The 57,671-nt window shown below is 58.0% G+C and carries 50 protein-coding genes, 1 tRNA gene and 2 pseudogenes (1 of these 53 running past the window's edge); 15 read left to right on the top strand and 38 right to left on the bottom strand.

Features of this window, described 5'->3' with window-relative positions:
- Window positions 1-359 precede the first annotated feature (359 nt).
- The 4 genes and pseudogenes from C7123_RS06665 to C7123_RS06650 all read right to left on the bottom strand — a co-directional run.
- Complete coding sequence (locus C7123_RS06665) at window positions 360-1,529, bottom strand: efflux RND transporter periplasmic adaptor subunit (protein ID WP_069176327.1); 1,170 nt, start codon at window positions 1,527-1,529, stop codon at window positions 360-362.
- A 5-nt stretch (window positions 1,530-1,534) separates the two neighbouring features.
- Window positions 1,535-5,872 (bottom strand): CusA/CzcA family heavy metal efflux RND transporter, encoded by a 4,338-nt coding sequence (locus C7123_RS06660; RefSeq protein ID WP_069174880.1) that lies wholly within the window; start codon window positions 5,870-5,872, stop codon window positions 1,535-1,537.
- 81 nt (window positions 5,873-5,953) lie between these two features.
- Window positions 5,954-6,373: a DUF6769 family protein gene (locus C7123_RS06655; protein ID WP_069174879.1), complete on the bottom strand. Its 420-nt coding sequence runs from the start codon at window positions 6,371-6,373 to the stop codon at window positions 5,954-5,956.
- A gap of 93 nt (window positions 6,374-6,466) precedes the next feature.
- Window positions 6,467-6,620: pseudogene (locus C7123_RS06650) on the bottom strand (helix-turn-helix domain-containing protein); the annotation flags it as partial.
- A 533-nt stretch (window positions 6,621-7,153) separates the two neighbouring features.
- On the opposite strand from C7123_RS06650, the gene C7123_RS06645 reads away from it, so the two are divergent.
- The 7 genes from C7123_RS06645 to C7123_RS06610 all read left to right on the top strand — a co-directional run bounded on the left by C7123_RS06645 (window position 7,154) and on the right by C7123_RS06610 (window position 12,516).
- Entirely contained in the window at window positions 7,154-8,104 is a 951-nt protein-coding gene (locus C7123_RS06645) for a toprim domain-containing protein (RefSeq protein ID WP_069174878.1), read from the top strand.
- Between the two features lie 5 nt (window positions 8,105-8,109).
- On the top strand, window positions 8,110-8,475 hold the full coding sequence (locus C7123_RS06640) for a DUF3408 domain-containing protein (RefSeq protein WP_069174877.1): 366 nt from the start codon (window positions 8,110-8,112) through the stop codon (window positions 8,473-8,475).
- 265 nt (window positions 8,476-8,740) lie between these two features.
- Window positions 8,741-9,145: a plasmid mobilization protein gene (locus tag C7123_RS06635; protein ID WP_069174876.1), complete on the top strand. Its 405-nt coding sequence runs from the start codon at window positions 8,741-8,743 to the stop codon at window positions 9,143-9,145.
- On the top strand, window positions 9,129-10,124 hold the full coding sequence (locus tag C7123_RS06630) for a relaxase/mobilization nuclease domain-containing protein (RefSeq protein ID WP_069174875.1): 996 nt from the start codon (window positions 9,129-9,131) through the stop codon (window positions 10,122-10,124). The genes C7123_RS06635 and C7123_RS06630 overlap by 17 nt, the downstream gene beginning before the upstream one ends.
- Before the next feature lie 367 nt (window positions 10,125-10,491).
- A complete protein-coding gene (locus tag C7123_RS06625; protein WP_069176220.1) occupies window positions 10,492-11,307 on the top strand; it encodes a class I SAM-dependent methyltransferase in 816 nt (271 codons plus the stop codon).
- Between the two features lie 377 nt (window positions 11,308-11,684).
- Complete coding sequence (locus C7123_RS06615) at window positions 11,685-12,257, top strand: flavin reductase family protein (RefSeq protein WP_069176218.1); 573 nt, start codon at window positions 11,685-11,687, stop codon at window positions 12,255-12,257.
- A 19-nt stretch (window positions 12,258-12,276) separates the two neighbouring features.
- Window positions 12,277-12,516: a hypothetical protein gene (locus tag C7123_RS06610; protein WP_069176217.1), complete on the top strand. Its 240-nt coding sequence runs from the start codon at window positions 12,277-12,279 to the stop codon at window positions 12,514-12,516.
- A gap of 82 nt (window positions 12,517-12,598) precedes the next feature.
- Here C7123_RS06610 and C7123_RS13330 read toward each other — a convergent pair.
- Both C7123_RS13330 and C7123_RS06595 read right to left on the bottom strand, forming a co-directional pair.
- Window positions 12,599-13,504 (bottom strand): annotated as a pseudogene (locus C7123_RS13330) (Abi family protein).
- A gap of 241 nt (window positions 13,505-13,745) precedes the next feature.
- Window positions 13,746-14,660, bottom strand: a complete 915-nt coding sequence (locus C7123_RS06595) for a ribonuclease Z (protein ID WP_038010849.1) — start codon at window positions 14,658-14,660, stop codon at window positions 13,746-13,748.
- Window positions 14,661-15,369: 709 nt separating this feature from the next.
- Here C7123_RS06595 and rpoN point away from each other — a divergent pair.
- The 4 genes from rpoN to ispG all read left to right on the top strand — a co-directional run bounded on the left by rpoN (window position 15,370) and on the right by ispG (window position 19,581).
- Window positions 15,370-16,821: an RNA polymerase factor sigma-54 gene (gene rpoN / locus C7123_RS06590; protein ID WP_069176216.1), complete on the top strand. Its 1,452-nt coding sequence runs from the start codon at window positions 15,370-15,372 to the stop codon at window positions 16,819-16,821.
- Window positions 16,822-16,982: 161 nt separating this feature from the next.
- Window positions 16,983-17,360, top strand: a complete 378-nt coding sequence (gene gcvH, locus C7123_RS06585) for a glycine cleavage system protein GcvH (protein WP_069176215.1) — start codon at window positions 16,983-16,985, stop codon at window positions 17,358-17,360.
- Entirely contained in the window at window positions 17,357-17,863 is a 507-nt protein-coding gene (purE, locus tag C7123_RS06580; RefSeq protein WP_069176214.1) for a 5-(carboxyamino)imidazole ribonucleotide mutase, read from the top strand. Before gcvH ends, purE begins: the two co-directional genes overlap by 4 nt.
- Window positions 17,860-19,581: a (E)-4-hydroxy-3-methylbut-2-enyl-diphosphate synthase gene (ispG, locus tag C7123_RS06575; protein WP_107490614.1), complete on the top strand. Its 1,722-nt coding sequence runs from the start codon at window positions 17,860-17,862 to the stop codon at window positions 19,579-19,581. Before purE ends, ispG begins: the two co-directional genes overlap by 4 nt.
- Before the next feature lie 70 nt (window positions 19,582-19,651).
- On the opposite strand, the gene C7123_RS06570 is transcribed toward ispG, so the two are convergent.
- Window positions 19,652-20,689: a lysylphosphatidylglycerol synthase transmembrane domain-containing protein gene (locus C7123_RS06570; protein WP_069176212.1), complete on the bottom strand. Its 1,038-nt coding sequence runs from the start codon at window positions 20,687-20,689 to the stop codon at window positions 19,652-19,654.
- Window positions 20,690-20,874: 185 nt separating this feature from the next.
- Between C7123_RS06570 and C7123_RS06565 the strand changes: the two genes are divergently transcribed.
- Complete coding sequence (locus C7123_RS06565; protein WP_069176211.1) at window positions 20,875-22,134, top strand: peptidase U32 family protein; 1,260 nt, start codon at window positions 20,875-20,877, stop codon at window positions 22,132-22,134.
- Window positions 22,135-22,940: 806 nt separating this feature from the next.
- Here the strand turns inward: C7123_RS06565 and C7123_RS06560 are convergent.
- From C7123_RS06560 to C7123_RS06485, 16 genes are all read right to left on the bottom strand, one after another.
- A tRNA-Leu gene (locus C7123_RS06560) sits at window positions 22,941-23,024 on the bottom strand.
- 83 nt (window positions 23,025-23,107) lie between these two features.
- Window positions 23,108-23,908: a M48 family metallopeptidase gene (locus C7123_RS06555; protein ID WP_069176210.1), complete on the bottom strand. Its 801-nt coding sequence runs from the start codon at window positions 23,906-23,908 to the stop codon at window positions 23,108-23,110.
- A 64-nt stretch (window positions 23,909-23,972) separates the two neighbouring features.
- Window positions 23,973-25,655 carry a sulfatase-like hydrolase/transferase gene (locus C7123_RS06550; protein WP_069176209.1) on the bottom strand — a complete coding sequence of 561 codons (1,683 nt, stop codon included), beginning with the start codon at window positions 25,653-25,655 and terminating at the stop codon, window positions 23,973-23,975.
- A gap of 47 nt (window positions 25,656-25,702) precedes the next feature.
- Window positions 25,703-26,845, bottom strand: coding sequence for a DNA-processing protein DprA (gene dprA / locus C7123_RS06545; protein ID WP_069176208.1), 1,143 nt, complete (start codon window positions 26,843-26,845; stop codon window positions 25,703-25,705).
- 23 nt (window positions 26,846-26,868) lie between these two features.
- Window positions 26,869-27,264: an acyl-CoA thioesterase gene (locus C7123_RS06540; protein ID WP_037986440.1), complete on the bottom strand. Its 396-nt coding sequence runs from the start codon at window positions 27,262-27,264 to the stop codon at window positions 26,869-26,871.
- Window positions 27,261-27,620, bottom strand: coding sequence for a hypothetical protein (locus C7123_RS06535; RefSeq protein ID WP_069176207.1), 360 nt, complete (start codon window positions 27,618-27,620; stop codon window positions 27,261-27,263). The genes C7123_RS06540 and C7123_RS06535 overlap by 4 nt, the downstream gene beginning before the upstream one ends.
- Before the next feature lie 440 nt (window positions 27,621-28,060).
- Window positions 28,061-29,626: a GH3 auxin-responsive promoter family protein gene (locus C7123_RS06530; RefSeq protein WP_069176206.1), complete on the bottom strand. Its 1,566-nt coding sequence runs from the start codon at window positions 29,624-29,626 to the stop codon at window positions 28,061-28,063.
- A 67-nt stretch (window positions 29,627-29,693) separates the two neighbouring features.
- On the bottom strand, window positions 29,694-30,023 hold the full coding sequence (locus C7123_RS06525) for a hypothetical protein (RefSeq protein WP_037986445.1): 330 nt from the start codon (window positions 30,021-30,023) through the stop codon (window positions 29,694-29,696).
- The gene (locus C7123_RS06520) at window positions 30,020-30,232 is read right to left on the bottom strand and encodes a hypothetical protein (protein WP_069176205.1); all 213 of its coding nucleotides are present in this window, start codon (window positions 30,230-30,232) and stop codon (window positions 30,020-30,022) included. The genes C7123_RS06525 and C7123_RS06520 overlap by 4 nt, the downstream gene beginning before the upstream one ends.
- A gap of 76 nt (window positions 30,233-30,308) precedes the next feature.
- On the bottom strand, window positions 30,309-30,584 hold the full coding sequence (locus tag C7123_RS06515) for a type II toxin-antitoxin system YoeB family toxin (protein WP_069176204.1): 276 nt from the start codon (window positions 30,582-30,584) through the stop codon (window positions 30,309-30,311).
- On the bottom strand, window positions 30,581-30,841 hold the full coding sequence (locus tag C7123_RS06510) for a hypothetical protein (RefSeq protein ID WP_069176203.1): 261 nt from the start codon (window positions 30,839-30,841) through the stop codon (window positions 30,581-30,583). The genes C7123_RS06515 and C7123_RS06510 overlap by 4 nt, the downstream gene beginning before the upstream one ends.
- Window positions 30,842-30,958: 117 nt before the next feature.
- Window positions 30,959-33,424, bottom strand: coding sequence for a TonB-dependent receptor (locus C7123_RS06505; protein ID WP_069176202.1), 2,466 nt, complete (start codon window positions 33,422-33,424; stop codon window positions 30,959-30,961).
- A 589-nt stretch (window positions 33,425-34,013) separates the two neighbouring features.
- Window positions 34,014-34,529, bottom strand: coding sequence for a KdsC family phosphatase (locus C7123_RS06500; RefSeq protein ID WP_037983559.1), 516 nt, complete (start codon window positions 34,527-34,529; stop codon window positions 34,014-34,016).
- Between the two features lie 72 nt (window positions 34,530-34,601).
- Window positions 34,602-35,384, bottom strand: a complete 783-nt coding sequence (locus tag C7123_RS06495) for a Rossmann-like and DUF2520 domain-containing protein (RefSeq protein ID WP_244905553.1) — start codon at window positions 35,382-35,384, stop codon at window positions 34,602-34,604.
- The gene (locus C7123_RS06490; RefSeq protein ID WP_069176201.1) at window positions 35,381-35,947 is read right to left on the bottom strand and encodes a nitroreductase family protein; all 567 of its coding nucleotides are present in this window, start codon (window positions 35,945-35,947) and stop codon (window positions 35,381-35,383) included. The genes C7123_RS06495 and C7123_RS06490 overlap by 4 nt, the downstream gene beginning before the upstream one ends.
- Window positions 35,948-36,198: 251 nt before the next feature.
- On the bottom strand, window positions 36,199-37,197 hold the full coding sequence (locus C7123_RS06485) for an FAD:protein FMN transferase (protein ID WP_069176200.1): 999 nt from the start codon (window positions 37,195-37,197) through the stop codon (window positions 36,199-36,201).
- Between the two features lie 125 nt (window positions 37,198-37,322).
- Between C7123_RS06485 and C7123_RS06480 the strand changes: the two genes are divergently transcribed.
- A complete protein-coding gene (locus tag C7123_RS06480; protein ID WP_159049857.1) occupies window positions 37,323-37,850 on the top strand; it encodes a hypothetical protein in 528 nt (175 codons plus the stop codon).
- Here the strand turns inward: C7123_RS06480 and C7123_RS06475 are convergent.
- The 14 genes from C7123_RS06475 to C7123_RS06400 form a co-directional block, all read right to left on the bottom strand.
- Window positions 37,843-38,550 carry a LiaI-LiaF-like domain-containing protein gene (locus C7123_RS06475; RefSeq protein ID WP_069176198.1) on the bottom strand — a complete coding sequence of 236 codons (708 nt, stop codon included), beginning with the start codon at window positions 38,548-38,550 and terminating at the stop codon, window positions 37,843-37,845. The genes C7123_RS06480 and C7123_RS06475 overlap by 8 nt on opposite strands.
- Window positions 38,551-38,675: 125 nt before the next feature.
- On the bottom strand, window positions 38,676-39,527 hold the full coding sequence (locus tag C7123_RS06470) for a carbohydrate kinase family protein (RefSeq protein WP_037986453.1): 852 nt from the start codon (window positions 39,525-39,527) through the stop codon (window positions 38,676-38,678).
- 21 nt (window positions 39,528-39,548) lie between these two features.
- Window positions 39,549-41,150 (bottom strand): glycoside hydrolase family 32 protein, encoded by a 1,602-nt coding sequence (locus C7123_RS12900; RefSeq protein ID WP_069176197.1) that lies wholly within the window; start codon window positions 41,148-41,150, stop codon window positions 39,549-39,551.
- Between the two features lie 162 nt (window positions 41,151-41,312).
- Window positions 41,313-42,605: a methionine adenosyltransferase gene (gene metK / locus C7123_RS06460; protein WP_037986456.1), complete on the bottom strand. Its 1,293-nt coding sequence runs from the start codon at window positions 42,603-42,605 to the stop codon at window positions 41,313-41,315.
- Window positions 42,606-43,007: 402 nt separating this feature from the next.
- Window positions 43,008-44,018 (bottom strand): ATP-dependent 6-phosphofructokinase, encoded by a 1,011-nt coding sequence (locus C7123_RS06455; RefSeq protein WP_037986457.1) that lies wholly within the window; start codon window positions 44,016-44,018, stop codon window positions 43,008-43,010.
- 730 nt (window positions 44,019-44,748) lie between these two features.
- Window positions 44,749-46,209, bottom strand: coding sequence for a potassium/proton antiporter (locus C7123_RS06445; protein ID WP_069176196.1), 1,461 nt, complete (start codon window positions 46,207-46,209; stop codon window positions 44,749-44,751).
- Window positions 46,210-46,247: 38 nt separating this feature from the next.
- Complete coding sequence (locus tag C7123_RS06440; RefSeq protein WP_069176195.1) at window positions 46,248-47,012, bottom strand: biotin--[acetyl-CoA-carboxylase] ligase; 765 nt, start codon at window positions 47,010-47,012, stop codon at window positions 46,248-46,250.
- Window positions 47,005-47,361 carry an MmcQ/YjbR family DNA-binding protein gene (locus C7123_RS06435; protein ID WP_037979626.1) on the bottom strand — a complete coding sequence of 119 codons (357 nt, stop codon included), beginning with the start codon at window positions 47,359-47,361 and terminating at the stop codon, window positions 47,005-47,007. Before C7123_RS06435 ends, C7123_RS06440 begins: the two co-directional genes overlap by 8 nt.
- Window positions 47,362-47,539: 178 nt before the next feature.
- On the bottom strand, window positions 47,540-47,911 hold the full coding sequence (locus C7123_RS06430; RefSeq protein ID WP_038010968.1) for a YraN family protein: 372 nt from the start codon (window positions 47,909-47,911) through the stop codon (window positions 47,540-47,542).
- 9 nt (window positions 47,912-47,920) lie between these two features.
- The gene (locus tag C7123_RS06425) at window positions 47,921-49,423 is read right to left on the bottom strand and encodes an MBOAT family O-acyltransferase (RefSeq protein WP_069176194.1); all 1,503 of its coding nucleotides are present in this window, start codon (window positions 49,421-49,423) and stop codon (window positions 47,921-47,923) included.
- Window positions 49,424-50,100: 677 nt separating this feature from the next.
- Window positions 50,101-50,898 (bottom strand): SGNH/GDSL hydrolase family protein, encoded by a 798-nt coding sequence (locus tag C7123_RS06415; protein ID WP_069176192.1) that lies wholly within the window; start codon window positions 50,896-50,898, stop codon window positions 50,101-50,103.
- 15 nt (window positions 50,899-50,913) lie between these two features.
- Window positions 50,914-51,522 carry an FKBP-type peptidyl-prolyl cis-trans isomerase gene (locus tag C7123_RS06410; RefSeq protein WP_069176191.1) on the bottom strand — a complete coding sequence of 203 codons (609 nt, stop codon included), beginning with the start codon at window positions 51,520-51,522 and terminating at the stop codon, window positions 50,914-50,916.
- Window positions 51,519-53,063, bottom strand: a complete 1,545-nt coding sequence (locus tag C7123_RS06405; protein ID WP_069176190.1) for a glycine--tRNA ligase — start codon at window positions 53,061-53,063, stop codon at window positions 51,519-51,521. Before C7123_RS06405 ends, C7123_RS06410 begins: the two co-directional genes overlap by 4 nt.
- 128 nt (window positions 53,064-53,191) lie before the next feature.
- Window positions 53,192-54,040 (bottom strand): hypothetical protein, encoded by an 849-nt coding sequence (locus C7123_RS06400; RefSeq protein ID WP_237269291.1) that lies wholly within the window; start codon window positions 54,038-54,040, stop codon window positions 53,192-53,194.
- A gap of 435 nt (window positions 54,041-54,475) precedes the next feature.
- On the opposite strand from C7123_RS06400, the gene C7123_RS06395 reads away from it, so the two are divergent.
- Window positions 54,476-55,057: a non-canonical purine NTP diphosphatase gene (locus C7123_RS06395; protein WP_173897003.1), complete on the top strand. Its 582-nt coding sequence runs from the start codon at window positions 54,476-54,478 to the stop codon at window positions 55,055-55,057.
- A gap of 45 nt (window positions 55,058-55,102) precedes the next feature.
- On the top strand, window positions 55,103-57,421 hold the full coding sequence (gene porZ, locus C7123_RS06390) for a type IX secretion system anionic LPS delivery protein PorZ (RefSeq protein WP_069176189.1): 2,319 nt from the start codon (window positions 55,103-55,105) through the stop codon (window positions 57,419-57,421).
- 184 nt (window positions 57,422-57,605) lie between these two features.
- Here the strand turns inward: porZ and rpsO are convergent, their stop codons facing one another.
- On the bottom strand, window positions 57,606-57,671 hold the 3' portion of the coding sequence (rpsO, locus tag C7123_RS06385) for a 30S ribosomal protein S15 (protein WP_037997158.1). It continues 204 nt past the right edge of the window; 66 of the gene's 270 nt are visible here — the last part of the coding sequence; the start codon falls outside the window, past its right edge; its stop codon occupies window positions 57,606-57,608.

Below are 57,671 nucleotides of genomic sequence, written 5' to 3'. Positions count from 1 at the left end.
AAATGGGTCCAACCTTCGGGAGAGGGCATTCCCGAGCCTCGGAAATGGGCCCAACCTTCGGGAGAGGCCACTCCCGAGCCTCGGAAATGGGCCCAACCTTCGGGAGAGGTCATTTCCCGACTGAGGAAATGGGTCCGACCTTCGGGAGAGGCCATTTCCCGAGTCAGGAAATGGGTCCAACCTTCGGGAGAGGCCATTTCCCGACTGAGGAAATGGGTCCAACCTTCGGGAAAGGCCATTTCCCGACTGAGGAAATGGGTCCAACCTTCGGGAGAGGTCATTTCCCGACTGAGGAAATGGGTCCAACCTTCGGGAGAGGCCATTTCCCCATCGAGGAAAGGAAGGCTTTATCGCCTCTGCTACTCCTCGCCGGTCTCTCCTTTTTTCATTTCGGAGAGTAGATAGTAAGCCCCAGAAAGAGCCACCGTTCTTCCCTCCATCTTCAAATCTTCTTGGACGGGCTTTACTGCCACCATGCCATTCTCTTCTTTGATTTTCGTCACAGCAATGGGGGTAAACGTCCATTTGTCACCGACTCTTACCGCCGCGAAGATGTACGACTTATCCTCTTCATCCACCACGGCTTCTGCCGGTACAGCTTTCATCGTCGAAACGCCTGCTGCAATTTGCGCTTCCACATAGAGACCTGAGATGAGTGCATCCTTAGCCCCATCCATATCCACCCTTACGGGGACGGACTGCATGTTGCTGTCAAACGTTTTCCCGATGGCGTAGATTTTACCCTTGAAGACCTTTCCTCCATCTCCGGCAGCCTGCACCTGCAGATCGACTTCTTGCCCTTTTTGCAATCGGGGCAGATCGCTCTGATAGACCTGCAATTCGGCGAAGAGGCTTTGCGTGTTTATGATTCTCATCATAGGCGTTTCAGGGGCGGCATACTGCCCCGTCTCCACATCGATCCGCTCCACGGTTCCGGCTATGGGGCTGGTTACGGCAATGGCCGAGACTGCCTTTCCGGCCCTTAGGGATGAGGGTGCGATTCCCAATTGTTGCAGTTGTGTCGTCAGCATGCGAATCTCGCTGTTGATGATTTGCAGTTCCGATTTTGTTCTGTCGTAGTCTTTGCCGGCGCCTACCTTTTCGTCCATCATCTGAGTTTGTCGCTGGTACTCTTTACTGAGATAATCGCGACGGTTAACCGCCGTGAGATAACGCGACTGGATCTCTAATAAGTCTGGATGAGACAGGTAGGCCAACACTTGCCCCTTCGTCACCTCTTGCCCTTCCCTGACCAGCACGCGCTCCACATTGGCCCCCATCTTGGGCGCTATCGAAGCCTCGCCTTGCGGCGAGGTGGTGAGCCGCCCACTTGCTTGAATGGTTCCGGCAAAGGTGTGATCGGCCAATGCACCGGTCGTGATGTTCAGCTGTTGCATTTGTTTGTCGGTAAGCTCCACGGTGTTCTTTTCGGGCAAGTCCTCGCTTCGGCCTTCTTCCTGTTCATTCTTTGTGCCGCATGATGCTACGAGCAGGGCTGCGGCGATATATAAGCATGCTTTCTTTTTCATTGTCGTCATAGGTTGAGATATTGTAAATCGATTTGTGTTTGAAGTAACTGTTCGTAGGCCGTCCAATAGTCGAGTTCTGTTTGGACGGCATCGCCCATAGTCTGAATGAATCCGATATAGTCGGTGGCCCCTAAGCGATAAGCCGCTGCGGCCCCTTTCTGCTGCTCGCGTGCGGTGGGTAAGGCCGTTTGATGATAATACATCAGCAAACGTTTCCACTTCTGATACTGTGCCATGAGGCTGTTCTCCGTTGCGCGGAGTGCTATTTGAGCCGCCTCGAAGTCAGCCGTAGCCATATCACGCTCGATGCGTGCTGCCTTCTCCCGTGCCCGATAAGACTTTCTGAACAGGGGAACGCTCACCCCGACGTCGATGCTCCAATAGCCCATGCGATTTCCCATCATTTTCGTTCCTCCTTCTACGAAGAACGTGGGGAGTGATTTCGATTTTTCCAAAGAGATATTCTCAGTTGCCAGCTTCACTTTCTCGGCGTAAAGTCTCGACAGTGGGCTATCGGCTACGCTGTCTCTATCCGCGACCTGCAAAGGCTCTTCCGGGGCAACCGTCGGCTCGTAGACACCATCGCCTAACCACAGCGAGAGCTGCATCACGGCTATGCGATAGTCATCTGCAGCCTGCCGCTTTTCTTCAGCCGTCTGTATGGCCTTCTTCCTGGCCGTGAGGTATTCCAGATAGGAGGTTTCTCGGGCATCGTATTTCGCTTTTGCCGCCATTTCAAAGCTACCATAGATAGAGTCTATTGTCGCATAAACCTCCATTCGTTGGCCGGCGACATAGGCTTGGACATAGGCCTGGCTGACCCTCTTCTGCAACTGCTTGCGGGTGAGTTCTGCCGCAGCGCTGGCCGTGGACACCATTTGAGATTGATGGCGACTGCGCGCCTTGTTACCCAAAAAGTGAAGGTTTTGCCGCACACTGAGCAGGGTGAAAGTGCCCTCATTTCCCCTACCGATTTCGTCTGCACCGGCAGAGAATTCGGTCGTCCCAATGTCGTTTACGCCGGCCTTCATCGCCGTTTCATGATCTACGGACAATTGCGCAGCTTTCATCGTCGGGTAATACTGCTCGGCCAACACAAGGGCTTGTTTGAGATCTACTTTCTGTTGAGAACGGGCTTGGACGGGAGCACCTACCCCAAATGCTATGATTAACAGCGTAAGGGGAAGCGACCGTTTGAACGATAGCCGCCCCGATTTCTCTTCCAAAGCATATAGCACAGGGACGATGATTAACGTGAGTAACGTGGCTGTAAAAAGGCCACCGATTACAACCGTAGCCAACGGACGCTGCACCTCTGCACCGGCAGAAGCAGACACCGCCATCGGCAAGAAGCCCAGCATGGCCGCCGTAGCTGTGAGTAAAATAGGGCGGATGCGCTCCTTCGTACCCAAGATGATCCTTCTATTTATGTCGGTCACACCTTCTTGTTTGAGAGCGTTGAAACGATTGATAAGCACAAGTCCGTTAAGCACAGCCACACCGAACAACACGATAAAGCCAACACCGGCCGAGATGGAGAAAGACATTCCCCGTAAGGCCAAAGCAAAAACACCGCCTATCGTGGCCAGCGGAACAGCCATGTAAATCATCAGGCTTTGCTTAAGCGAATTGAGAGCGAAATAGAGGAGCAAGAAAATGAGCGATAAGGCGATTGGCAGTACAACGGCCAGGCGCTCTTTAGCTTCTTGTAGATTCTGAAACTCTCCGCCATAGGTCAGATGGTAGCCGGGAGGCAATTCGAGCTGTCTCTCTAATTGCTTTTGTATGTCGGCCACCACTGACGCCACATCACGCCCACGAACATTCACCCCAACATATATGCGGCGCGAAGCCTGGTCGCGCGAGATCTGCATAGGGCCTGATTGATAGCTGATGTTGGCCACCTCACCAAGCGGAATCTGTCTACCGTCAGGAAGATCGATGAACAGATACCTCAGATTGTCGATGCCTTTGCGATAAGTATCGCTCAAGCGTAACACAAGGTCAAAGCGCTTTTCACCCTCGAAGACGACTCCGGCCGGACCTCCTGCAAAGGCTGCACTCACATAGCGATTGAGCTTATCTACCTCCAACCCGTACTGAGCCAAGCGGCGACGGTCGTACTTTACAGTGATCTGTGGTAGTCCGGCTGTGCGTTCAAGAGCCACATCACCTGCCCCCGGCACCTTACTGATGATATTTACCATCTGTTCGCCCAGCTTATTCAATTGTTCGAGATCATCACCGTAAAGTTTTACCGCGACATCCTCGCGTACCCCGGTCAGCAACTCATTAAAACGGAGCGCTACGGGCTGAGAGAAAGCGAAATTGAGTCCGGGTAACGTTTGCAGTTTCGCCTTGATCTTTTCTATCAGCTCTTCTTTGCTTTTGGCTGATGTCCACTTGCTCCTATCTTTTTCCAAGATGATAAAGCTGTCTGTATAATCAAAGCCCATTGGGTCCGTGGGGATGTCAGCCACACCGATCCGGGCACATACGGTCTTGATCTCCGGAAAGCTCCTTAACAAAAGCCTTTCCACCTCTTTCTCCCTTTCAATAGTCTCTGAAAGTGAGCTGCCCGGTCGCAGAAACGTTTGCATGGCAATGTCTCCTTCATCCAGCTCGGGAATAAACTCTCCACCCATTTTCGAGAAAACAAAGACAGCCACCCCAAACAGTCCTATGGCGGAGAGAATAACACTCCGTTTATGCCGCAAAGCGAAGGTAAGCATCGGCCTGTAAACACGGATTATGGCCCCGATAAAACGATTGCTCAGCTGCTCTAATTTTTGTTCTGCACGTGCCATATAACTATCCGCATGGCTTGAAGGGTTCATCCATAATGAAGACACCATCGGCACATACGTTAGGCAAAGTATGAGAGCACCCAGTACAGCAAACGAGAAGGTGTAAGCCATAGGCGCAAACATCTTTCCACTTACGCCGGCGAGGAATAAAATAGGGGTAAACACAATGAGGATGATGAGTTGACCGAAGAATGCGGAATGCATCATCGTGGAAGAGGCCTTATAACTGATCTCATCCATATCCGTGCGACTAAGGGAATCTTGCTGCTGACGAATGCGGCACTCTATTTCGAAAACAACGCCTTCGACAATAATCACAGCGCCGTCCACTATAATGCCGAAGTCTATGGCACCAAGGCTCATCAAGTTGGCCCATACGCCGAAGACACGCATTAAAATGAAAGCAAAAAGCAGTGATAGTGGTATGACAGAGGCCGTGATGATTCCGCCGCGTACACTGCCTAACAATAAGACGAGCACAAAGATGACAATGAGCGCACCTTCAATCAGATTACGAGCGATGGTGCTTGTGGTGCGGCCTATCAGATTGGATCGATCGAGGAAAGGTTTCAGCTCAATGTCCGACGGAAGGGACTTTTGTACTTGCCTCATCCTTTCCTTCACAGCGGTTACCACTTTGTCTGAATTAGCTCCTTTGAGCATCAGTATCATTCCACCCACAGCTTCTCGCCCATCTTGCGTAAATGCGCCATAGCGGACCTGTGATCCATAATCCACCTTGTCGGCTATGTCGCGAATGAGCATCGGTCGGCCGTTGTTGTTCTTTACGACAATGTCTTTTATATCGTCTAATGACTTCACCAAGCCTTCACCTCGAATAAAGTGGGCCATATGGTTCTTCTCAATGTATGCACCGCCTGTATTGGCATTGTTGCGGCTCAAGGCCTCATACACGTCGCTAATGCTTACACTCATTGCTTTGAGCTTTTCCGGATTAAGGGACACCTCGTATTGCTTTACACTTCCGCCGAACGAATTGACCTCTACTACGCCGGGGAGCATGGATAAGCGCCGCTTCACAAGCCAGTCTTGCATTGTGCGTAATTCTTGTGCTGTATATCGGGCCGAATCCCTGGGTACGAGCGTGTACTGATAGATTTCGCCAAGTCCTGTAGTAATGGGGCCCATTTCGGGTGTGCCGAATCCTTCGGGTATATCTGCGCGGACTTCTTCGAGTTTTTCTTGAACCAACTGTCGTGGAAGATAAGTCCCGAAATCATCCTTAAAAACAATCGTAACGACCGAAAGGCCGAAACGGGAAACAGAACGAATATCTTCTACGCCCGGCAGATTTGACATGGCCAGCTCTACTGGATAAGTGACAAACTGCTCTATATCGGCCGCAGAAAGATTTTCTGATACAGTGATGACTTGCACCTGATTGTTGGTAATATCCGGTGTTGAGTCGATGTTGATGGTGCTCATCGAGTAAAGGCCGCCTCCAATAATGGCAACTAATAGCAGCACCACCAAAAACTTATGTTTGATGGAGAAGAAAATAATTCGATTGATCATGTTTCTATACTGTGAATTATATGTGTGTGAAATTGCCGGAATCCGCTTCTTGCAGATCCCGAGAAAAACAACGAGATATAATTACAGTATGGGAGGTGCACGCAATCCACCCGATGAAATACAACAATCTAAAAAGCGGATTAGCGGCTCTTGGAATGCTTTTTCATAAGGTGAAACGTCGGCTTGAGGTATTGCGAGAATGGACAATACCACAGCATACAGCATATGTGCCTGTTGTGAAACAGCCTGCTTGAGTTGTTGCAGGCCCTTTTCTCCTATAAATATTTGCTTGATTTGGTCAATAGAGCAGTCTTCTGAGTTTGATTCCTGCTCTGTAGCGTGATGTGCCGTGTGCTGATCGTTGATGTTACCGTCAACATCACAGATTTCCTCCGTAAAGCACACCGCTTTCAAATGGTGGTGATGAGGCAAAAAAGTAACTGACAGCACCAACAGTGTTGCCAGCCACAGATTGAATAAATATGCCTTTTTCCTTATCACGTTGCAAAGATGACGATTTGATCTCATCTGTCCGATGTAACATGCTGATATTGCATATTATTTGCAGAATCCTCTATTCGCTTGGACGGTTGTTCATAAGGAGCTTCTCCCTTTGTAATCCTCCTCCAAGATCTTTTCAAGATCCGAGACCTTGTAAAGGATCTTACCGGCGAACTGCGTGTAGGGGGATGATCTTTCGATCGCGATAATCCTGCAAAGTGCGAGGGCTGATGTAGAGTCGTTCGCAAAACAGTGAGGAAATGGCTGGCATAGCATGGGTGCAGCTGCCGTTCATTCGGAAAACAGCGGCATTTGAATGCAGATATCAACCTGCGAATCGTCTCTAAGCTCTTTTCCTTTCAATGCCATTTTGTCTTATCGGATGGGCGAATCACTTCCTTGCAAAGCCTATTCTCTGAAGAAATCGGCAGCAAACAGACGCAACATCATGCCGGAATGCGCTGCATGCTTGGATGCCGGGGATGCTCATCACACTTTCACCCCCCGAAAACTCATCCAAACCAACCAAACAGGCAGATAGAAGCAACATAAATGACTTCAGTGGATCACTGAACTCCCCTCCTTCAAATCTGTAGTAGCAACATGTAGTCAGCCGCGTAGTGACTTCGATTTGCATGGATGCTATTGGGAAACAGTCGATTATGGCGATTGTAGTTTGTAGTAAGAAGAAGCCAAAAAGTACGGGCGTTTGATCTTAAATCACTTGCATTCCAATAAAACACCACACCATTTCATTCCCCATCTCAATGTTTGATCAGTATGAAAGAAGAAAACCTATCGACCATCAGGCGGTACCCCATCACGGCGTACTTGGAAAGTAAAGGCATCACGCCCGTCCGACGGCTGGCGGCCTATGCAATGTACCGTTCACCATTGCGGGATGAACGCCACCCCAGCTTCAAGGTAGACACCGAGAAGAACCTGTGGATCGACTATTCCGAGGGCCGTGGAGGTAGCATTATTGACCTCTATATGCGGCTCGAGGGGTGCACCCTTCCGGAGGCCATCCGCTGTTTGGGGAAGATGATTTTCGGTCGCACGACGAGCGATTACCCGCGGACGGAATCCCACCTTCATAGCCCCGAGAGAACAGACGGAGGAAGAAAATTGATCGGCATATCGGATGACCTTCCGCCACATTTGCAAGACTACCTGACAAAAGAGCGGTGTATCGACCTCGGTCGGGCCTGGCCCTTCCTCCGATGCGTCCGCTACGAAGTGAGGGGACGGGAGTACGAAGTCATCGGCTTTGCCAATGCCTCGGGCGGCTACGAACTACGGGGCACCGGGCTGTTCAAGGGTACACTAGCGCCGAAGGACATTACACCCATCTTTCCCGACAGGCGGCAGCCAGTCTGCCTCTTCGAAGGCTTCATGGACTTCCTCTCCTTCCTTTCAATGAAAGAAAAGGTCGGTAACCATTGCCTCGTGATGAACTCTGTGGCTAATGTCGGGCGGTGCATCCGTTACTTGCGCGAGCGGCACATCACGGTCCTTCGTGCGTTCCTCGATAATGACGACGCTGGAAGGCGAACCTTGGGCACGTTCATCGAAGCTGGGTTTCTGGTGGAAGACATGGCCGTACACTACCAAGGATGCAAGGATCTCAACGAATTCCATGTCAACCGCATCCGTCGCCTACGAGAACAACATGGACAAGCTCCAATCACAACCAAACCAACCCACACAATCAAACTAAAAAGGAGATAGCAACCATGAAAGAGAAAGACACCAACAAAGCAGATCGGGAGTTTCTCGACGTCTATTTGGGAGAAACGCATCCACAGGAAGCAGAGCCATCCGGGCAATCCGTGCATGCCGAGAGTGCACTCACACCGAAACGCATCAGCGCCAAAATGAGACGAGGGACGCTGGAGGCTTACAAGCAGACCTTCCTCGTCCCCGCCAAGCTGACAGATCGTCGGGCGGTCTACCTCAGTCGGGCGACTCAGGAGCGCGCCGACTTCGTTGTCCGTCGATTGGGAGATCGAGGCGCCAACCTCTCGAGCTTCGTGGAGCGCATCGTGCGTGCCCATTTGGAAGACTACGACGAGGAGATCGAGGAGTGGCGAAAGCTGTAATCCAAGTACACAGATTCATCAAAGAGTTCACGAACGATAAGCACGTCAAGCAATCAACAACTGCCTGAATGCACAGCAAGCTGTGATTGTAAGAAACATTATAGGGTATGTAACGGAGCGTGACGACGGTAATGCAAGACGTCAGTTTGTTCCCACAAACTGCGCTTGCTCCCCCGCCCCTGTCGGTCGGTGGAGAGGGCCGTAATCACATCCGTTCTCATCGGCCCGAACCATAGAATAAGTACCACAGAAAAGACCTATCCACATGAAAAGACACCCCCAAAAGGAAGACAAGAAGCCGAACAAGACCGCCTTTATCAAGGTCAGATGCACGGCCGAGGAGAAGGAGCGGATCCGTTCGAGAGCCACAAACGCGGGGCGGAAATACTCCGACTACTGCCGCGAGATGTTACTGGGTGGATCCGTCATCGCCGTCCCTCCGATGGGTGACAACGAGAAGGAAGCGCTCGCCATCCTCCGTCAGACAGCGCTATTCTACGCGCACATTTCTAACCTGATTAAGGTCAAGGACGTCTCCTGGGTAGACGCGACGAAGGCACTCGCCACCTATGCCAAGATCGCTTTTAAGCGGTTCTTCAGCTCCCGCTATCGGGTCCCCGAGGAGGTATTTAAGCGCTTAAATATTGAAGACCATGATCGCAAAGTGTAAGGCCATCGCACACGGAGGCAACGCGCTGGAGTACATCTTTCGCGAGGGAAAGCTCGGCCGGCTTCTCGCCCTCCACAACCTCTGTGGCGAAACGCCAAAGGAGATCCACGAGGAGATGAGGCTGATTGGCGACTACAACAGTCGCTGCAAAAACAAGTTCCTGCGCATCGAGATCGGCATCGCCCCGCAGGACGAGCCGCAGATGACGTTCAAGACCCTGAACCGCCTCGCACTGCTCTTTGCCAAGCAGATGGGGCTGGACGACCATCAATGGGTGTCCGTCACGCATAAGGACACTGACAACCTGTACATCCACATCATCGCCAATCGGATCAGTCTCGGTGGGCAGGCCTACAACACCACATTCGTGAGCAATCGTGCGGCGAGAGTGGCCGAAGAACTCAGCCGCAAGTACGGGCTGACCATCGCCAACGAAGTCCACTCCGCGCGACCGCATCGAAAAGCCCAAGCCAATCCGGCAAGAGACCGCACGAAGCAACAAGTGCGGAGCATCTGCTACACCCTACTGGACAAACACCGCGGAAAAGGCTTGTCGGGTCACTCCATGTTCCTCTACGAACTCCACCAAAGCGGCGTCACGATCGACCGCATGAAAAACAAACAGGGCAAAGTCTACGGGCTGAAGTTTACCTACGGCGAGCACAGTTTCAAGGCCTCCGAGATCGGTCGTGAGTTTGGTTTTCGCACCCTGCCGAAACAGTTCGAAATCGGCAATGCGCAGAAGCCCATCATCCCCTTCGCCCATTCCTCCATGAGCCCTACGAAAGACAGTACCTCTATCATACAAGTCACAGGTTCCGTTGTAAACACCGCTTTAGACACCGCGGAAAGCCTTCTTTCGAAGACTGGAGAGGTCACAGCTCTACAGACACACGGCGCAGACTACGCCGAGATCGCATGGCAACGGCGCTTAAGAAACCAAACCGGGAAAAAGAAGAAGCGAGGGAGGGGGATATGATGTTTGACATTCATCCGCTCCATCCATCCCGACCTTTCCCAAACCGAAAGAATTACATCAAAAACGCCTGTTTTTCAAATAGTCATAGTAACATTGCACCCTCAAATGACAAGCGCCCTTTGTTTGTGCAGATTCTAGCAACCCCAAGCGCTTCGCTCGTTTCTACTTCGTTACCTATCCAATGTCTACGACCGACTAACTTCTTCTTTTACAGAGGGATATTTCTAAATAGTTTTCTCCCGAACCTATTAGCACACCCCTCATTGCCCCCCTCATCCTCCCCCGAATTAGGGATTTTGATCACCGTTCAGACGAGATACCTTTGCGCCGTAAAACAAGATCGCATAACGATAAACACCATCAGAATATGAAAGCAGATAAACTATCGGGCGTACCCGAAACCATGCTCATCACCCTCTGGGCCAAAGCCACCGAGACGAATCGGCCAGACGCCCTGCTGCGCGACCCGAAGGCGGTCGAAATCATGAACCGCATCGACTATGACTTCACGAAGTTCCGGGGCGGCACCATGTCGCAAGTCGGCTGTTGCATCCGCGCCGACCTGATCGACCGCGAGGCCAAGAAGTTCCTCGAGGCCCACCCCGACGCCGTCGTCATACAGCTCGGCGCCGGCATCGACGCCCGCTACGACCGCCTGGGCCGCCCCGCCGTCACCCACTGGTACGACCTCGATCTGCCCGAGGCCATCGACCTCCGCCGTCGCCTCCTGCCCGAGACCGAGCGCAATACCTACCTGGCCATGTCCCTCCTCGACTTCCGCTGGATCGACACCGTCCGCGCCCACGGTCGGCCCGTGCTCCTCATCCTCGAAGGCGTGCTGATGTACTTCACCGAGGCAGAGGTGCGGAGCTTCTTCGACGCCATCTGCCGCGACCTCCCCGACGGCACCACCATCCTCTTCGACATGCTGGCCTACTCGCTCGTGAACAACGCCAAGCATCACGACGTCGTGAAGAAGACCGATAAGACGGTCGAGTTCAAATGGTCCGTCCTCGATACCCACGAGATAGAGCACTGGAACCCCCGCATCCACCTCGTCCGCGAGTACTACATGAGCGACCACTCCCGCGGACGCTTCCCCTTCGTCTTCCGCACCCTCTACCACATCCCCTACTTCCACCGTCGCTTCAACCAGCGCATCGTCAACCTCGAGTTGCGTTGAAGTGTTGAGGTGTTTGTTTGTTGAGTCGTTGAGGGGTTTGCTGAGTTGTCGAGGTGTTTGTTGAGTAAATGACAGACCAAGAGGTACCCGGCCAAACTTCCCTGCCCCGGCAGGGGCCTTCTTTTCTTCCATCAAGGGAAGAAAGGCGGCTGCGGCCGCCGGCGAAGATTACCGGGTACACGATTACTCTCATCATCTACCCGGCCAAATTGGCTGGCGTCCCTGACGCCTTGATCTTCTTTTGCTTCTTTTCTTCCCTTGATGGAAGAAAAGAAGGCCATCAAGAGAAAGAAAAGAAGGTATAGACAAGAAGACACCGGCCAACAAAAACCACTTTCTTCGCGGCCCAATTCAAGGTTATAAAAGTCAGAATCACAATGACAGAAGCATTCAAAAAGACACCCGTCGAGCTCACAGCGCATCACGGGCACATCCTCCAAGCCCTCCGTCGGGGCGTGAGCCTAACCGCCTCAGCCGACGGCCGCACGAACTCGATGACCATCTCCTGGGGCATGCTCGGTATCGAGTGGAACCGCCCCCTCTTCATCACCTACGTCCGCACCGGACGCTTCACCCACGGCCTACTCGACCGCAACCCCGAGTTCACCGTCAACCTCCCCGCCCCCGGCATGGATCACCTCACGCGCCTCATCAGTTACCTCGGCACCCACTCCGGGCGCAACGAAGACAAGATCGCCACGCTCGGTCTGCACCTCGTGCCCGGTAGCGAGGTCTCGGTGCCCGGCCTGGCCGAGCTTCCCCTCACCCTCGAGTGCCGCATCCTCTACCGCCAGCTCCAGCAGGCCGACTGCTTCCTGCCCGGCAACGAGGCGATACTCAAGTCGTGTTACCCGCAGGACGTCCCCAGCGAAGCCACCGGCAGCAACCGCGACTTCCACACCGCCATCTATGGCGAGATCGTCGGCGCCCACCTCATTCAACCCGCTTGAAACATGATCAATCAGCACTATGAATAGGAATCAAATCGCCAATCGCAAAAAGTCCGCAGCCGGACTGCTCCTTTTGGTCGTCGTCTTGGCGGCCAACTACAACCACACCCGCTCCGAGATGAAGGGCGAAACCTCCATCTCACCCGCCGCCACGCCCCACGAGGGCTATGCGCAGCAACAGCCGACCGTCCCTTGTGACACCGCCCGCTGCGCCCACCCCTTCACGGCCGATCCGTCCATCCGACACGCACGGCAGTAAGCAGCGCCGCCCTATCCCCTGACGGGACCTTATACGACAAGGCCTGAGACGTGCAAGTATTATTTGCGTCTCAGGCCTTGTGCTATAACAGCCATAAAGGCTGTGACTCCCAATCGGGAGGGAAACCCATCGCTGCTATGTCAACCGTCGGATATTCATCGATGAGCTTTTTCAGATTGGGGGTAAAACGATTGCGAGGGTTTACCGAAATCAAGATATATCGGATCATGGCCAGTTTATAATAGGTGCGCCCGGCATGAATCTCCTGCTGATCAATCCACGGGTGAACGGGGCGTTCAAGTGTTTTGGGCTTGTTAGGAAGCTGCCTATTCCATAACCGATTGTGATGACAGCAAATATTACGGACACCGGAAAGGCACTGCAACCAGGAGGCGAAAACATCAGCAGGCAATCCAAACTCCTTGGCGATCGCTTTTTTCAAAGAGGCCTTCCCAATATTCATGTATAAGTTCGAGAGCACCCCTAAAGGAAGTATTTCGGCAAGCATCCAGACCGGTTTATTTTCTTCGGTATAACATGTTTTGAAGTGTTCTACAAAGTCCTCTTTGGAGGTGTTCCATTCTTTCATAATAAGGCCTCGCGACTTCTCAAAACGACCTCTGTCATGAAAAAACTGTTCTTCCAAAAACTAGGATACGCTCTTAGTCGTATCCACTCCTACACGCACAATGGATGCACGGACAGCTATTTCAATTTTCTCAATTTGAGAGAACACCAACAGCCGCAGTTTCCGATCGAAACGATACATATTGAGGGCATCAGTAAAGCGAGAACCAGCCTTGTATAGGTGGTCCGTCTTAGGCTCCAACAGCAGAGGATAGAAATAAGCACTCAGCCGGAAGTAGCCGATGGTGCGCAAGTATCTTTCAGCTTTCTTCTTCTCATCAATCAGAAGTCCCCGCTCTTCTAATCGAGCGAGTTGTTCAGAGATGGACAAAGGGCGCTTGGTGTAAGGGGCTTTTTTCATGAACACGAAACGGTATAAAATAAAACGACCTGCCGATTTGAGCATCGTTGAGAGGCTTGGCAGGTTCTACACGCCGCAAAGATACGATCATGAGAAAACGGCACAAGGCCTGAGACGCGTCCTAAGGCCTGAATTGTTGAGGTGTTAAGTTATGCCAGACAGAGATGAGCAGCTTTCCCCGACAGGCACATCTCATTCCTCTCAACAACTCAACAAACAAGCACCTCAACAGCTCTCCCCCTCACAGCGCCACCCGCATGCCCTCTTGGCCGAGCGTGGTGTGGGGGAAGACGGCCGTGGCTTCGGCGAGGAGGGGCGCGAGGTCGTCGTAACGGGCCGAGTAATGACCGAGCACAAGGCGCTTTACACCTGCCCGACGGGCGATCTCGGCCGCCTCGCGGGCAGTGGAGTGGAAGGTCTGGCGGGCGCGCGCCACATCTCGCTCCATGAACGTAGCCTCGTGGTAGAGGCAGTCCACACCCTCGACGAGGGGCACGATGGAGGGCAGAAACTCCGTGTCCGAACAGAAAGCATAGCGGCGTGGCGGTGTGGCTGGACGCGTGAGCCGCTCGTGGGGCACGGTGATGCCGTCGGGGGTGACATAGTCGGCCCCCTGCTTGATGGCCCGCAGCGCATGGACGGGCACCTGATAGAAGTCGATCATATCGCGCCGAATGTGCGCCTCGGCCGGGTGTTCGGCAAAGAGGTAGCCGCAGGCGGGGATGCGGTGGCTGAGGGGGATGGACCAGACGCTGACGGAGCGATCCTCCATCACAAGCGCGTGCTGCGTGGGGTCGATCAGGTCGAGGCGCACCTCGTAGGGCATGTCCTTGCAAAAGACGGCGAGGATGGGCCGGAGGAAATCCTCGAGAGCATGCGGCCCATGGACGACCAGCTCACCCGTCCGGCCCAGCATGCCGAGCGTGGAGAGTAGCCCGGGCAGACCGAAGCAATGGTCGCCGTGCAGGTGAGAGATGAAGATGTGCGTGATGCGATTGAAGCGGATGTGGTAGCGCCGCATCTGTAGCTGCGCCCCCTCGCCACAATCCATGAGGTAGAGCTTGTCGCGCAGGTCGATCACCTGCGCCGTGGCCTCATGTCGCAGCGTGGGCGTGGCCGATCCGCAGCCGAGGATGGTGATGTCGAAGGAAGTCATATGTATAGCGGTATGGTTCTCTGATCCGGGGCAAAGGTAGGCAGAGGCGCCGCCTCTTTTTGCCCTTCGCCCACGCTCCGCGGCCTCTAAACGTGTCCTAATAGGCCTTCACCCACACCTCGCGGCCTCTAAACGTGTCCCGACAAGCCTTCACCCACGCACCACGGCCCTAAAAAGGGGAGTCTATTCAAGGCTTTCATATTAAAAGACAACTACCTGCATTGAAAGTATAGTGCTTTTATAGTGATAGCATATTATGCATAGAGTGTATATGAGGCTTTTAGACTGAAAGCATGAAATAGACGATGCAGGTTTGATGCTTTTAGATTGAAAGCATAGGATATATAGTACACATCATATCCTTTTCATATAAAAGCATGGATATGTCAATGCAGGCTGTATGCTTTTACAGCAAAAGCTATTTGCATATATCTGAGATTATATCGTATCACATTAAAATCATTCTATATACATAAGACTATAATGGGTTTTAATGTAAAAGCATTGCATATACACCTCCATTCGCCCCCAACCGGACGGCGGATGGCCCTGCGGACTTACGTTTAGGGGCGAACCAGCCGGGGGAAGCCTCGAGGGGGGCTGCGTTTGGGGCCAAACCGGCGGGGTGAAGGCCTGCGCCGCTCCCCTTTTGCGCTACTTTTGCCCGCAGATCATCACAGCAGAACGATTTCCCCCCCACGTATCAGATATGCAGAAACAACAGTTACAGCAAAGCCTGCAGCAACGCCTCTCACCGCAGCAAATCCAGGTGGTCCGTATGCTCGAGCTGCCCGCCTTGGAGATGGAAGAGCGCATCAAACAGGAGCTGGAGGAGAACCCCGCCTTAGAGGAAGGACGCGACCCGACCGAATCGGACGACGAACCCGCTACCGACCCGGACGACGAGATGACGGCGGAGGACAGCTCCCTGGCCGATCTGGGCGACTACCTCACGGACGACGACATCCCCGAGTATCAGCTCCGCGCCATGAGTAACGCGGAGGAGCGGCGCGAGGAGATCCCCTTTGCCGTCGGGCCCTCCATGCACGACCACCTCGAAGAGCAGCTCAGCCTGCGCTCACTCACGGAGCGCGAACGCGAAATAGGCCGTTACATCATCGGTAACATCGACGACGATGGCTACCTGCGCCGCGAACTCTCGGCCGTGGCCGACGACCTGATGTTCAAGGCCGGCATCGAGGCCAACGAGGCGGACGTGGAGGCTGTCCTACGCATCATTCAGGACTTTGAGCCGGCCGGTGTCGGTGCCCGTGACCTCCGCGAGTGCCTCCTCCTGCAACTGAAAAAGAAGCGCCCCACGCCCGACACCGCCCTGGCGCTGCGCATCCTCAACGAGCATTTCGACGCCTTCACCCGCAAGCATTACGAGAAGATCCGCCGTGCGCTGGACCTCGATGAGGCGGCGCTCAAGACCGTCCTGCGTGAGATCACCCGCCTCAACCCCAAGCCCGGTAACGGCTGGAACGAGGCCTCAGACACGGCCATGAACCGCATCACGCCGGACTTCATCGTGGACTGCCACAACGGCCAGCTCAGCCTCAGCATGAATCAGCGCGACGCCCCCGAGCTGCACGTGAACCGTGAGTACGCCGACATGTTTCGCGACTATCTCGGCAACAAGTCCAACCGTAGCCCGGAAATGCGCAACGCGGTGCAGTTCGTCAAGCAAAAGCTCGACGCCGCCCGCTGGTTCATCGACGCCGTCCGGCAACGTCGCGAGACACTCCAGCGCACCATGGAGGCCATCCTCATGCTGCAAACCGACTTCTTTCTCACCGGCGACGAAACGAAGCTCCGCCCCATGATCCTCAAGGACGTGGCCGAGCATGCGGGTTACGACATCTCGACCGTCTCACGCGTCAGCAACAGCAAGTATGTCCAGACCAACTTCGGCATCTACCCCCTCAAGTTCTTCTTCTCCGAGGGCGTCCTGAACGACCAAGGCGAGGAGATCTCCACCCGCGAGATCAAGAAGATCATGCGCGAGACGATCGACGCCGAAGACAAGCGCAACCCTGTGACCGACGAGGCCCTCTGCGCCTTGCTCCGAGCCAAAGGCTACACCCCTGCTCGCCGCACGGTGGCTAAATACCGCGAGCAACTCGGCATTCCTGTGGCTCGCCTAAGGAAGGAGCTGTGAGTAGAGGGTAGAGGGTAGAGAGTAGAGGGTAGAGGGTAGAGGGTGGAGGGTGGCGAAGTGCTTTCCGAGGGTGCAAACGCATCGCCACCGCTTCAAACCAAATATCTCACCCTACATTTGCCCGCGATAAATTTCACATTAATCAAACCAATAACACCATCATGAACTTTCCATCAGAACTGAAGTACACGAAGGATCACGAATGGATCCGCGTGGAAGGCGACACCGCCTTCGTAGGTATCACCGATTATGCACAGCAGGAGCTGGGCGAGATCGTATTCGTTGACATCGCCACCGAGGGCGAGACGCTGGCCAAGGACGAGGCCTTTGGCTCCGTTGAGGCTGTCAAGACCGTCTCTGACCTGCTCATGCCCGTAGCTGGCGAGGTGCTCGAAGTGAATCCCGAACTTGAGGATAAGCCCGAGCTCGTTAACTCCGATCCGTATGGCAAAGGCTGGCTGATCAAGGTGAAACCCGCTGACGTCGCTGAAGTAGCCGGACTCCTTTCGGCCGATGACTACAAGAACCTCATCGGATGACCCCACAAGTCAGCATCATCATGGGCAGCGTCTCTGACCTGCCCGTGATGAATAAAGCCGCCCAATTCCTCGATGAGATGGAGATCCCGTTCGAAATGAACGCCCTCTCTGCCCATCGTACCCCGGAGGAAGTGGAGCGATTTGCCAAAGGCGCCGAAGGGCGTGGCATCCGTGTCATTATCGCCGCCGCTGGCATGGCCGCACACCTCTGCGGTGTCATCGCTTCCATGACCACCCTGCCCGTCGTCGGCGTGCCCATCGCCGCCTCACTCGACGGCATCGACGCCCTTCTGGCCATCGTGCAAATGCCTCCCGGCATCCCCGTAGCCACAGTCGGCATTAACGGCGCACAGAACGCTGCCATCCTGGCCGCTCAAATGCTCGCCCTCAGCGACGAGGCGCTGGCCCGTCGACTGGCCAACTATAAGGAGGGACTCAAAAAGAAAATCGTCAAGGCCAACGAAGAGTTGGCCAGCGTCCAATTCAAATTCAAGACAAATTGAAACGACGACCTACCTCGGTAGTCGCCATTGGTAACACCCCGCTGGGCGGGGATTACCCCGTACGCATCCAGTCTATGGCCAACGTATCGACCATGGACACGGATGCGTCCGTCGTTCAGGCGATCAGCATGGCACGCGCCGGCGCCGAATACATCCGCTTCACCGCCCAGGGCATACGCGAGGCCCGTAACCTCGGCGTTATCCGTAAACGATTGAACGAGCAGGGGTGCCACACGCCCCTCGTTGCCGACATCCACTTCAACCCGAAAGCCGCAGACGTGGCCGCCGAGTTCGTGGAAAAAGTGCGCATCAATCCGGGCAACTACGTCGATGGCGCGCGCACCTTCCGCGCCGACTACACCGACGAAGACTTCGCCGAGGGCGTCCGCAAGATCCGCGAGCGCTTCGTCCCCTTCCTCCGCCTCTGCCGCGCACATGGCACCGCCATCCGTATCGGCGTCAACCACGGCTCCCTCTCGGACCGCATCATGTCGCGCTTTGGCGACACGCCCGAGGGCATGACCGAATCCTGCATGGAATTCCTCCGCCTCTGCCGCGAGGAGCAGTTTGACGACGTCGTTATCTCCATCAAAGCCTCGAACACCGTCGTCATGGTGCGCACCGTCCGCCTGCTTGTCCGCACGATGGATCGCGAGGGCATGCACTATCCGCTTCACCTTGGCGTCACCGAGGCGGGCAACGACGAGGACGGACGTATCAAGAGTGCCGTCGGCATCGGCGCCCTACTCACGGACGGCATCGGCGACACCATCCGCGTCTCCCTCAGCGAGCCACCCGAGGCTGAGATCCCCGTAGCCCGTGAGCTCATCGACCATATCAACCGCACACGTGCAGAAGAATACGCGCCCATGCCCGCCGATTACGTGGGCACAGAGACGGACTACTTCCGCCGCACACGTATGGTGGCCGACATCGGCGGCGGTCGCCAGCCCGTCGTCCTCGCAGAGTATGCCGATGGCGATCAGCCCGACGAAACCCTCCGCCCGGACTACCTCCGCCACCTGCCTGACGGCACATTCACGTCCACAAAAGACAAACGTCGCACAGTCCCCGCGCCCCACTTCGTGGAGCTGACACCGGACGAGCTGACCGACTCTCGCCTCGAGGCCCTCAACACGGACGAATCCTCCGTGATCATCCTCCGCAGCGTGCACACGGACAGCGTCAACGAGACACGTGCCGCCATCCTGCGCCTCCGCGCCGCAGCGTGCCAAGCGCCCGTCATCCTACGCCGCGACTACCACGAGACGGATCTCGATCGCCTGCGCATCGCTGCCTCAGCCGACCTTGGCGTCCTGCTCATCGACGGCATCGCCGACGGCCTCCTCCTCACCCAGGGCAGCCACAGCACGCCCGACACCGATCGCCTAGCCTTCGGCATCCTCCAGGCCACACGCCGCCGTATGAGTCGCACGGAGTACATCTCCTGCCCCGGCTGCGGCCGCACGCTCTACGACCTGCACCAGACGATCTCGCGCATCAAAGCCGCCACGGGCCACCTCAAGGGCGTCAAGATTGGCATCATGGGCTGCATCGTCAATGGCCCCGGCGAGATGGCCGATGCCGATTACGGTTACGTGGGCGCAGGCCCCGGCCGCGTCAGCCTCTACCGCGGCAAGGAGTGCGTCCTACGCAGCATCCCAGAGTCCGAGGCCGTCGATCGCCTCCTCGAGCTCATCGCCTCGGATCGCAAGTAACCCGCCCGCACATTATGGCTTAGGCCGACCTCCATCCATCGGGGGCCGGCCTTTTTTGTGCCGAAAAAGCTCACGCACCAGCTTGTATTAGCTCATTCTTCGCCTCGTCTTTCCCCTCCTCGTCCTTATTGAGCAGCGGCAGGGCGAAGATCCCGAAGAGGCCACAGAGCACGACCCAGACTGTCTGCACCGTGAAGACAACCAACGCAAAGGCGGCTGCATCGGTGCGATCTACGCCAAAAGCTACAAGCGTCGAGATGACCATAAAGTGCCACACACCGATACCCCCCTGCACAGGCACTGCCACACCGAGGCTGCTCATGGCAAAGGCGATCAGTCCGATGCGTATACCCAAAGGCGCAGTGAATTCGAAGGCGTAGAAGGTGGTGTAGAAGTAGAGGAAGTAGCCGACCCAGATGGCCAGTGTCTGGAGCAGGAAGCGCCCCTTGTGCTCGATCGTCCAGAGGCTGCGCACGCCTTCCCAGACGTTTAGCAGCATCTCGGTCAGCTTGCGGACAAGGGGTAAATGCTTCATGCGCACGAAGACGAACCATGCGAGCACCACGGCTCCGACCAGCCCGACGTACGTCCACGGGGAGCGGACGAGGGTGATCAGCGTCGCAACCAGCGTCGGGGGATTCTCAGCGAAGAAGTGGCGGAAGAAGCCGATGTTGAAGACACCGAGGCTGAGCGTGAGCAGGCCCACCATGAGCGTATCCATGATGCGATCTACGAAGAGCGTGCCTAAGAGCTTGGTGAAAGGCACACGCTCGTATTTGGCCGTCACACCGCAGCGCCAGATCTCGCCCACGCGCGGCAGGGCCATATTGACGGCGTAGTTGCCGAGGACAGCAAAGACGACGTTGCGCCGACGAACACGTCGGCCGAGCGAGTCGATAAGCAGCCCCCAGCGGAAGCCACGCGTCACGTTGGCGGCTAAGCCGAAGAGCAGTGAGAAGAGGAGGATATCGTAGCGCACGCCGCCACGGATCACGTCCATCATGGCGCCGAAATCTTGTTCGCGATAGAGATACCAGAAGAGAAGCCCGCCCAGCAACAGGGGCAACACGATCTTAACGGTCTGATTGACGATCTTTCTTACGTCCATTATAGGGTTCTGTTTGATTGGCCGGCAAAGATAGGCGCCTTTGCTGCGTGGGGACGGGGCGGGGCGGCTGCGGCCGCCGGCGAAGTTTGCCAGCTACCGGCCTCGACAATTCGGGGCGGTTTGGTTTTATCCCGTACCCCGCTGCACCTTTGCGGCCCCAAATTTTTACGTGGAATATCATCAACATGAATAAGGAATATCAGCGAAGCGACCTGGAGGTGATGGCACCGGCCGGGTCGTACGAGTCGCTCATGGCCGCCATTCAGGGCGGAGCCGACTCGGTCTACTTTGGCGTCGAGGGGCTCAACATGCGCGCAAGATCGTCCAACAACTTCACCACGGACGACCTCCGACGCATCGCCTCCACCTGTGCCGACCACGGCGTGAAGAGTTACCTGACCGTCAACACCGTCCTCTACGACGCCGATCTGGACACCATGCGGCGCATCATCGACGCCTCGCTCGAGGCCGGCGTCTCGGCCATCATCGCTGCCGACGTGGCCGCCATGAGCTATGCCGCCGACATCGGTCAGGAGGTTCACCTCTCCACCCAGCTCAACATCGCCAACGTCGAAGCCCTGGCCTTCTACGCCCGCTTTGCCGACGTGGCCGTCCTGGCCCGCGAGCTCAATCTGGATCAAGTCAGCGCCATCCATCGGGCCATCCGCGAGCGTGACATCCGCGGGCCCAAGGGTGAACAGATACGCCTCGAGATGTTCTGCCACGGTGCCCTCTGCATGGCCGTCTCCGGCAAATGCTACCTCAGCCTGCACGAGATGAACGCCTCCGCCAACCGCGGCGCCTGCAACCAAATTTGCCGCCGCAGCTACACCGTCCGCGACCGCGAGACGAACCACGAGCTGGACGTCGATAACGCCTACATCATGTCGCCCAAAGACCTCAAGACGATCCATTTCCTCAACAAACTCATCGACGCCGGCGTGCGCGTCTTCAAGATCGAGGGCCGCGCGCGGGGGCCGGAATACGTGCGCACCGTCACGGAGTGCTACGCCGAGGCCGCCACGGCCTGCTGCGACGGCACCTTCGACGAGGCGCGCATTGCCGCCTGGGACGAGCGTCTCTCGACCGTCTTCAATCGTGGCTTCTGGAACGGCTACTACCTCGGCCAGCGCCTCGGCGAGTGGACCCACCGCTACGGCTCCAGTGCCACGCGCCGCAAGGAGTACGTGGCCCGCGGCGTGAAGTACTTCGGCGGCATCGGCGTGGCCGAGTTCGAGATGGAGAGCGGCTCGCTCAGCGTCGGAGACGAGGTCGTGATCACGGGCCCCACCACCGGCGCCGTCTTTGAGACCATCCGCGAGATTCGAGTCGACCTCCAGCCCGTGCAAACCACTTCGAAGGGCGAGCGATTCTCCATCCGCACCGCGGAAAAGGTTCGTCCCTCCGATCGACTCTATAAAATGGTCCCCGTTAGCCCTGCCTAAGCTCGTCGATGAGCCTCCCGCGGCGCGTTCGGGGATATGCAGCGAAATGGGGTAGGTGAATTTATCGTGTTTCGAATATCAGCCGTCGTATAGGCTCCGAAACAGCGTCTGTTTGCTAATCTATACCACGTATAGCTCTACAAACAGACGCTGTTTTGCTATTCATAAGGCGTAATGCTCCAGAAACAGACTCTTTTTCATATCTCATACGCCGTATAGGCATATAAACAGAGTCTGTTTCCAACTCCATGCGTCGCATCGGCCCACAAACAGAGCCTTTCGGAGGGCCTTATTCAGGTAGAGCATAAGAAACAGCATCTATTTTCAGACTCTTACGTCGTATACATAAAGAAACAGACTCTATTCGCGGATTCATACCGCGTATGAGATACAAAACAGCCTCTGTTTATGAGCCTATACGGCGTATGAATTAGGAGAAAGAGGCTGTTTGCGAATCTATACGGCGTCTACATTCCAAAAAAGAGCTATTCAACCTACTCTTTTTTTCGGCACCTCCCTAAACTTGACGCGTTTGGCAAGACTTTTTCGCTGCGGATCCCCAAACTCGACGCGTTTAGCTCTTCGCAATCGCCGCGCACACCTTTACGAGACGCGTTTAGCTCTCCGCAATCGCTGCGCACACCTTTACGAGACGCATGAGGCTGATCGCCGTCGGTTGCCCCACCTTTACGCATCAAAGGAGGCTATTCGACGGAGCGTGCACCACCGAAATGCGCCGCGTGTTTGGCATCGGCCAACAAAAAAGCCAAGGACTGAATCAATCAATCCTTGGCTTTGCTTTTCGGTACCCAGACCCGGGGTCGAACCGGGATGGAAGTGAATCCACTGGTGTTTGAGACCAGCGCGTCTACCGATTCCGCCATCTGGGCCTTCGTGGAAGACGCCGCAAATATAGGCGCATTTCTCAGATCACGAAAGCCGGAGGGCGATGGCGGGAGATTCGGGGCGGGGGTTACTTCTTTTTTGACTGCGTTTTGCTGTACTTCTCGGCCAGAGCTTTGGCGCGGGCTACACGTTTGCCATCGTCCGGGTGAGAGGAGAACATCTTTTGCACCGCCGACTGCTTGGCGCCACCGGAGAGGTCGGCCAACTTCTGCAGTCCGTTAGCCAGACCGTAGGGGTCGAAGCCAAGCTCGGCGCATTTCTTGATGCCGTACTCGTCCGCGGCCGATTCTTGCTTCTGCGAGAACTGGGCGCTGAGGAAGGCTTGGGTGAGCTTGTTGAGCTGCGTGTCGGAGAGCCTGTTGGCGGTGTTGCTGACGGCGCTGGCGGCATCGATGAGTCCGGCCGTCATGTAGGCCTGCTTCATGGCGTCCTTGACGTCGGTGTTGGCTACGTGACCGAGCTCATGGCCGATGACGCCCATCAGTTCGTCGTCGTCCATGATGTCCATCAGCGAGCTGAAGACGCGGACGCTGCCGTCGCCCGAGGCGAAGGCGTTGATGTCTGTCACGAGATAGACCTTGAAGTTGAGCGGCATGCCGTTCACCTCCTTGAAGCCCTTCGTGAGGCGGGCCAGGCGCTTGGCATACTCTGAGTTGTCCTTGGCCACTTCGTTGTGTTTGTCCATCCACTCGACCGACTCGTGGCAGAGGTTGTAGATGTCGGCATCGCTCAGTGTGACGGCCTTGGCCACCTTGCTGACGGCCTGAGTGGCTTTGTCGAGGTTGATGCTCTTTCCGCCGATTCTGATTTGCGCTTGAGCGGCGGTCAGGGTCATGGCTAAGGCCATGAAGAAGATCATTTTTTTCATAGGTCAAATGTCTAATTTGAGTGAGTAATACATTGATTATTTGTGCTGCAAAGATAGGAGAGGATCATTCCGCGAGTCGGCGCGTGAGGGAGCCGAAGAAGGAAGGGGCACGCTGGCGCTCCTTAGCCTTACGGGTCATGTCGAGCACCGTCTCGTAGGGCAATTCACCCACTCGGCGCGGGCGGGGACGGAAGTGCGGAGAGAGCAGACTGCGTGTGTCGTCATAGCCTTGGAAACGGAGCGCGGCGAGATTGGCCATCGTGTAGGGCAGATCGACGGTGGAATAGGGGCGCGTGAGGTCGAATCGCAGGTCGGGCCGCATACGCCTAAAGTCGGGCGAGAGCCAGACGAGGAAGGGCACCTCGCACATGTAGGACGTGACCTTCTCGTACGCATGCCCGTTGAAGGGGCGGAACTCGTTCACCTCCTCGCCGTGGTCGGAGAAGTAGATCAGGGCGGCGGGTGTGTGCTCACGCTCGATGCGGGCGATGAGTGTGGAGAGGAGGTAGTCGTTGTAGCGGACGGAATTGTCGTACTCGTCGACGGTGGTGCGGGCCTCGGGTGTGAGGTCAGGCTGGGCGTTGGGCAGCGTGTCGTTGAGGCGCGTGAAGAAGTCGAAGTCGGCGGGGTAGCGGTATTTATACCCGATGTGACAGCCCATGAGGTGTAGCACGATCAGTTTCGGACGATCGCTGGGGGCGGTCAGGGCTTGCTCGAAGGGCGGCAGGAGGATGCCGTCGGGGGCCTTGCGGGCGGAGAGGTCGACGGTGTGGTCGGCCAGCTTCAGGAAGGCGTCGTAGCTGGACGAGCCGTCGAGCAGGGGCTGATTGCTGATGACGTACGTCTCGAATCCGGCACGGTTGAAGAGCTCGATGAGCGAGGGGTAGGTGGTGAGGCGTTCGGGGTGGTCCCAGTCGGCGAAGGTGAGCGCGGCGCGGAGCACGGGGATGGTGTGCACCTGTGGCGAGACTACATCGGTATAGACCGAGAGCTCACCGCGTCGGGCGGAGAGCAACGGGTTCGTGTCGCGAGGATAACCGTAGAGCGACATGTGACGTCGGGCATGCGATTCACCGATGACGAGCACCACGAGCCGCGGCGTCTTGTCCGGTTGCGTACGCACCTCGAACGGCAGCGTATGCCGACGGGCTAGGGCGCGCTCCTCACGGAAGCGACCGATCTTATAGTGGGCAAAGACACGATAGAAGTCCACGAAGTAGATCCGTTGCGCCACGGGCCGGACGGTGACGAAGAGCAGGGCCACGAACACCAAGGCGAAGAAGGCGTACTTGTGGCGGCGGATGCGGAAGAAGCGCTCCGGCTGCTTCATGCGACAGATCATCACGATCGGCGTGAGCACGAAGAGCGTGACGGCCGTCACGAGCCAGGGATTGAGGTAGGCGATAAACTCCGAGGCCTCGTCGGTGTTGGTCTCGAAGATCGACGTGATGGTGCCGCCCGAAAGGAGCACATGGCCGATGAAGAGGTAGCCAATGAGGATGGTGCCGGGGATGATCGTCACGGCCAACAGCAGGGAGTAGAAGATCTTCAGCCCCCGGGTGGTCATAAACGAGGCAAGCAAAAAGACGACGCAGAGCAGCAGCAAGCTGAGGCCAATGCCCACGGCTACGGCACTGAGCGAGAGGTTCTGTGCCAATAGACTCAGCACAGGCACAGGCATGAGTACGTAGAGGAGGAAGAAGAGCTGCAACTTCCTTTCCTTGAGTATTTGCAAGAGGGTCTTCATATCTATGGATAGCGTAGTTATGCGCCCCTAAAGGCGCGGCTGCAAAACTACCTGACGAGTTTATACATCCCACCGGGCAGGGTGGCCACGAGGCCGTCCATCTCCAGATCGAAGAGGATGGCCATCACCTCCCGCACGGAGAGGTCCGTGAGGCGTGCCAGGTCGTTGATCTGCGTCGGCCCCTTGGCGCGGAGCACACGCGTCACGGCATTGTCCGGCAGGGGAGGCTCGGCCGTCGATGGACGCTGTGAGGTGGACGGAGCCGAGGCGCTACTCGTTGCTTTCACGCGCTTCTCCGACGGCGCCCACCCCATCATCTCACAGAGATCGGCCGGCGAGGAGATCAGCCGCGCACGCCGTTCGGCGATGAGGTGCAGACAGCCCAATGAAAGTTCGTCCGTCACACGCCCCGGACAGGCAAAGACCCGTCGCTGATAGCCTTGGGCATAAGCCGCCGTCGAGAGGGCGCCGCTCCGGACGGGCGACTCGATGATGACCGTCGCATCGGCCAGGGCGGCAATCAGTCGGTTACGCCTGAGGAAGTTTTCGGGCACGGGGTTCGTCCCCGAGGGATAGTCCGTCAGCAGGCCACCGCGCAAGGTCATGTCTGCCGCTGTGGCACGGTGAGTCGCTGGATAGATCCGATCCAGCCCATGCGCCAACACCCCGACCGTGGGCAGCCCCGTACGGAGCGCGGCACGATGGGCACAGACGTCAATGCCATAGGCCAGTCCGCTGACGATGACGATCGAGGCGTCTGTAGCCGCCAGCTCCTCAACGATTCGGGTGGCCAGGTTGGTGCCATAGTCCGAGCAGCGACGCGTACCCACGATGCTGACGATACGCGCAACGTTGAGGTCGGCCGTGCCACGATAATAAATCACCGGCGGTGCGTCCAGGCAGGCACGCAGTCGGTTGGGGTAGTCGCTGTCTGCGAGGGTATAGATACGGATGGCATGATCCGTGGCAAAGCGCACTTCCTGCTCCGCACGCCGCAGGGCCTCGTCGCGTTCGGCCACGATGCGCTCGGCCATCTCACGTCCCACGCCCTCCACTTCGGCCAGTTGCGGAACCGTGGCGCCGAGGGCAGCCTCAGCCGAACCGAAATGCTTTTGCAGCCAGCGGAGGGACATGTCGCCCACGCCATAGATTCTCTTCAGTGCGATTAAAGCGATGCGTTCGTTGTCCATGTGATACGGTCTCCTTCCTTCGATTAATCTTTAAGCAGCTGATCGAAATACTCACCGCGCGTCAGCTGTCCACCCTCGACGGCCACAGTCTCCACACGCCCCGAAACGACATGCACACCGTCGGGCAGCCGATAGAGATCTTGCAGAAAGATCAGCTTCACGCCCTCGCGCCGCAGGTTCATGCACGACCGAAAGCGGTCGCCACTACGCAGCGCATGGCGGTAGCGGATGTCTACCCGCGAGACAAACACATCCACGCCGCGATCATGCAGTCGGCCGAAGTTCTCCCCCAGCGATTCTAAGAATTCATGGCGCGTATGCTCCATATAATGTTGATAGTTGGCGTTGTTCACCACGCCTTGCAGGTCGCATTCATAATCGCGCACCTTCATCTCCAGTTCAAATCGATATGTACTCATAGGGTTTTGTTTGACAGACCAAAAGTAGGCAGAGCCGCGTATCGGAGCGCTATGGGTAGCGCAATAGCGGGGTTATTATGCCCCATGAGCATGCCGGCAGACATTCTGCCGCGACCATCACACCCCATGAGCACGTCGGCAGACATTCTGCCGAGACCATCACACCCCATGAGTGCGTCGGCAGACATTCTGCCGCGACTATCATACCCCATGAGTGCGTCGGCAGACATTCTGCCGCGACTATCACACCCCATGAGTGCGTCGGCAGACATTCTGCCACGACTATCACACCCCATGAGTACGTCGGCAGACATTCTGCCGCGACCATCACACCCCATGAGTACGCCGGCAGACATTCTGCCGGGGCCATCATGGCCTATGGGAACGCTGGCGACACTGTCGCCGGGGCTATCATGGTCGATGGGAACGCTGGCGACACTGTCGCCGGGGCTATCATAGTCGATGGGAACGCTGGCGACACTGTCGCCGGGGCTATCATGGTCGATGGGAACGCTGGCGACACTGTCGCCGGGGCTATCATGGTCGATGGGAACGCTGGCGACACTGTCGCCGAGGCTATCATGGTCGATGGGAATGCTGGCGACACTGTCGCCGGAGCTATCATGGTCGATGAGAACGCTGGCGACACTGTCGCCGGGGCCATCATGGTCTATGAGAACGCTGGCGACACTGTCGCCGAGGCTATCATGGTCGATGGGAACGCTGGCAACACTGTCGCCGAGGCCATCATGGTCTATGGGAACGCTGGCGACACTGTCGCCGCGACTATCATGGTCTATGGGAACGCTGGCGACACTGTCGCTTTCGTCCTATTCATCGCCAGCAGCTCATCCATTAAATCAGATGTATTGCTCAAGGGGGGGACTTTGTGTTGGCCGCCGAGCTTGCCGTGGCTGCGGAGCCAGTCGAAGAAGAGGCCCGGGCGGGCGGGGATGATCTCGGGCGGCTGGAGGGAGATCTCTTTGTAGCGCTTGGCGGCGTAGTCGGAGTTGAGGGCTTGGAGGGCGGTGTCGAGCGAGGCCGCAAAGACGTCGAGCGATGTGGGCGGGGTGTCGAACTCGATGAGCCAACGGTGGCGACCCTTGGCGCGGTCGGTGAGGAGGTAAAGCGGCGCGGCGGTATAGGCGCGGACGGTGGCAGAGGTGACCTCCGAGGCCTGACGGATGGCGCGTTCGGCGTTATCGACCATGAGCTCTTCGCCGAATGCGTTGATGAAATGCTTCGTGCGACCGGTGATGAGAAACTTATACGGGCGGAGGGAGGTGAAGCGGATGGTGTCGCCGATGAGGTAGCGCCAGAGGCCGCCGGCGGTGGTGATGACGAGGGCATAGTTCTCGCCCGTGCGCACCTCTTCGAGCGGCAGGACGGCATCCGGCGGGATGGGACTGCCATCGGTGGGCAGGGCGGTGATGGGGATGCACTCGTAGAAGATGCCATAGTCGAGCATGAGCAGGAGGCTGCGGTCGGTGGGCTCGGACTGGAGTCCGAAGAAGCCCTCGGAGGCGTTGTAGGTCTCCATGTAACGCATGTCGGACGAGGGGATGAGGCGGGCGTAACGGTTGCGGTAAGGCTCGAAGCCGACGCCGCCGTGGAAGAAGACTTCGAGGTCAGGCCAGACCTCGAGGAGGGTCTGCGCGCCAGCGTCACGGATGACGGCTTCGATCAGGACGAGCATCCAGGAGGGTATGCCGGAGAGGCTGCCCACGTGGGCCTTGCGCGTGCTCCGAACAATGGCGCGGATCTTGGCCTCCCACTCGTCCATGAGGATAATGCGGCGCGAGGGTACGCGAATCAGGTTGACGAGCGGGTTGAGATTTTGGAGCAGTACGGCGGAGAGGTCGCCGCAATGTGCGCGGGCGTTGAGGGGCGAAGGGCTATGGCTGCCGCCAAGGATGAGTCCTTTTCTGTCGAAAAAGCGGGAGCGGGGGTTGTTGCGGAGGTAGAGGGCGACGGTGTCAAATCCGCCGGCGTAGTGTGCCCGGCGGAGGATGTCTGGGGTGACGGGGATGTATTTGCTGCGTGCGTCGGTCGTGCCGCTGCTCTGTGCGAACCATCGCGTGGCTCCGGGCCAGAGCACGTTGCGCTGGCCGTCGATCATGCGTCGGATGTAGGGTTGCAAATCCTCGTAGGCGCTGACGGGGACCGCCCGTCGGAAGGCCTCGTAAGCGTCCGACTCGACGGGCATACGGTCGAAACAGTGCACATGGCCCCATTCCGTCTGTCGGGCGGTGCGAATCAATTGGCCGAGTTGCCGGCGCTGGATGGCGTGGGCCTCCGTGGCGTAAGTCTCAATGACGCGCGCACGGCGTAAAAACAAAGGACGTAGGAGGGTGGTGAGCATGGAATCGAAAAGCTAAAAACTAAAAGTGGCCGAATACAAGATGGTTTCGTATCCGGCCGGGGGCTTACTAAAGATATTGGGAGATCATATGGTTGTTGCTGATGTATCTAACGAGATAGTGTATCTCGCCATTTACCCTGTAGCGAGTAAAGAAGACATACCACTGTGTGGCTTTGCTTTTTCGGAACGCAGCATAATACAGATGCTCTCCGTATCGGTTGAAGCGTGGCGGGGCCTTCTTGGCCGGCCTTGTCGGCAGGGTGTCACGTATATCGAAAATCAATTCTCGCACATATCTAATAGCCGACTCTTCAAAGCCAAAGTATTCCTTTTCAAAGAGCACCTCCATCAACTCCCGGAGGTATTGCCGCACTTCAGGTAGGAAGAATACCATCATGCATACGTCGTGTGTTCCCGAAACATTTCTCTAATGTCTTTCTCCACGCCGACCAGCAGCTCTTCTGCATGAATCGCCCGACGCAGCTCTTTGTCCGGCGCTAAATACGTCTCGTCAGTTGATACGAAAGACTCGCCCTTATCGGCCAAGTCAAACGCTTGATCCGAACGGGAGGTGAACTCTTGGGTGGTGAAGTTTACTGTTGCCATGATGCTTCGTTTTGAGGATGAATGGATGGGACAAAGGTAGAGGGGGAGGTGGAAAGCGAATAGGGGCGGAGATTTACTATTTGTCGTCGTAATGGCCTTCGACGTCAATGACGAGCACGGTGACTGTCTCGTCGTGGATGTCGTAGATGATGCGGTCGTGGGCTGAGAGGCGCCGCGAATAGGTGATGTCGTTGCCGCCTCTAAGGGGCTCTGGGTGGCCGGTCCCTGTACGAGGATGATCAGCTAACTCGTGATATATCCTTTGATACTTCTTGAACAGCTGCGGATTAGACTTCTTCCACTTCCGAATAATCTTATCCGCATGGTCTGAGATATCGATTATGTATCTCATAGACTATCAAAATATCGATCGATTTCCTCGTGCGTTGTCAGCCTGATGCATTTTCCTGCACGCTGCTCTTCTCTTGCGCGATCGATTTTGGCTTGTAATTCGGGTGTAATGCCCGATGACTCTTCGGTGAAGGGAATGAGCCTATAAGCTCGTCTGCGGCCGCGACGGATGATCACCTTTTCGCCCTTATCGGCCAAGTCAAACGCTTGATCCGAACGGGAGGTGAACTCTTGGGTGGTAAAGTTTACTGTTGCCATGATGCTTCGTTTTGAGGATGAATGGATGGGACAAAGGTAGAGGGGGAGGTGAAAAGCGAATGGGGACGGAGACTATGGCCGAGTATCCGGCAAACTTGGCTGGCGTCCCTGACGCCTTTAGAAGTCTGCACTGACGCGAAGGTTGAGTTGGCGGCCGGTGAGGTAGTTGGGAACGGCGTAGCGGTGGTTGTAGACGTCGGTGATCCAGTAGTAGGAGCCGGTGTTGTAGATGTCGAGTAGGTTGAAGACATCGACACCGATCCAGAGGTTCTTGAAGTGACGCAAAAGGCCGCTATCCATCACGCGACTCTCGCCACCGACGAGCTGATAGGTGAAGCCGATGTCGACGCGACGATAGGCAGGCGTACGGAAGGTGTTGCCAGTGTAGCCTTGTCGCGGAACAGTGACGGGAAGGCCACCGGTCAGAACGCCGCGCAGGTTGACCATGGCCCGGCGATAGCCCGGGAAATAGTCCTGGAAATAGAGCGAGAGGTTGTAGGCCGGACTGTTCGGCAGGGGCGCATGTACGGTCGGCTGACCCGTGCGGTCGATCGTCTGGCGGGCTTGCATAAGCGAGAGGCTGATCCACGAATCGGCGCCGGGGACGAACTCGCCGAAGAGCTTCGTATCCCACCCGACGATGTAGCCCCGCGCGCAGTTCTCACCATAGTAGCGGATCTTGACGTTGTCCACCGTGTAGGGATTGATGCGGCTGAGGTGCTTGTAATAGACCTCGGACGAGAGTTTGAAGTTGCGGCCGCCGACCTTGAAGCTATAATCGCCTCCGAGGATGAAGTGGATGGAGCGCTGGGCTTTCAAATCGCTGTTGAGGCGCACGACGGTATTGCCGCCGGCATCTTGTTCCTCCACACGCAGTTCTTTATAGAAGGGCGACTGCGAATAGAGTCCGGTGGCCAGGCGTAGCGTGATGTCTTGGTTGGCTGTGGGGATGAAGCCGACGGAGGCGCGAGGGCTGATGAGCAGTTCGCGATTGTAGCTCCAATAGGTCGCGCGCAGACCGGCAATGACGGTGAAGAGTCCTTGCGGGGTGCGAAACTTGATCACGTCTTGTGCATAACCCGAGCCACGCATGCTGCTGAGGCTATTGTTAGAAAAGAGGTTGGCGATGACGTTCACCTCGCGGCCCGTCTGCGGCAGCGAATAACCCGATGAGTCGTGGCTCTCCCATTCGCTGATGCGATCCACGAAACGCTCCGACTGGAGGCCGGCGCCCCACTTGAGTGTATGAAACGACGACAACTGCGAGAGGCCATAGACGCCGACATGCGCCACGGTGGCCTGAAGGCGGTTACGGGCGTGTTCGTGATACGACGCCAGCGAAAGCGACGAGGCTTCGCCGGCCGATTCCTCCCCCACTTTGTCGAGGCGATAGGCGCCCTCGATGTCGTAGCTCTCCTCCTCGTTCGAGCGGAAGGCGAAGGCTTGCAGACCGACTTCCGACTTGTCGCTGGGCGTATGCTTGAGCGTCAGGGCACCGTAGTAGGTATCGAAGCGGTCGCGCTCACGGCCGTCGAAGTAGACGTGGAAGACGCGCTGCTCCTCGGTCGTGCCGAAGCGTGTTTGTAGCTCGATGGGGCGGTAGGAGTAGTGGTTCGAAGCGATGTTGCCGAGGAAGTTCACCTCCCATTTCGGTGCCGGGCGGTAAGTCATAAACGTTTGCAGATCGACGAACCGCGGCTCGTATTCGGCCCGCGAGTCGGCGTCGCTGAGCAGCGAGCTGGACATGCGGTAACGGATGCCCGTGACTTGCGTGAAGCGTTTGCTGGCGCTGCCCACATAGGCGTTGGCCGTGCTGAGCGTGGGGTGCGAGGAGGCCAACATGCCGAGCGTGGCGGCGCCCTCCCATCCCTTGGGCCGCTTGTACGTGATGTCGAGCACGGAGCTCATCTTGTCGCCATAGCGCGCCTCGAATCCGCCGGCCGAAAATTGTACTTGCTCCGTCAGGTTGGGGTTGACGAAGCTCAGCCCCTCCTGCTGGCCGGAGCGAATGAGCAGCGGGCGGAACACTTCCATGCCGTTGACGTAAACCATATTCTCGTCGTAGCTACCGCCGCGAACGGAGTACTGCGAGCTGAGTTCGTTGTTTGACGACACGCCGGCGTACGTCACCACGAGGCTTTCGATGCTGCCGCCCGAAGGGTCGGGCAGGACTTTGAGCCGGTTAGCGTCGAGATGCTCCATGGTCGTCGTTTGTCGGCGCGTGGCCGTGACGGCGATCTCGCCCAGCTCGAGCGCCGCGGAGGTCAGCTGCACGTTCACGCGCATGTCGCCAGCGGGCCGCGGGATGATGCGCTCGGCCTTGTGGTAGCCAAGGCAGGAGAAGACGAGCACGACGGAGTCCGTCGGCGCCACGGTGAGCGAATAGAAACCCTTCTCGTCGGTCATGGCGCCGTTCATCGTTTGCTTGACTTGCACCAGGACCAGCTCCACGGGGTTGCCGTCGGCGTCGCGCACGTTACCGGAGATCTTGATTCGCTGTGCCCACGCCGTCGTGAGGCTCAGGCAGAGGCTGAGCACCGTGGCCAGCAGGCCGCATCGTGTAAATCGTCTTTTACTCTTCATCCTATTTATCTATTGTGTAAACCGGTTCCTTAACGGGCGAACGAGGGGAAACGTATGTATCGCCGGCCCCTCGACGCCGCATCTTTTCGCCCGAAATGGCTGCAAACCTCTTTTCGGTCGTTTCGGGTGACCCGAAATGGCCACAAACCTCTTTTTGGTCGTTTCGGGCGACCCGAAATGGCTGCAAACCTCTTTTTGGTCACTTCGGGCGACCCGAAATGGCCGCAAACTTCTTTTTGGTCGTTTCAGGCGACCCGAAATGGCCGCAAACCACTTTTTGGTCGTTTCGGGCGAAAAGATGCGATTCCGAACCTCCTCCGCATCTTTTCAAAAGATAGATTGAGGGGTGGAGAGGGGCGGAGATTTATAGCCAATCGGTCGTCATTAAGAATAGCCGCCTCTCCTGCCGGTAGGGTAGGGGCGTATCGCATACGCCCCTTTAGACGGCCCGCAGGGTCGAATACAGATACCGGCATTTGCCCCTTCCGGGACATTTGTAGGGCGTATGCAATACGCCCCTACCGCGCTACGTGTATTCATCCCTTGCGCGCACCGGGCAACTACCCTCTACCCTCTACTCTCTAAAATCTCACCACCCGAACGCCTTGTCGGACATCCATGTGCCCTGCACCTTCATCGTCTGCTCGATCACTTCGCGGGCGATGCCGTCGCCGCCGGCCAGTGGTGAGATGTAACGGGCGATGCGCTTGATCTCCGGCGCCGCCGTACTGGGTGCAATGGGCAGCCCGACGCGACGCATCACCTCATAGTCCGGGATGTCGTCGCCAGCGAAGGCCACTTGCTCGTCCGTGAGGCCCGTCCGGCGGAGGAAGTCCTCATAGTCGATGATCTTGACACTGCTGCAGAGGTAGATGTGCTTCACGCCGAGGTGCTCGAAGCGGCGGCGGATGTTCTCCGTGTAAGCGCCCGTGATCAGGCCCACCTCGTAGCCGTGTCGGACGGCCAACTGCAACGCGTAGCCGTCTTTGATGTTCACCGTGCGGGCCGGATCACCGTTGTCCGCCAGCGGGATTTTGTCGGACGACAGCACGCCGTCCACGTCGAAAAGAAACGCCCGTATGCGGGTCAAATCGTAAGGAATCATTGTTTGAAAGTGAAAAGTGAATAGTGAAAAACGAGAAGAGCCACTCAGGAGCCCGGCCAAACTCCGCCCCCCCTAACTTTTTAGTCGTTCGGCGTAGATCCCCCGGCTGATATCCTCGTAGAGACGCCTCACATCCGGGTCGGCGATCATTGAGGCCTGACGATCGATCACGGCGCGGTCGTTGCGAAGCGCTGGACCCGTCTGCGCCTCACGCGGCGTGAGGCGATGGATCTTCGCGGCCGTCTCGTCGATCAGCGGACGGAGCACAGAGCCATCGAGGCCACGCGCACGGACGATCCCGTCGGCCAAGGCATACATGTGGTTCGTGAAGTTGCAAGCAAAGACCGCTGCCAGATGGAGGTACGCCCGATCGACCGACGACAGCTCATGCACCTCGTCCGAGAGTCGCTCGGCCAGCGTCCGCACCTCGTCGGTCACCCCCGCCGTGCAGCCCTCCACAAAGCAGGGCACCCGACGAAAGTCCACCGACCTCTCGCGTGAGAACGTCTGCAGCGGATAAAGCACGCCGTAGCGCCGCGCCCGGCCGCGGAAGACATTCATCGGCACACTGCCCGCCGTATGCAGCCACAGCCCATCATTCGCCGGCACCCGACGGGCCACGCCGGCCAATGCATCATCGCTGAGCGAGAAGACATACACGTCGGCATCCGTGCGCACGGCTTCAGCCGACGTTGTCCACGCCGCGTCGCCCGACCTCTCGGCTAAGGCCTGGGCATGCTCCGCCGTCCGACTGTAGACCTGCACGAGGCGCAGCCCCGCATGCTCACGCAACGCCTGCGCAAGATGCGTGGCCACACGCCCAGCACCGATCATCACGACCGTCTCGTTCATCATGCCTGCACCTGACCGTCTCCGGTGATCTCCGCCGTGCGGTAACGGCCGATATGCACGTGTTCCCAAAGCAACGCCGCCTCGTCGTGCGGTCGGCCCACGCGCTCGCGGTGCCCGAAGCCGACGATGCAGAGCACGCCAAGCTGATAGGGGATGTCGAGCAGGTCGCGGACATATTGCTCGGCCTCGGTGTCGTCCGGCGTGTGACGGTTACGCACCTGACACCAGCAGCTGCCTAAGCCGAGATCTTCAGCCTGAAGCTGCATGTATGCGGCGGCGATCGAAGCGTCTTCCACCCATACATCCGTCACGGTCACGTCGCCCATCACTACCACGGCCAACGCGCAGCCGCTGAGGAAGGAGCTACCCATCTTTCGGCAAGCAGCCAGTCGCTCCAGCATCTCGCGGTCCTCCACGGCCACAAACTGCCATGAATGCGCATTCTTCGACGTCGGCGCCACGAGCGCTGCTTTCAGTAATTCCTGCACCTGATCCGGTGCGATCGGTTCGGCCGTAAACTTCCGCGAGCTGCGGCGGCGCATCATCAATTCATTGAAACTTTCCATTGTGCTATTTATTAATTGGTGTAGTTATTCGCGTATCCAGCCAACTTCCCCAATACCCCGTGTGTACCCGGCAAATCTTCGCCAAATACCCGTGTGTACCCGGCCAACTTCGCCGGCGGCCGCAGCCGCCTTGATCTTCTTTTGCTTCCTTTTCTTCCATCAAGGGAAGAAAAGGGAGTGGGGGATGGGGGCAAAGCCCCTGACTTCTCCTTGTCATGACACGAGGGGCAAGTTCTCGCCGGATACCCTTTTTATTTCTCGTTTTTCGCTTTCCCGACGATCATCTCCTCCAGCTTCGGCGACATCTTCACGCGGTGCACGCCCGACTCGTCGGCATAAATCACGTAATAAGCGATCTCCGGCACCGACTCCGCCATGCGGCAGGCAGCCTCGAGACCCATCGCCATGAAAGCCGTCGCATAGGCATCGGCCGTCATGCAGTCCGGCGCCACGATCGTAGCGCTGAGTATGTTTTGCTGCGAGGGATAGCCCGTGCGCGGATCGATGGTGTGGGCCACCTTCTTGCCGTCACGCATATGGAAGTTGCGGTAGTTGCCCGACGTAGCCATGCCGCGCCGGCCGCAGAGCTGGACGATCTCTTCCGTTTCGTTCTTCACGCCCGTGGTGTCGTCCTCCGGCTTATTGATGCCGATACGCCAGCATTCGCCCCGTGGGTTCATGCCGCGCGAGGCCACCTCGCCGCCGATCTCCACCATGTAATCCTCCACGCCCTCGCGCTCGAGCAACGCAGCGACCACGTCGCAGGCGTATCCCTTGGCGATGGCCGAGAAGCTGAGTTCGATCCGCGGATCATCCTTCACCACACGCCGCCCGTCGAGCCGCACCTTGCGGTAGCCCACGAACTGAAGCATGCTATCGATGACGGCCGGCGAGACGCTGTCTTTCTGTTCATAGCCGAAGCCCCAGAGGTTGATGAGCGGCGCCGCGGTGACGTCGAACACGCCGCCCGACCGCTCCGACACTTCCATCGCGCGATTGAAGACGGTCACGAACCAATCGTCCACCTCCACCTCCTCGTTGCGGTTCACGCGGGCCAGGATCGAGGCTTTATTGAAGGGGTTCAGCGAGGCATCGAAGGCCTGCAACTCGGCAGCGATCTTGTCCGTCAGCGGCCCCTTGTCGGTGCGGTACTTGATGTGGTAGACGGTATGGAAAACCGTCCCCTCCTCTTCGTAAAACTCGCCTTTGCGGTCGCTGCACGAGGCTATGACTGCCGACACAAGCAGCATGCACAGGGCCGTAATCGTGCGACCGGTAGGCCTTCTTTCCGCCCTGGGGCGGGTCATGTAGTTCTGTTTCATCATCTGATCAATGTATGGGGCGCGAAGATAGACCCAGGTCGGGGTTTAAGCGCTTGCAGAAGTTCTGCAAACACCAAAATGGAGAAAAGCGCGCTTGCAGAACTTCTGCAAACGTCAAAATGGAGAAAAGCGCGCTTGCAGAACTTCTGCAAACGTCAAAATGGAGAAAACGGCGCTTGCAGGACTTCTGCAAACACCAAAATGGAGAAAAGCGCGCTTGCAGAAGTTCTGCAAACACCAAAATGGAGAAAACGGCGCTTGCAGAAGTTCTGCAAACGTCAAAATGGAGAAAAGGGCGCTTGCGGAACTTCCGCAAACACCAAAACGGAGAAAAGGGCCCTTGCGGAACTTCCGCAAACATCCAAACGGAGAAAACGGCTCTTGCGGGAGTTCCGCAAACGCCAAAACGGAGAAAAAGGCCCTTGCGGAACTTCCGCAAGCGTCAAAACGGAGAAAAAGGCACTTGCGGAACTTCCGCAAACGTCAAAACGGAGAAAACGGCCCTTGCGGGAGTTCCGCAAGCGTCAAAACGGAGAAAAGGGCCTTTGCGGGAGTTCCGCAAGCGTCAAAACACTACTTGACTTCGATACCGCCAAAGGTGGCCGAGCCGCGCAGAACGACGGTGTGCGCCATGTCGAGGGCATCGGGTGGCAGGTGGGGACGTTTATCGTCGAAGCCGCCGAAGGTTGAGCGGATGCGAGAGTCAATGCGCCATGTAGGGGGTACGCGGAGGGTGATGCCGCTAAAGGTGCAGTCGAGGTCGACGAAAATTTCGAGGTCATCGAGGCGGGCACTGCGCAGATCGAGCTCGATGCCGCCGAAGGTGCTGCGGAGGATGGCGCCACGAAAGACGGGTTCGGTGAAGAGGGTCTTAGAGCCGCTGAAAGAGGTGTCGATGCGGACAAAGCCGTCGGCGTCGGGCGAGGTGCTGGCGGCAGATGCACGGTAGCGATCGGCGGAGGCGGCGTAGGAGATGCCGCGGCGACGAAAGAGTAGGGCGGTGCCGATGACAATAAGGACAACGGGCCAAAAGACACGCATGGCGTCGTATTGGATGATGTCGAGGCGGGGCAACATGAACACGGTGCCCAGGAAGAGCAGGATGAAACCACTGACATAGGAGCGGTCGACCAGCTGCACTACACCAATGGCCACAAGGATCATGGGCCAGGAGAAGAGCAGTTCGTAGAAGTTGAGGTCGATGAAACCGAGGTTCTTCAGTAGGAAGATGATGCCGATGGCAATGAGCAGCAGCGGCCAGCCGAATTTTCTTTTTTCCATAATAGAGGGTAGAGGGTAGAGGATAGAGGGTAGAGGATAGAGGGTAGAGGGTGGAGGGTGGAGAGGGGGCGGGCCGTTGTGTCCGCCCTCCTCGTCAAGAAATCATGCAGTGATCGCAGGACGAATCATACCCAGGCGCCGGCTTGGGTGCAGACGTAGGCGGCATGGTCTACGGCCAGACGATGTGCCTCAGCCAGTGGGCGACCGTCGAGAACGGAGGCAATGAAGGTGCCCGTGAACGAGTCACCCGCACCGACCGTGTCGACCACCTCCACGCGTGGGGTGTCGATGTACGATTCGCCGGCGGGGGTGAAGACGGCGCTATAATCAGCCCCCGCAGTGAGAATGAGGTAGCGGAGGTTGTACAGGGCCACAAAGCGGCGGCAGAAGTCGTGCAGCGTGTCGGTCTCGAGATCGAAGAGGCCGCGCAGCAGGTCGAGCTCCTCGTCGTTAATCTTGAAGACGTTGCAATGGCGCAGGGAGGCCGTGATCAGTTCGCGGGAGTAGTAATGCTGGCGGAGGTTGATGTCGTAGACGCGCAGAGCCCTCTCCGGCACGTGCGAGAGGAGCGTCTGGATGGTGATACGCGACTCCTCGGCGCGCTGAGCCAGAGTGCCGAAGCAGACGGCGTCGGCACGTGAGGCCAGTTGCTTCATCTCGTCGGTCAGGGGGATGTGATCCCACGCGACGCCCTCCATGATGGTGTAGTTGGGGATGCCGTCGCGTAGCTCCACGATGACAGTGCCCGTGGGATAGTCGACGCGCTCAATGATGTAAGGGATGCGGATGCGGTCGATCTCGGTGAGGATCTCATCGCCGAGGGGATCGTTACCAATGGCGCTGAAAGCGTAAGCCTCGGCGCCGAAGCGTGAGGCGTGATAGGCGAAATTGACAGGGGCGCCGCCTGCTTTCTTACCCGTGGGCAGCACGTCCCAGAGCAGTTCGCCGATACCGATGATGAGGGGTTTCTTATTCATAGTTCTGAAGTCTTTGGTGGGCTATTTCGATGGGTTCCATACGGATTGAAGCTGGGTCACTTCGCCGTCGGCATGGATGGAGCCTTTCTCGGTGAAGAGTTCGACGGTGCGGAAAAGCTCCGAGGGGTAGAATACGTCGGTCATGGAGACGCGTCCGCCGGCAGCGAAGAACTCCACAGACGCGCGGTCAATAACGAGGCGCCAGTCGACCGTCTGGCCCTTTACGACGAAGGGGGCCGTGTGGACGGCAGCAAACTCCTTCACGGGGAGTGCCTTCGATCCGGCGTGGGTGCGGTCGATGTAGAAAACCTGACGATTGCGGTCGTAGCCGATGTCGATGTATTCGCCTTGGGTGTTCCGGAGGCGGACGCCGTAGCGTGTGGCGAGGGAGCCTTTGGCGGCTGCGAGATCGAAGGTGAGACGTAGGTCAAGGGCCGAGCGAACAAAGGGGATGCGCTTCGTAAGGTCGAGTGTGCCGTCCACTTGCAGACCTTTCAGCATGACGGTCTCGCCACGCAGGCCGTCCAGCTCGCGGACGGGCGTGGAGGTGAGCAGATAGCCCTTGCCGTCAGGCCCCGGCACGAGACCTAATTCGCGCGGCAGCGTCATGGCGCCGCTCCAGGTAACGCACGGTTTATCGCCGGCGTAGAGCCAGTTGTTCATCCAGCCGATAAGGATCCGCCGACCGTCCGGCGCGTCGCTCCAGGTCACGCCCGCGTAGTTGTCGGCACCGTGATCCATCCACAGGGTTTCGCGCTGGGGCGAGGTGAAGGTCTTGCCGTCGAAGTCGCCGACGAAATACTGCGTGGCCGAGCCTCCCGCAGGTCCGCCGGGGTTGATGTTGACGATGAGCACCCATTTCGTCTCGTCCGTGCCGGCGACGGGCAGCTGAAAGAGGTCGGGGCACTCCCACACGCCGCCGTGGCCACCCCGATCGCGGCCGAAGCTGCTGAGGTAGGTCCACGATTTACAGTCGGGCGAGGCATAGAAGCGGATCTCGTCGCCACAGGCCAGCGAAACGATCCAGCGTGACGACGCTTTGTGCCAGAAAACTTTCGGATCGCGGAAGTCGCGCGCATCACCGGGGTTGGGCAGGATGGGATTGCCAGCATACTTCGTCCAGGTACGGCCGTGGTCCGTGCTGTAAGCCAATGCTTGCGACTCGACCTCCGTCTTTTTGGCCTGTTCGGCGTCGGGGTTGTGATAGGTGAAGAAGGCCAGGAGTGGCGGGTTCTCCTTCGTGCCTAAGCCGGAGGTATTCTCCCAATCGACGACGGCACTTCCGGAGAAGATGTAGCCGAGGCTGTCCGGAGCGAGGGCGATGGGCAGGTGTTCCCAGTGCATCAGGTCACGGCTGACGGCGTGCCCCCAGTGCATGGGCCCCCAAACGGATTTCTCGGGGTAGTACTGATAGAAGAGATGATACTCGCCGTCGTAATAGACAAGCCCGTTGGGGTCGTTCATCCAGTGTTCGGCGGGCGAGAAGTGGATCTGCGGGCGATACATTTCGTTGTAGGGCCCGGAGAAGTCCTCCGCCTCGGTTTCGGCGGTGGCAGATTTGTGTCCGGTGCAGGCGGCGAGGCTGAGCAGGGCGCCGAGGGCATAGCAGGCAAGCGGTTTCATGTCGGTGGCAAGGAATAGAAGTAGTGAAACGTAGTAGGGGGAGTAAGAGGTAGAGATGGGCGGTATCGCCAGGGGCAAAACGAAAAAGCCGCCCGCCATGCGGCGTGGCACGGACGGGCGGCAGGCATATAAGAGCTTTTGGCGGTTATGTTCCTCGGAGGGTTACTTCAGTCCGAAAGCCTCTTTGACCTTGTCTACATAGTCGAGCTTCTCCCAGGTGAAGAGCTCCACACGGCAGACGGTCGGCTCGCTGCTGTAACGCGAATGGAACACCTTCTCCACCGTCTGCGGCGTGCGGCCCATATGACCGTAAGAGGCCGTCTCGAGGTAGATCGGGTTACGCAGTTTGAGCCGTTCCTCGATGGCTTTGGGGCGCATGTCGAAGAGGTCCCAGATTTTTTGAGCGATTTCGCCATCGCTGATCTTCACGTTCGAGCGGCCAAAGGTGTTGACGAAGATGTTCATCGGTTTGGCGACGCCGATGGCGTACGATACCTGAACCAACATCTCGTCGGCCACGCCGGCGGCTACGAGGTTCTTAGCGATGTGGCGTGCGGCATAGGCAGCGGAACGGTCCACTTTCGAGGGATCCTTGCCGGAGAAGGCTCCGCCACCGTGGGCGCCCTTGCCGCCGTAGGTGTCGACGATGATTTTGCGTCCCGTCAGGCCGGTGTCGCCGTGGGGGCCACCGATGACGAACTTGCCCGTGGGGTTGACGAAGTATTTGATCTCGTCGTTGAACAGGGCCTGAACGTGCGGCGGATACTGGGCCTTGACGCGGGGCACGAGGATCGTGCGTACGTCGTCGGCGATCTTCTGTTGCATTTCGGCGTCAGCTTGCTCTTGCGTGCGGCCGCCTTCAGCTTTAATAAAATCGTCGTGCTGGGTAGAGATCACGATCGTATCGATGCGCAGCGGGCGCCCGTTGTCGTCGTACTCGATCGTCACCTGACTCTTGGCGTCCGGCCGGAGGTAGGGCATCTTCTCGAGTTCATTTTTACGAATGGAGGCCAGCTCGGTGAGGAGGCCGTGGGCCAGGTCGAGAGCCAGAGGCATGTAGTTCTCGGTCTCGTTGGTAGCATAGCCGAACATCATGCCTTGGTCGCCGGCGCCCTGATTGTAGGGGTCAGTGCGCTCTACGCCGCGGTTGATGTCGCCGCTCTGCTCGTGGATAGCGGAGAGTACGCCGCACGATTTGGCTTCAAATTGATACTCGCTTTTGGTGTAGCCGATGCGCTCGATGACGCGGCGGGCTACATCCTGCACGTCGATATAAGCGCTCGATTTAACTTCTCCAGCCAGTACGACCTGTCCGGTCGTAACCAGCGTTTCGCAGGCAACTTTCGAGTCTCGGTCATAGGCCAAGAACTCATCAAGCAAGGCGTCCGAGATCTGGTCGGCCACCTTATCGGGGTGTCCCTCGGACACCGACTCGGAGGTGAATAAGTAACTCATTACAATTCTTTATTGAGTGATAAAACCATGTGTTGTAATGAATCGGAGTAGTGGGGTGAGATTGTGGAGCCCTTCGGCCGGCAGGGTAGGGGGGATGGCCGTTTAGCATTTTTTCCTGTGGTTGCAAGCGCTACAAATCTTTCCACGTGTCTGATTCGGCGGCAAATGTAAGTGCATAAACAGCTGGCCTCCGAAATGTGCTTCGTTAATTATCCGAAACGACGACCGCGGCACCCCAACCGCTATCGAAAAGAGGTCGGAGCGCCGCGGCATCTACCCGGTGGCCGGTGTACGTATTTATAATACCCACATCGACCATCAGGGACGCCCACCCCGTCGACCGGTAGGCCGGCAGGAGAAAGCCCTATGCCCTGTCAGGAATCAGGCCCGCGAGGTGAAGGCTCAATGACCGAACGAAATGCCCAGCTTTTCCCCGCAACGGATCAGGTCGTCGTCCACAGGCACGAGTCGCGTGCGGCCGGCCACCTCCTGGAGTGGCACGGAGACCATATGGCCGTTGCGCTGGCCCACCATCCGCCCAAATTCGCCACGCACAATCAGTTCCGTGGCGTGACCCCCGAGGCGGGTGGCCAGATTGCGGTCGGCGGGTGAGGGCGAGCCGCCACGCTGGATGTATCCGAGCACCGTGCGACGCGTCTCGAGGCCGGTCGCCTCTTCGATTTCGTGAGAGAGATAGTCCGAGGGGCTCTCGGCGCCGGTGCGGAGACCTTCGGCCAGGACGATGATGCTGTAAGGCTTGCCCCGTTGGGCGCGTTCGATCACCTTGTCGTTCACCTTGTCGATGTCGTAGCCCAGTTCGGGCAGGAGGATGATGTCCGCGGCGCCCGCCATGCCGGCATAGAGCGCTATCCAGCCCGCGCTGTGGCCCATGACCTCGACCACCATCACGCGTTTGTGCGAGCTGGCGGTTGAGTGGAGGCGGTCGATGGCATCGGTGGCCACGCTGACGGCTGTATCGAAACCGAACGAGAAGTCGGTGCCGTAAAGGTCATTGTCGATGGTCTTGGGGATGCCGACGACGTTCAGGCCCATTTTGGCGAGCTTAAAGGCCGTCTTCTGGGTGCCGTTGCCGCCGATGCAGACGAGAGCGTCGAGGCCCAGCTCGTGATAGTTCTGATAGATAATCTGGGGCTTATGGCTGAGATAGCCGTCGGCGGACTTCTTGAAGGGTTTTTCGCGCGAGGTGCCGAGGATGGTGCCGCCTCGGCCGAGGATGCCCGAGAGGGTGCGCTCGGTAAAGAGTTCCACGTCGCGATCCAGCAGGCCGGAGAAGCCGTTGTGGATGCCTACGACTTCCATGCCGTAGTGCAGGAGGGCCGTTTTGCCCACGCCGCGGATAGCCGCGTTGATACCGGGGCAGTCGCCGCCGGCTGAGAGGATGCCTATCTTCATAATGCCTTTAATGAATGGGTTAGCTGGGGACAAAGGTAGGGCGGTGGGAACGAACAACTGAAAATCGGGAAGGGGCCGTGGGCAGCCGGAAGCTGCGCGAAAATGTCCGGATGAGGGCGTCTGAGCAAAAAGACGCCCCGTTGGAATGTCCATTGGGGGCGTCTGAGCAAAAAGACGCCCTGTTGGAATGTCCGACAGGAGTGTCTGAGCAAAAAGACGCCCCGTTGGAATGTCCGACGGGGGCGTCTGAGCAAAAAGACGCCTCGTTGGAATGTCCGACGGGGGCGTCTGAGCAAAAAGACGCCTCGTTGGAATGTCCGACAGGGGTGTCTGAGCAAAAAGACGCCTCGTTGGAATGTCCGACGGGGGTGTCTGAGCAAAAAGACGCCCCGTTGGAATGTCCGACAGGGGTGTCTGAGCGTAAGGCGCTCATCAAATGGTTTCCAGCGGGGGCTACTTGCTCACAGGGGCTGCTGTCGGAATATCCAGCGGGGGCGCCTCAGCGTCGGCGGCTGCTGCCGTGAATCATTTGGGGGCCGCATGCGTGCCAGTGGCTCCTATCGGACGGTAGGGTAGGGGCGTATCGCATACGCCCTCTTTTACGGGCCGCAAGGGCTGAATGAATGTACCGGCATTCGCCCCCATTGGGGCGCTTGAAGGGCGTATGCGATACGCCCCTACCCGGATACACACCCATGACGGGGGCGCCTCAGCGTCGGCGGCCTTCTGCCTACTTCTTGTTTTCGGAGATCAGCAGCAGCTTGTCGCCTTCGTGTAACCGGAGGGAACCGTTGGGGATGAGGAACTCGTCGTCGCGCTTGATGAGCATGACTAACGTGCCGGCTGGGAGGTTCATGTCTTTCAGTGTGTCGGCTTTCTCCAGCATACGGCGGGTGACGGTCATGTCGCGGAGGTCGGAGTCGATCTCGTCGGGCAGCTCGACGCCAAATTCGTTGCCCGTCTTCTCCAGCGGGGCCGAAAGACCAAGCAGGCGGGCGGCCGCGGCTAGGGTGGTGCCTTGCGTGAGGAGCGAAAGCAGCGTGATGAAGAAGACGATGTTAAAGATCAGGTCTGATCCCTCCACGCCAGCCATCACGGGGTAGATGGCGAAAATGATGGGCGCCGCGCCCCGCAGCCCCACCCACGAGATGAAAAGCCGGGCGCGCGCATTGATCCGCCGGAAGGGTAGGAGGCAAAGGAAGACACTGGCTGGCCGGGCGATGCAGATCATAAAAAGGCCTATGAGCAGGGCCACACAGGCCACGCGGAACATCTCGTGCGGGTTCACCAGCAGCCCCAGCATGAGGAACATGATGATCTGAAAAAGCCACGTAAGCCCGTCCATGAACGTGGCCACCTCTTTGCGATACGGGATGCGGTTGTTACCGATGATCATCCCCGTGAGGTAGACCGCCAGGTAGCCGTTGCCGTGCAGCAGCCCGGTGGCGGAGAAAGTGAAGAAGGCCACCGAGAGGAGGAGGATGGGGTAAAGCGATGCGTTGTCTATGTTCAGTCGGTTCAGGCTCCAGACAGCGAAGTGTCCGATGGCGAATCCGACGGCGGCGCCCACGGCAAACTGTACCGCGAAGAGCCCCGCCACGTGTCCCCAATCGGCGCCGCCCGCTCCGGGATCCGCCGTGGCCAGTTGGACCAGGACGAGCGTCAGCATGTAGGCCATCGGGTCGTTACTGCCACTCTCCAGCTCCAGCAGGGGCCGAAGGTTGTGCTTGAGGTTCATGCGCTGCGAGCGTAGGGTGGCGAAGACCGAGGCAGAGTCGGTGGACGACATCGTGGCCGCCAGCAACAGCGAAGTGACGCAGGCAAAGTGGATATTCGTCCAAGCCATCCCCGAGAGCCACCACACGAACAGCCCCGTGAAGACCGTAGTCAGCAGTACGCCGACCGTGGAGAGCACCGCTCCGGGGGCTACCACGGGCCGGACGTCAGCAAACCGTGTGTCCATGCCACCGGAGAACAGGATGATGGTCAGCGCCACCATGCCAATGAACTGTGCGCTCTCCATGTTAGAGAACTGTAGCCCCAATCCGTCGCTGCCGAAGAGCATGCCCACGAAAAGGAAGAGTAGGAGGACAGGCACGCCAAAGCGATAGCCCGTCTTGCCGGCCAGGATGCTCACAAACAGCAGCACGGAGCCGATCAAGAGGATGTTTTCTGAGGTGATATAGTTCATCTTAGAAGCGTCGGAGCGTATGTCGTGGGGTGGGAGCTTCAGAGGAAGCTCACTTCCTTGAAAGCGTAGCGAGAGATGCGGCCGTCCGAGCGACGGAGCAGCATGTGGCCGCCCGGTTCGATGGCTTCGATCGCAGCCTCGAACGTTCCGTCGGCATCGGCATAGGGATGGAAGCCGTCGCGACGATAGAGGGCGTGGACATACGCCTGATGGACGTCGGCCTCACCGTCCGTCCCGGCCTCGAGTCGGTCGCGGAGGTCGCAGAAATGGCCGTACCATAGGCCGAGTATCTCCAACGGGTCATAGCGCTGACCCGTGATTTGAGTCAGCGAGACGGGGTTGGGGGCGTCAGAACGAAAGACGGTTTGGTTGAGGTTGAGTCCGATCCCGATGATCGACCGCCCGACAGCGCTGCCCTCGAGCAGGTTCTCGATGAGCATGCCACAGATCTTGCGGTCGTGCCAATAGACGTCGTTAGGCCACTTCACAGCGATGCCCGCCGTGTACCGATCCAGGGTGTGCTTTACGCTGAGGGCCGCGATCTCAGAGATGCGGAAGGAACGGTTGGCGGGCATGGCACACGGCTCATAAAGGAGGCTGAAGGTGAGGTTCTGGCCAGCCTCCGACTCCCAGGAGTTGCCCGGCTGACCTCGCCCTCCGGACTGGAAGTCGCTCACGACGATCGTACCGTCCGACGGCACCTCGTCGTCCGCCAGCCGCTCGTGCAGATAGCGGTTGGTGGACTCGGTCTCGCGCAGACGAATGATGCGCGGAGTGTGTGGTGTGGGCTGCAGGTCAGACATACTCGTACTTGCGCCTGATGGCGGCGGGGAGCTGGAGTATGACAGACTCGTAAGAATGAAGGATCCAGCGACGGATGTCGTGGTCGTTCATGTCGCGGTTCAGGTAGATGTCGTTCCAGTGCTTCTTGTTGAAATGATGGGCCGGCACGACGGCTTTGTAGCGATCGCGGAGAAGGAGGGCCTCGTCGGGGTCGCATTTGACGGCCACGTGGGGATCCTCGTCGTTCAACGACATGGCTAGAAACATCTTGCCCTCGACTTTGAAGACTAAGGTGTCCTCGCCGAAGGGGAACGACTCTTCGGCGTTCTTCAGTTTCAGGCAGTAATCACGTACTTCTTCGATATTCATAATTCTAAAATCTAGTTCGCAACGGAAATGCGATGATCTCCTGTTTCACTTTACGTAAAAAAAGCCGCACCGGACTTTCCGGGGTGGCTATCTATCTTCTGCAGGAGATAACGGTTTTTGTTATTCGGCGCAAAAATACATACAAAGATTTAGCGAGAGTGCTCAGAAGTGCTCCGACTCACTGAACAGGGGCATAAAAAGCGTCCTCGATGTGCTCCACGTGGTAGGTTCCGTCGCTGCGTTTGATCAGGCTGAGGATGTCGAACTGGACAGGCAGATCGATGTCGAACGTCTGGACATAGGCGTCGGCGGCAGCTACCGTGCGGCGGATCTTGGCCTTATCTACGGCGTCCTCTGGCTCCATGATGCGGTGTTGGTCGCGCGTCTTGACTTCGACGACGACGAGCAGGTCGGGTAGGCGGGCCACAATGTCAAGCTCATAGTGGCCGTGACGCCAATTGATGTGCAAAACGCGATAGCCGCGCTGCTCCAGATACTTGCGGGCCACGGCCTCGCCAGCGCGTCCGATCTCGGTTTTCTTCTTGGCCATACGTCGGGATCAGAATTGGGTGTAGATGAAGGGCTGGACGTCGGCCGAGGCGAAACTGATGACGAGTTGCACGACACCGACGAAGATGGCAAACTTGATGATCCACGGGCTACGCACGAAGAGGTCGCGCAGGCGGTCGTAGAAGCGGGTGGGGACGAAGTGGAAGGCGAAAATGGAAAGGAAGATGGCCGTCCAGACGTAGCGCACCTTGGCAAACTCGGGGAAGTAAGCGGGATCGAAGCGCGTGGCGATACCTACAATCATTTCGCGAGCCGTATCGAAACTATCGGCACGGAAGAAAATGAAGAGGAAGATGACCCATGCGAACGTGAGCGCCCACGAAAGAAATCCGATAAGGCCACCGTCCGGCAGTCGATCGAGCCACACCTTGCACCGCTTGTGCAGACAGAGGGCGACGCCGTGGCCTGCGCCCCAGGCGATGAACGTCCACGCGGCGCCGTGCCAGAGTCCGCCGAGGAGCATGGTCACGAGTAGGTTGACATACTGCCTTGCCGCGCCCCGACGGTTGCCACCCAGCGGGATGTAGAGGTAATCCCGAAGCCAGAGAGAGAGCGAGATGTGCCACCGACGCCAAAACTCGGTGACGTTTCGCGAGCGGTAGGGGAAATCGAAGTTTATCCCCAGATCGTAACCGAGGATGGCGCCCAGCCCGATGGCCATATCGCTGTAGCCAGAGAAGTCGCAATAGATCTGCAGCCCATATCCCAAAGCGCCCATGAGAAGCTCGACGCCCGAGTAGCCTGACGGGTTGCCGAAAGCGATGTTGCTGTACTGCGCCAGGTAATCGGCGATGACGGCCTTCTTGATGACGCCCATCAGGACGGTAAAAAATCCGCCGTAGATGCGTGCACGGTCGACGGGCTGGCGAAGGGCCTCGGCGGTGAGCTGCGGCATGAAGTGGTCGGCCCTTACGATCGGTCCGGCGGTGAGGCAGGGGAAGAAGGAGAGGAAAAAGAGATAGTCGAGGAACGAGCGCGCGGGAGCGATGCGGCTCCGGAAGACGTCGACGACGTAACTGATGGTGCGGAAGGTGTAAAACGACAATCCGAGGGGCAGCGTGAGGCTGACGGGACGGAAAGCGGCGTCGCCGGTGAGCATGCGCAGGTTGTCGATAAAGAAGTTGGTGTATTTGAAGGCCACCAGCACGCCGAGAGAGAGGGTGAGCGAAAAAAGGAGCCACGCACGACGGGTGCCGACGCTGCTCGCGGACGCGATGCGGTGCGATACATCCCAGTCGATAGCCGCCGTGAAGACGAGCAGGAGGAAGAGCCAGCCGCTGTTGTGGAAAAAGAAGTAAAGGCTGAAGGCCGAAACGAAGATTTTCATTGCCGCGATCCGACCACTGTTGCGCAGCCAGGCGTAGACGGGCAAGAAGGCGACGAAAAGGACCCAAAAAAGTCCGCTGGAGAACATCAACGGATGGGAGGCGTCCGGACCCAGCAGCGCGAGCAGCCGGTCGGTCAGGGTGGAGAGGTCTGGTAAGGAGTTCATCGGAGTTGTATGAAATAGGATGCTTGAATGATTCTGAATGTGTAGTCTTTACCGAGATCGAGTGCGCCAAAAATCGGGATCGGGCGTGCTTTTCCCCCAAAAATAGGCCCGCCGATGGCCCGCGATTCGTTTGATCTCAAAAAAAATGGGGTGTTGTCTGCCCCCGAAAGGATTTCCGCTAAAAAGGACGCGCCATAAACGATGTGCAATGCGCTTCCCTTAAAAAGTATGTAAAATAGATAACGTACAATTAGCTCCCCTTAAAGGGGAAGCACTGTCGACGGCTTGCAATGGGCTTCCCTCAAAAAGTTTTTGCTGTTGACGGCTTGCAATTGGCTTCCCTCAAAAAGTTTTTGCTGTTGACGGCTTGCAATTGGCTTCCCTCAAAAAGTTTTTGCTGTTGACGGCTTACAATTCGCTTCCCTCAAAAAGTTTTTGCTATTGACGGCTTACAATTCGCTTCCCTCAAAAAGTTTTTGCTGTTGACGGCTTGCAATTGGCTTCCCTCAAAAAGTAAGCGCTGTCGACGGCTTGCAATGAGCTTCCCTCGAAAAGTAAGCGCTATCTACGACCTACAATCGACTTCCCTTAAAAAGTAAGCACTATCGACGGCTTACAATAGCCTTCCGGAACGGGGGAGAAATGGGCTGCCCGCCGTCGCCGCGCCTCGCGAAAGGTCATTTGGCCGGAGCCAGGACGACGGTGTGGCAAGTGGCGCGGGCGGCCTTCGGGCGATGGAGAACAATGCGGTGCGCGGCGCTCTTCATGACCCATGCACAGACGCGATCCATCCACGCCGAAGCCGAAGCGCGCGTCGGATGGGCGCCATCGCGCGCCCGGTCGTAGTGTTGGTCGGGCGTATAGGAGAGGTAGAACTGTCCGGGGCGGAGGGTCTCGGCGAGCATCTCGTTGATGCCCGTGTCGGGCTTCCAGTTGGGCGGGCCGATCCAGACGAAGGGGATGTCGCCGATCTGGGAGAGCATATTATCGAGGTATTTCTGCCTCCGGTCGCGGATGTCGCTCACGAAAAGCTCGTTGCCACCGAGGCTGACAAAAATGTAGTCCGGTTGATACTCAGCGATATACTCTTTCAGCTTTTCGGTGCGCCCCCACACCTCGGTGGTGGAGCTGTACCAGATGACATTGACGAGCGTATGGCCATTTTCCTCGGCATAGGCGGCCAGGCGCGGCCCGAGACCCTCGAGCATCGAGTCGCCGATGAAGAGGATGGACTTGCGGGCCGTGTCGACCGTCTGCGAGAAATTCTGGCCCGGCGCCTGACTGACGGCGCGCGTGCTGTCGGCTGCGGGTGAGGGCGGGCGTTGGCGACGGTCCGCCTCGCCGCGAAGGACACGGGCGAAGGAACCGGTCTTGATGTGCCATCGCTCGAGGGAGTCGCCGTAAAACGACAGCGCAACGAAGAGCGCGAGCGAAAGGAAGAGCAGGCAAGTGAGTCCGATGTAAGTCTTTTTCATAGCTGAGGCCTGGCGTTAGGAGTGGACACCAACGACCTCGATTTCGAAGACGAGTGTCGAGTAAGCGGGGATCTTTGTGGCGCTGCTACTTGGCATCACGTTGATGAACAAGCTCCCATCATTTTCGCCGAGACCGAGCGTGTAAGGCACCCACACCTCCCACCGGTCGCCCTCGTGCATGTATTGCAGGGCCACGCGCACGCCGTTGGTCAAGATGTGGGCCCTGTAGTCCTTCGGCACCTTTCCGACGCTCGAGACAAGGGTCGTAAACGGCACGCCATCGGCCTCCAGCCACGACTGGAAGACCGCGCCCTGACGTATATACTTGTTATCCGGATAGTCGGCCACGAAGCGACCGTGGGCATAGAGGCTCACGGTGCTGGTGAAGAGGATCGGCTTCGTGCCCGTGCCCTTCTTCAGCTCTTTGTAGTAGATGCTACCCTCGTGGCCGGGCGATTTGATTTCGGTGTAGGAGGCATTACTCTTAATGGCAGCGAAGGCGGCATCGTTGGCCGTGCGCCAACGTTCGGCCGAGTCGTCTTCCGTTTTGCTGCAAGCGGTGACGACGCCGATCAGGACGGCTGCCAAACAGAGGGAAGCGAGGAGGTGGAGCGTCCGTTTCATTTCAGACCCTCCAATAAGCTGCGCAGACTGACGCGGTCGGAGATAATCTCGTGGAGGCGGTCGATCGACACGCGTTCCTGCTCCATCGTGTCGCGGAAACGGATCGTGACGGTGTTATCGCGCATGGTGTCGTAATCGACCGTGATGCAGTAGGGCGTCCCGATGGCATCCTGCCGGCGGTAACGCTTGCCGATGGAGTCCTTCTCGTCGTACTGGCAGCGGAAGTCGAAGCGCAGCATGTGGAGGATCTCTTCGGCTTTCTCGGCCAGCCCATCTTTGCGAACAAGGGGCAAAACGGCCAACTTAATGGGCGCCAGCGCGGGGGGGAGCTTCAATACGACGCGGGTGTCGCCCCCTTCGAGGGTCTCTTCGGTGTATGCCCCGGCCAGTATGCTGAGGAACAGGCGGTCGACACCGATCGAGGTTTCGATCACATAGGGCGTGTAGCTCGTCCCCAGCTCTGCATCGAAATATTGTATCTTCTTGCCGGAGAACTTCTCGTGTTGCGAAAGGTCGAAATTGGTGCGGCTGTGAATCCCTTCCACTTCCTTGAATCCGAAAGGCATCTCGTACTCGATATCCGTAGCTGCATTGGCATAGTGAGCCAGCTTTTCGTGGTCGTGGAAGCGATACTTCGCGTCCCCAAGGCCGAGGTTGCGGTGCCAGCGCATGCGCGCTTCTTTCCAACGGGCAAACCAGGTGAGCTCTTCGCCTGGCCGAACAAAGAATTGCATCTCCATCTGCTCAAACTCCCGCATCCTGAAAATGAATTGCCGCGCGACGATCTCATTTCGGAAGGCCTTTCCGATCTGAGCAATGCCGAAGGGGATCTTCATGCGTCCCGTTTTCTGGACATTGAGGAAGTTGACAAAGATTCCCTGCGCCGTTTCGGGGCGGAGGTAAACTTTCATGGCGCCATCGGCTGTCGATCCCATTTCGGTGGCAAACATGAGGTTGAACTGGCGTACGTCCGTCCAGTTGCGCGTGCCCGATAGGGGGCATACGATCTCGCAATCGATGATGATTTGTCGCAGCTCGTCAAGGTCGTTCGCGTTCATGGCGCGGGCGAATCGCTCGTGGATGGCGTCGCGCTCGGCTTGGTGTTTGGCCACGCGCGGGTTGGTGCTGCGGAACATCGCCTCGTCGAAGCTGTCTCCAAACTTCTTGGCGGCCTTCTCCACCTCGCGCGAGATCTTCTCGTCGATCTTGGCCAGGTGGTCCTCGATCAGTACGTCGGCGCGATAGCGCTTCTTACTGTCTCGGTTGTCGATAAGGGGGTCGTTAAAGGCGTCCACATGCCCTGAGGCCTTCCAAACGGTGGGGTGCATAAAGATGGCAGCGTCTATCCCGACGATGTTGTCGTGAAGCAGCGTCATGCCATCCCACCAGTAACGTTTGAGGTTGTTTTTCAACTCGACGCCGTATTGTCCGTAGTCGTAGACGGCGCTGAGACCGTCGTAGATCTCTGATGAAGGGAATACGAAGCCGTATTCCTTGCAGTGTGCAATCAGTTTCTTGAATAAATCTTCCTGTCGTGCCATATCTGATGTACTTAATTTTCAGTGGGGGGCAAAAGTATACCGATTTATAATTGATCACCCGTCGAGGATCGGCGCCCGACTCATTTCGGCCGTGCTCATCCCTTTTCGGACGGGTCGTCGACGGTCGTTCATCGGCCTTTCGCCTCGCGTTCTTCGATGTAGGCCACCTTCCGGGCCGCTTTCTGGCGTTCTTTTTTGAGGGCGTCGATGTCGGTCAGGGCTTCCGCCAGGCGGAGTGTGGCACGGATGGCGCGGCAGTCGGCTTCGGTCAGTCCGATCGCGAAGGCGCGCCCGCCGGTGTACACTGCTCTCAGGCGGGTTCCCTCGGCTACACCGTCCACGAAGCGAATCGCATCGAGACCTTTATCGCCGGCATACGTCACCACCTCTGTCGTCCGTCCGTCATCCTTGAAGCGGTAGTTCGCGCCCCCATCGTAAGGGATCTCAGCCGTGACGGCATACGTCCCGTCGGGCGCCTCGATCTTGAGACCGGTGTGGTTGATCGGCGCACCGCCACTGTACACACTGGCCAGGAAGATCTCGCCCTGCTCGTTCACTCCGCAACGCAGGTAACTCCGCCCGATGTTGCGCTCCACCGCATGCTCGGGCCGGACATAGCGCCCGACCTCCTCATAGCGTGCATCCCGCTCCAGCACAAAGCCGGCCTTCAGCGTCTCCACCTCTTTCTCTCGCACGGGGATGAGGCTGTCGCAGTACGCGATGTTTCGCTCGCTTTCGCCCCGCTCCACGAGGCGCATCAATTGCAGGGCCTCTTTCATCACCCCCAGCTCCTTCGGGTATCGCATGCGCAGGGTGTCGATCGCGTTGCGTGCCGCTGGGTATTGTCGGCTCTCATACAGCGTCCGTGCGCGCTCCAACTCTGCGCGCGCCTCCTTTTCCTTTCCGCAGGCCACCGCCAGCAGCAGCGCCGCACCGCTCACGATCGTCCGGAGGGTCCATTTCATCTCGTTGTTCATATCTTATTTATATGGTGTGACTCGTCATCGGCGGGCAAAAATGGTTTCTTGAAATGGTTCTCGAGGCATCCGGCGGTCGTGGCCCCTCCCGCTGCTTCGGGTCGGCCGCCCCCCGAACGTATTCGGCCCGCTATGCGTTTCGAGAGGGCAGTCGCTGTGCGTTGGGGGTGCTCTTTCTGTTTCGAGAGGGGCGTTGCTGCACGTTTTTAGCCCGCTATGCGTTTCGGATCGTCGCCCGACGGCCGTCACTGCCTCTCGCTTCTCGGGCATAATTTTCGCGCCTGAGGTGGGGCGTCCTCTTTTCCGGGATATACGTTTTCTGACGCCGCGCCGTTTGGGATCTCCGGGATCGGATGCTCGGAAATGAGACCTTTGCAGGCCACTCTGTGCTGGCAGACCCTTGTTTACTCATATAATTATACACACCTACCCATTATGCGAACCCTTGTTTTTGCTACACACAACCTGCACAAATTGCGCGAGGTACGCGACATGCTGCCACAGGACTCCATCCGCCTCGTCGGCCTGACCGACCTCGGTCAGATGGAGCCGCTACCGGAGACATCGGCCACCATCGAAGGTAACGCCCTCCAAAAGGCGCGCTACGTGAAGGAGCACTACGGTTACGACTGCTTTGCCGACGACACAGGCCTCGAAGTCGAGGCGCTCGACGGCGCTCCGGGCGTCTATTCGGCGCGCTACGCCGGTGAGGCGTGCGACAGCGCGGCCAATGTCCGCAAGCTACTCGAAGCACTCCGCGATACGGACCATCGGAAGGCCCGTTTCCGCACGGTGATCGCCCTCATCACGGACGGCGAGGAGCGCCTCTTTGAGGGCGAAGTCACGGGCCAGATCACGACTGAGGCCCATGGCGCGGGCGGCTTCGGTTACGATCCCATCTTCCGCCCCGACGGCTTCGACCGCACCTTCGCCGAACTCTCCCCCGACGAGAAAAACGCCATCAGCCATCGTGGCCGAGCGGTGCGTCGGCTGGTGCAACACCTCACGAACCGATAACTCCGCCCCTTTCCCCTATCGTCACCCATTAACCCCCTATCCTCAATGAAGAAGATTCAATTGCTGATTTACGGCCTGCTACTCTCGCTCCTGACTGTACACGCGGCCGAAAAGAACACACGTTGGCACACCTATCTCGCGATGTATAACACCGTCGCCGTAGCTGAAGCCGAAAATAATGTCTACGCCGTGGCCGACGGAACGCTTTACAGCTATGGCAAGTCGGACGACAACATCCGTGTCTACTCCCGACAGACGGGCCTGAGCGATTCCGACGTCCGACTCATCCGCTACAGCGCCTCCGCACGCACGCTCGTCATCGCTTATGCCAGCGGAAACATCGACCTGATGACCTCCGACGGCATCTACAACCTCCCCTTCCTCAAAAACACCACGAACATCCAGGATAAGACGCTCAACGCCATCGACCTCAGCGGCGACCGAGCCTATCTCTCGGCCAACTTCGGCATCCTGGTGATCGATCTCAAGAAGCGGGAGGTCGCTGAGACGTATCGCTTAGACCGACGCACCACGGCCACCGCCCTACTGGGCGGATCGATCTACGCGGCGACGGACAGCGGACTGCTCTCCGCCCCCACGACAGCCAACCTGATGGACGTCGGCAACTGGAAACGCGTCTCGCTGAACAGCCTCGACTTTGACGATCAGAAGATCGTCGGCCTCGGTGCCTTCCGCGATCGGCTCTGCTTCGTGGCCTCGGGCGGTGGCCTCTTCTATCGCGACACGGACGGCTCGATCAAGACGCTGCGCAAGCAGACGAACCTGCGCGGGCTCACGGTGGTCGGCAATCGGTTGGTGGCTTACGCCTCGGAAGCGATGTACATCTTCGCCTCGCTTGAGGGCACGGGCGAGACGGTGGCGCCAGGTACCATCAATGGTGTCACGGCGCTCACTGAAGACGGTCGCTTCTGGGTGGCCTCGGGACGCAACGGGCTGGTGGGCCTGCGCCGACGGGCCGAGGGACAATACGAAAAAGCCATCTCGGGGCTCAAAATCGAGGGGCCGAAGCGCAATGAAGACGACTTTATGATCGTCGACCGCGGACGGCTCTGGGTGGTCGGTGGATCGTACACGAACACCGCACGCGGCAATCGCAGAGGCACGCTGATGAGCTGCGTGGATAAGAAGTGGACGAACTTCGACGAGGAGACCGTGACGCGTGCCGCTGGCTTCGGGGTGCAGGACTATGTGGGCGTGGCTGTCGACCCGGACGACCCGACGCACTGCTTCGTATCGACCTTCGGCGAGGGCGTGATCGAGGTCAAAGACAACACCTTCGTCCGCCTCTATAACCACACCAACACGCCGCTGCGATCGGCCCTGCCTAATGCGAAGGATGCCCAGCGCTATGTGCGCGCCATCGGCATCGGGTTCGACAAAAACAAGAACCTCTGGATGACCAACTGCAGCGCGCAGAATGGCATCGTGGTGCGTACGCCCGACGGCACGTGGAAGTCGCTCTACTTCCAAGGCGTGTCCAACAAGACCTTCGTCGGCCGTATCCTCTTCACCTCCCGCGGGCAGAAGTGGGTGAACGTGCCCCGCGATGGCGGCCTGCTCGTCTTCGACGACAACGGCACACCGACGGACGGCTCGGACGACAAGTCGCACTTCTTCTCCTCCTTCTCCAATGCCAGCGGCACGTCGCTCGACGTGAGCGAATACTACTGCCTCGCGGAGGATCGCAAGGGCGACATCTGGGTCGGCACGAACCACGGACCGATAGTCTGCTCCTCGGCCATCAATGCCCTCCGCGATCCGGCCCGCTGCTACTGGAACGGCATCATCCGCAACGACGAGGACGGCCGCCCGCGCTACTTCCTCGACAGCGAACAGATCAACGCCATCGCCGTCGACGGCGGCAACCGCAAATGGATCGGCACGGCTGGCTCGGGCGTCTACCTCGTCAATGCCGACGGCACCGAAACGCTTGAGCACTTCACGACCACCAACTCCCCGCTCCTCTCGGACAACATCCGCTGCCTGGCCATCGACAACGCCTCGGGCGAGGTCTTCATCGGCACCGACAAGGGCCTCGTCTCCTACCGCGGCGACGCCACCGAAGCGCCCAAGACCTACTCCGACGTCTACGCCTACCCCAACCCCGTGCGCCCGGACTATGACGGCAGCGTGACCATCACCGGCCTCATCGCCGACTCAAACGTGAAGATCACCGACCTTAACGGCAACCTCATCCGTCAGGGTCGCTCCGCCGGCGGACAGTTCACGTGGGACTGTCGCGGCGCCAACGGCCAACCCGTCTCCTCGGGCGTCTATCTCGTCCTCGCCTCCACGCCTGATGGCAGCGAAGGCGTCGTGACGAAGATCGCCGTCGTACGCTAAAGGCAGCGCCCTGCGAGACCTATATATAGGAAGCATCAAGCCCCCGGCCTCCCCCCTCACACAGAAAGCGGGGCGGTCGGGGGCTGCTGATTGTAGGACAACAAAAAAGGCGCGCCCCCCTTTGCGGGAAGCGCACCCTCTTAAACGTGTACGGCGCGGTAGCGCACCGACTGATCGCGCGGAATTACTTGCGGATACCGAGCTCCTTGATGATGGCGCGGTAGCGCTCGATGTCGATCTTGATCAGGTA

This window comes from Tannerella serpentiformis (assembly GCF_003033925.1).
Classification (GTDB): domain Bacteria; phylum Bacteroidota; class Bacteroidia; order Bacteroidales; family Tannerellaceae; genus Tannerella; species Tannerella serpentiformis.
The sequence above is the reverse complement of the archived record's forward strand: the minus strand, read 5'-3'. Positions and strand labels throughout refer to the sequence as shown.

Bases quoted from the DNA above. Each gene is read 5' to 3' on its own strand.
- C7123_RS06565 (WP_069176211.1), top strand. From the start codon at position 20,875: ATGAATAAGGAATATCAGCGAAGCGACCTGGAGGTGATGGCACCGGCC.
- C7123_RS06425 (WP_069176194.1), bottom strand. From the start codon at position 49,423: ATGAACTCCTTACCAGACCTCTCCACCCTGACCGACCGGCTGCTCGCG.
- C7123_RS06505 (WP_069176202.1), bottom strand. From the start codon at position 33,424: ATGAAGAGTAAAAGACGATTTACACGATGCGGCCTGCTGGCCACGGTG.
- C7123_RS06410 (WP_069176191.1), bottom strand. From the start codon at position 51,522: ATGAAACGGACGCTCCACCTCCTCGCTTCCCTCTGTTTGGCAGCCGTC.
- rpoN (WP_069176216.1), top strand. From the start codon at position 15,370: ATGCAGAAACAACAGTTACAGCAAAGCCTGCAGCAACGCCTCTCACCG.
- C7123_RS06540 (WP_037986440.1), bottom strand. From the start codon at position 27,264: ATGAGTACATATCGATTTGAACTGGAGATGAAGGTGCGCGATTATGAA.
- C7123_RS06520 (WP_069176205.1), bottom strand. From the start codon at position 30,232: ATGGCAACAGTAAACTTCACCACCCAAGAGTTCACCTCCCGTTCGGAT.
- C7123_RS06550 (WP_069176209.1), bottom strand. From the start codon at position 25,655: ATGAAGACCCTCTTGCAAATACTCAAGGAAAGGAAGTTGCAGCTCTTC.
- C7123_RS06610 (WP_069176217.1), top strand. From the start codon at position 12,277: ATGAATAGGAATCAAATCGCCAATCGCAAAAAGTCCGCAGCCGGACTG.
- C7123_RS06645 (WP_069174878.1), top strand. From the start codon at position 7,154: ATGAAAGAAGAAAACCTATCGACCATCAGGCGGTACCCCATCACGGCG.
- C7123_RS06415 (WP_069176192.1), bottom strand. From the start codon at position 50,898: ATGAAAAAGACTTACATCGGACTCACTTGCCTGCTCTTCCTTTCGCTC.
- C7123_RS06440 (WP_069176195.1), bottom strand. From the start codon at position 47,012: ATGTCTGACCTGCAGCCCACACCACACACTCCGCGCATCATTCGTCTG.
- porZ (WP_069176189.1), top strand. From the start codon at position 55,103: ATGAAGAAGATTCAATTGCTGATTTACGGCCTGCTACTCTCGCTCCTG.
- C7123_RS06470 (WP_037986453.1), bottom strand. From the start codon at position 39,527: ATGAATAAGAAACCCCTCATCATCGGTATCGGCGAACTGCTCTGGGAC.
- C7123_RS06400 (WP_237269291.1), bottom strand. From the start codon at position 54,040: ATGAACAACGAGATGAAATGGACCCTCCGGACGATCGTGAGCGGTGCG.
- C7123_RS06535 (WP_069176207.1), bottom strand. From the start codon at position 27,620: ATGTCTGCCGGCGTACTCATGGGGTGTGATGGTCGCGGCAGAATGTCT.
- metK (WP_037986456.1), bottom strand. From the start codon at position 42,605: ATGAGTTACTTATTCACCTCCGAGTCGGTGTCCGAGGGACACCCCGAT.
- C7123_RS06615 (WP_069176218.1), top strand. From the start codon at position 11,685: ATGACAGAAGCATTCAAAAAGACACCCGTCGAGCTCACAGCGCATCAC.
- C7123_RS06455 (WP_037986457.1), bottom strand. From the start codon at position 44,018: ATGAAGATAGGCATCCTCTCAGCCGGCGGCGACTGCCCCGGTATCAAC.
- C7123_RS06510 (WP_069176203.1), bottom strand. From the start codon at position 30,841: ATGGCAACAGTAAACTTTACCACCCAAGAGTTCACCTCCCGTTCGGAT.
- C7123_RS06660 (WP_069174880.1), bottom strand. From the start codon at position 5,872: ATGATCAATCGAATTATTTTCTTCTCCATCAAACATAAGTTTTTGGTG.
- C7123_RS06555 (WP_069176210.1), bottom strand. From the start codon at position 23,908: ATGAAAAAAATGATCTTCTTCATGGCCTTAGCCATGACCCTGACCGCC.
- C7123_RS06445 (WP_069176196.1), bottom strand. From the start codon at position 46,209: ATGAACTATATCACCTCAGAAAACATCCTCTTGATCGGCTCCGTGCTG.
- C7123_RS06395 (WP_173897003.1), top strand. From the start codon at position 54,476: ATGCGAACCCTTGTTTTTGCTACACACAACCTGCACAAATTGCGCGAG.
- C7123_RS06525 (WP_037986445.1), bottom strand. From the start codon at position 30,023: ATGATGGTATTCTTCCTACCTGAAGTGCGGCAATACCTCCGGGAGTTG.
- C7123_RS06640 (WP_069174877.1), top strand. From the start codon at position 8,110: ATGAAAGAGAAAGACACCAACAAAGCAGATCGGGAGTTTCTCGACGTC.
- C7123_RS06635 (WP_069174876.1), top strand. From the start codon at position 8,741: ATGAAAAGACACCCCCAAAAGGAAGACAAGAAGCCGAACAAGACCGCC.
- C7123_RS06530 (WP_069176206.1), bottom strand. From the start codon at position 29,626: ATGCTCACCACCCTCCTACGTCCTTTGTTTTTACGCCGTGCGCGCGTC.
- C7123_RS06435 (WP_037979626.1), bottom strand. From the start codon at position 47,361: ATGAATATCGAAGAAGTACGTGATTACTGCCTGAAACTGAAGAACGCC.
- C7123_RS06405 (WP_069176190.1), bottom strand. From the start codon at position 53,063: ATGGCACGACAGGAAGATTTATTCAAGAAACTGATTGCACACTGCAAG.
- purE (WP_069176214.1), top strand. From the start codon at position 17,357: ATGACCCCACAAGTCAGCATCATCATGGGCAGCGTCTCTGACCTGCCC.
- C7123_RS06485 (WP_069176200.1), bottom strand. From the start codon at position 37,197: ATGCTGCTTGTGTCGGCAGTCATAGCCTCGTGCAGCGACCGCAAAGGC.
- C7123_RS12900 (WP_069176197.1), bottom strand. From the start codon at position 41,150: ATGAAACCGCTTGCCTGCTATGCCCTCGGCGCCCTGCTCAGCCTCGCC.
- C7123_RS06490 (WP_069176201.1), bottom strand. From the start codon at position 35,947: ATGGAAAGTTTCAATGAATTGATGATGCGCCGCCGCAGCTCGCGGAAG.
- C7123_RS06570 (WP_069176212.1), bottom strand. From the start codon at position 20,689: ATGGACGTAAGAAAGATCGTCAATCAGACCGTTAAGATCGTGTTGCCC.
- C7123_RS06430 (WP_038010968.1), bottom strand. From the start codon at position 47,911: ATGGCCAAGAAGAAAACCGAGATCGGACGCGCTGGCGAGGCCGTGGCC.
- C7123_RS06515 (WP_069176204.1), bottom strand. From the start codon at position 30,584: ATGAGATACATAATCGATATCTCAGACCATGCGGATAAGATTATTCGG.
- C7123_RS06475 (WP_069176198.1), bottom strand. From the start codon at position 38,550: ATGGAAAAAAGAAAATTCGGCTGGCCGCTGCTGCTCATTGCCATCGGC.
- C7123_RS06665 (WP_069176327.1), bottom strand. From the start codon at position 1,529: ATGAAAAAGAAAGCATGCTTATATATCGCCGCAGCCCTGCTCGTAGCA.
- C7123_RS06595 (WP_038010849.1), bottom strand. From the start codon at position 14,660: ATGACTTCCTTCGACATCACCATCCTCGGCTGCGGATCGGCCACGCCC.
- gcvH (WP_069176215.1), top strand. From the start codon at position 16,983: ATGAACTTTCCATCAGAACTGAAGTACACGAAGGATCACGAATGGATC.
- C7123_RS06630 (WP_069174875.1), top strand. From the start codon at position 9,129: ATGATCGCAAAGTGTAAGGCCATCGCACACGGAGGCAACGCGCTGGAG.
- dprA (WP_069176208.1), bottom strand. From the start codon at position 26,845: ATGGACAACGAACGCATCGCTTTAATCGCACTGAAGAGAATCTATGGC.
- C7123_RS06625 (WP_069176220.1), top strand. From the start codon at position 10,492: ATGAAAGCAGATAAACTATCGGGCGTACCCGAAACCATGCTCATCACC.
- C7123_RS06495 (WP_244905553.1), bottom strand. From the start codon at position 35,384: ATGATGAACGAGACGGTCGTGATGATCGGTGCTGGGCGTGTGGCCACG.
- C7123_RS06500 (WP_037983559.1), bottom strand. From the start codon at position 34,529: ATGATTCCTTACGATTTGACCCGCATACGGGCGTTTCTTTTCGACGTG.